This is a genomic window from Nocardia sp. NRRL S-836, from assembly GCF_001279525.1.
In the GTDB taxonomy this organism is placed as follows: domain Bacteria; phylum Actinomycetota; class Actinomycetes; order Mycobacteriales; family Pseudonocardiaceae; genus Lentzea.
In genome coordinates this window covers 1-57,671 of the sequence record NZ_LGDY01000047.1, presented here as the reverse complement: position 1 = coordinate 57,671, position 57,671 = coordinate 1, and the positions used below count along the sequence as shown (strand labels likewise).

The following is a 57,671-nucleotide window of genomic DNA, read 5'->3' as shown; positions in this document are numbered from 1 at the left end:
ACCACATGGACGACACCTGCGCCCTCGTCCCGATCAGTGCACCACTTGAGCAACGCACGCCGCTCCGCAGTACGGCCCCACAGTGGTGTCGGGCTGTATGGAGCGGTCAGCAGGTGCAACGGCGACGATGACTTCGTTCGGGCGGGGGTGGGCGGCTGCAGCGGTCGCAACAGGGCGTCTCGTGCAGACTGCTGTGCACGGTACTCCTTCTCGCCCTGAAACCGCGCCATCACGAACTGGAGGATCGCCAGGATGGCGACGAACGCGATCAGTGCGGTGGTCGCGTCGTCGGTGAGCAGGTTGATAGTGATCGCCAGGATTACCGCGAGGAGGTTGTTCGTCCACACGTACCACTGCCGCCAGACTAACTTCATGTGCGCAATTGTGAGACCTCGCCTTTTGGCTCGAACGTCCCCCCGCCTCCTGGATGACGCGGTGCTGTGCACTGGCAAGTTCGCGTTAGCCTCAGTGAGCGCATGGAGTGGTTGCGCCGCATGCCAATGACCATCACGGCGGTAAGTTCCACGGCGGGGATGACCGTCGCGATCTCCCTGTGGAACGTCAGCAGCGTCCGCTCGGTCACATTCTTCGGTGCCTGGTCGACCGCGTCGAGACCGGCCAGCAGCACGCTGGTGCCGGCCGCCCAGTTGATCAAGCCGCCAGCGAGCCCCGTGGTGGTTGCGGCTGGTGGCTGCGGTCTCGCTGCTGGCACTGGTAGTCGTGCCGTTCGCGGTGACCGAGCGCGAGCTGCCATCGTTCCCGACGAATCTGTCCGAGCCGGCGGGTCCGCCAGTCCGTCAGATCCTGGACTGGGTCCCTTCGTCCACCTCGCATGGAATTCGTTGCCGCGTGCGAAAGTAATGCCTCGGATTCAGCGGCGATCATCGACTTGTGCACTTCTTCTCCTACCGCAGAAGGTACGCGGCGCTCGTCGTAGGGGTCTGCTGCATGGATAGGTGACATCGGAGGTGGCTAGACGAGCATCTGAGCCGCGGGACAGAAGGACTACGCGACCTGGGACGAGTACTACCTGTCCTGGCGAGTGGACTTGCCCACTCGATCGGAGCGAGCACGATCCGCGCCCCGCCTGGAGATCTTCTGGGACCAATCGAGCCTCTAGCTGGGGAAGAATCAGGCGGAAGTTACGTCGCCTGTCTGTATCGCAGGCGAACGCCGTGTCCCACGAAGGAGAACAAGCCGCGCGAGGAGGAGCTGAACGGGTTGGGGAGCTGGATGATCTGCCGCGACCGGTTCAGCGCGTCGGTGATGACGAGCAGCCTCCAGCGGTTGTTCCTGGCGTTCTCCTGGGCGCAGCGGACTTCGGTCTCTCCGAGCTGGATCTCGCCGCCGTCTCTGGAGGTGGCTTTCACCTCGAACATGCGGTCACCGCCGCTGAACGGGACGCTGAAGTCGTACCCGAGGCTGTCGTCGCCAGGATCTCCCGCGAAGCAGGCCGCCCGATTCCTCGATTTCCAGCACTGTTCGGTCACACGGTCCGCAAAGCGGTTGAGCAACCACTGATACGCGAGCCATTCGCCGGCGAACCCGACGGCGTTCAGCTGCTCCGGTGACGTCCGCGACGGCTGTTTGGATGTCCGGGTGCCGGTCTGCGTGCTCGCCGAGCGCGGTCCTGTGGCCGTCACCGGTGCCAACCTGGTGAACTTCGCCGGAGTTGTGAGGAATCCTGGGCTGTTCTCGAGCGAAGTCGTCAAGGTCCGGCGCAAGGCCTCCAACCCGTCCTGCACGTCGAGCGGGGTGCCGTCGACATCGAGGATGCGTCGCTCCCTGTGCCGCTTCTCCCGTTGTTGTTCCTCTTCCGTCGCTTCCGTGCTCAGGTCCTGATCGGTGATGTCCAGCTCCGCCGGATCGGTGCTCGATGGCATCCCGGCCGGCCATACCCCGACCGTGCGCAGCCACGAGATGAGCTGATCGCTGTCCAGGACGGTGAAGTCGAGAGCACCTGCCGCCGAGAGAGCGTTCACCGCGTGGAGTGTGGACGTCGAATCGAGGTCGACTGCGGGTTTTGTTCCACCATTCTTGCGCAGCCATGCGTGCACGAGGGGTGCGGCCTGCTGGAGCATCTGCTCGGCGAAGGCGCGGTTGACCTCCCGGGCCTGCTCCACGAGAATCATTTCCGGGCCCTCAGTCGGAAGCGTGGTGTGAATCAGGCTGGTCAGCTGTTCCGCTGCCGAGATCAGGATCTCCGCCTCGGTGATCTCGTCCCGCACGTGCCGCCATGCGTCAGGTGCGCTCAACGCGGTCAGGTCGCGCAGTTGAAGCCAGTTGTCGATCGGCTGAGCGGCAGCGTGTTGGGGGAGCAAAGCCCAGCGAAGCCGATTCACCAGCTGCCGGCGGTTGTCCGGGCGAAGAACGCCCAGCCGGAAGCTTTCCGCGTGCTGTGAGCTGTAGTCGATCAGCGGCTCGTGGGGCGTGATCGTGCGCACGGCGTCGTTGATTCCCTCGAGAGAGATGCTGAGTTCTTTGCGTAACTCGTCGAGATGGCTTGTGCGCTGCGAGGTTTCGAAGAGGAGGTCGGCGTCGATCGCGGAGACCGGTGCGGCCTCTCGCAGCATTTCTCGCGCCACCAGTTCGGTCGGATGTCCCTCAGAGGCCGACATCGCGGTGTGCAGTTCGGCAGCGGCTTCTGGGCCCCAGAGTTGGTGCACAACGGGCAGGAGCCTTTCCAGGGCATCCAGGGGGCTGCTGCCCAGGTGGTGTGCTGTGTGCGCGAGATTCGCCGGCTCGACCTCGCAGGCATCGGCCAGCAGGTCGAAGTCCAGTACGTCCTCGGGTTCGACACCGGGTTGCCGGAGCCGCGCCATCGCGAGGCGTAGCAGCGGAGTCGCCCGAGTCTGGTTGACCAGGCGGAGAACAGGTTCTGCCGCGGCGTCCGCCAACTCCCAGGTGATCCTGAACGGTTGTGCGGCACGGGTGAACACGAGTGTGGGGTGTTGTGCGTCGGGGACCGGAAGCACACCGCGCATGCGTGCCGGTGCGGGCCTGGACTCTCCGGCCATTTCGACCGTGACTTCCTCCGCGATGACGACTCGTACGGCGGCCAGGACGGTGGCGATGTCCGCCAGCCTGCTTTCCCCGGGACGTTGGTCGGGAGGAGTCCGGTGTTCCAGGAGAGCTGTCACCACAGTCGCCAGCCAGGGCAGCACGTCGACGAGGAGCCGGGCGTCGCCGGTCGGCGTGAACTCGGTGCCGTCGAGCAGGATCCGGATGAGCAGCTCGTCAGGACGCGCGGCTATGTCGCCGGGGAAGGCGGTCCGCACTTCGTCAGCGTTCCGGTCCAGATGCAACACCGGGTATTCGAAGTCGGCCACGACCTGGCGCAGGAAGTCGTCATCGCCGTCCTCGGTGACGACCACCGGCTCCTCCTCGGTGAAGTCCGCCACCCCGAGCGCGTCGAGACGATCGCCGGTCGCGACGATTAGTCTCGTCAACGACTGCGGCACATCTGTCCACTTGGACTGTTTGAAAAGGATGTTCCAAGTGTTCCGGTATGTGTTCCGCAACGAGGGGAGGAGGTTCGCGTCGACAAGGCCGTCCGCGAGCAGCGACGCCAGATGATCGAGCTGGCGGCCCGCATGGACCGGCGCGTCCCAGACCGGCATGCCGAGTCGTTGCAAACGGTTGAGCACTGGTCGGTTCGTCTCGGCGAGCACCCGCAGATCACGTCGAAGGACCGGAGCGAACCGGGGAGGAACGCTTTCCTTGAACAGCCACGCTCGCTGCAAAGTCTCGAAACGCTCGCTCTGGGTTCGAGGATCGTGGACGACAAGCCAGCGTACGCGGCTGAGAAAAGCGCCCAGAGGCGTGCTGATCGTCCGAGGATCCTTGTCACCTGGCCGGTCACGTTCCCACGTCATTGTGAAGAGGTCGTCCTGCCAGCCCTGCAACCCCAGCAACACCAGCTTGGCGTAGGCCACCCGAGCGGTGTCGGGGAGGTGTTCCACGCGATCTTGCCCAGGAAGCCACGTCAGCGGCGTCCTGGTGGTGTAAGGAGTCCCGGGGAACCTCGCGGTGAAGCGGGGAAGCCGTGTTCGCCACTGAGCGGCGACGCCGGACGGCAGGGAGCCGTTGAGGGCGAGATGTTCCGGGCGGAGTTCGTTGCCGTGCGGCTTGCGCGTTTCCTGTGCGCGGTGAACAGGAAGCTCGTTCAACACGCCGAGCTTGCCCAGGAACTCGACCCAGCCTTGACGATCGTCGTTGTCGCGGAGCAGCTGTGACGGCGTCACGAGCAGCCTGCCCGCGAGTTCGCTGAGCTCGCCGGACGTCTCCTCGTCCACCGCTGTCACGCTCTCGAGCAACTTTCCGTTGGTACCAGGCCATCCGGACGAGAACAGGACCTGGGTGGCGGGCGAGGGCGCCCCGCTCACGGTGGGCAGCCGGACCCCGGCTGTCCGCAGGTCGAGCTTCGCGCCGCTGCCCCGCTGGAGATCGTGGAGGAAGCGCAACGCCCCGGCGTGGACGTCCCGGTCTTCGGTGGACGCCAGAACCCGTCTGACGTGGTCCAGGAGGGATCGCGCGTCGAAACGGCTCACCAGGCCGTTGTTCGACAGGAAAGCACGTGCTCTCGTGCTTCGTCGTGCTTCGTCGTGCCAGACGAGCTCCGGATGGAGCAGGACGACGCGGTCGCTGAGTCCTTCGGGAAGGGTGAGCTCGACGTCGGGGTCGATCTCCTGCTCGCCCTCGACAGGGTGGTGCACAGGCGGGAAAAACGGTGTTGGGTCGCTGCGCCGCGCGACTTGAGGCCGCCCGCCGATCCTCGCCCGCACCGGGTCCGGTGGTTCCAGGCAAGCCACCAGCCTCCAGTTCTCGGCCAGGAGGACCCGGCGGCCACCCAATTGCAGCGCATCCGCCGCACGCTCGAACAGCACTGCAATGTCGTCGTAGAGAAGATCCCACCTGTCAACGGCCATGCGTTGGCGTGCGACGAAACGTGCCATGGCTTCAACGGCTTCAGCGAGCTGTTTGGAGGTGAGGTCGATGCTCTCGCCCATGACGGCCGCGGTCTGCCTGAGTCGATCGAGGCGGTCTCCGTCCAAGCCGGCGTACAGGGTCCTCATGCCGAGAGCCTGGTCAGCGAGCTCAGGGGTCAGCACCTCGCATTCGCGGTTCGGCCATAGCCACGCGTCCGCCAGCGCGACGGTGTCGCCCGAGGTGGAAGGGAGCAGCACAGGTCGCAGCCCCGCCGCCCGGACGAGGTGGTCGACATCGGTCCCCGACCAGCTCACCAGATCCACCGCGAGTGCTGGAGAGTCCGCGTCCGGAACCACCAGCGAACTATGGAGCAGCGACGAGTTCACGTCCAGCGCGAGCACGGCCACCGCGTCGAACAGCATCGCGTTCAGAGGATGGTTGCGAACCAGACCTCGCCGCGCGAAGTCGGTGTAGAACGGCGCGTGTACGTGACCTGGGAGCGGGGCGGTGCTCTCGGAACCCATCGGTAGGTACGTGTAGAGCCTGCCGTTCTCGACCGGTTCGTCGAGCGAAACGGCGACCGCCACGTGCGCCGGGGTCTCCCACCGGAGCCACTTCGGGTTGAGCAGCTCCGCGTCGACCGACTGCCGCAAGGCCGCCCGCAGCTCCGCCGGGTCGACGTCACGGCTCACGACGAGGAATCGTTGCCGCTCGTTGACGGTGACGACCTCGGCCGTGATCGTCTTGTCGCCCTCCACGACGAGTGGCTGTGCCCCGCGGCTGAGAGCCACCTCGCTGTCCGGTTTCTTGCCACCGCGGCGTTTCAAGCACAGCGCGCTCATCCTACGCAGAAAGAGCATCACCGGCGACGAGGCCCGCTCCAACTCCGAGAACCGCTTCTCGACCTCGGCCGCCGCCACCTCGGAACGCACGGGGAACCTCATCACCGTCCGGAATCCGTCGCGACGGAGTTCCCGGACGGTCTGCTGAAGAGTGGCCACAGGGACTGGGACGGTGTAAGCCGAGACATCCTGCCGAACTCTGAGGAACGACTCCTCGTCGGGTGTCATCCCACGCAACTCGGCATCGGTGGCGAAGCGGAAGCTGTACCCGTCGCGCTCGGGATCAGTGGGGTCGCAGCTGTAGATCTCCGGCCATTCGCAGATCTGCAGGACGCTCTTGAAGCCGACTCCCTTGTTGCCGATGCCTTCTCCGACCGTCTTGCTGCTCTGAGCCAGTTTGCAGATGGCGTCGAAGCTGTCGTGGTCGAATCCCCGCCCGCGGTCGGCCACGTAGAGAACACCGTGTTCGTCCTCGTCCCGGTCGAACCGCATCAGGACCTGTCCGCCGCCGTGATCGGCGTCGTGTGCGTCGTGCGCGTTCTGAAGCAGCTCCAGAAGGAAACGACCGCCGTACTCGTGGGTGGTCTCTTCGATGAGGTTCTTGACGCTGCGGTGGGGGTTACTGGGGTCTTTGCTGTTCAGGTAGCTGTGGACAACGCCCTCACCTCGAGCACGGACGATCGACTCGAAGCTCACAGCTCTGTTCTGAACTCGCATGAATGCCCCGCGCTTCCTTCGCACTTTCGGTGATCGAGGTCCTTCTCACGTTCATTCGCCGGCACGGACGCTCGCGTTACAGGTTTCTGCGGGCTGGCATGGCCCGGCATGAGCGTCGCTGCGGGCATTTCACCGTGTCAGCGTCCTGTGTTCGGAAGGGTGAACAATAGAAGGTCCAGTTGCAGCACCATCTCGTCACACCGCTGCTTGAGGTCCTCGGCAGGCTAGGATGATTGGCGGCTCATGAGTGTACGCGGATTCGGGGATGTCGTCAGCCGGTGTACTTCTCCAGGGCTGGATTTCGGCCGCTGAGGAAGGAGTTGCCACCGGTGTCCAGACCATGAACGGGTTTGGTGTGGTTGATCTGCTGAAACCTGATCTGACCAGCAACACCCAGGAACAGCTCAACTTCTGAACGACGAATCCGCGGCGGTGTCCGGTGTCGCAGCCGTGGAGCTTCGCGTATAGGGGTGGCCTGGAGGTGCGGTACGCGGTGGCCGCGCTGGTCCAGCTGTTGGCTACGGTGCTCGCGGACGGTAGCAACTCCGCTGGCCGCAGGGACCGTGAGAGCAGACCTGGACCTTCGGGGCCGGGTGCTGGGAGCCCGCCGCGGGAGGCAAGGACTGCCTGCCCGACACGGTGACGCACTACGGCACACCCGACCAGTGGAAGGCCAACCCGGAACGTACGCAGACCATCCAGTTCCCGACTGACCGTCAGACCATTTCGGAAGATCCGTCCCCGTTCGGCATCGAACAGCGCCAGATCTACGAGATCGACCCATACGTCTACCTCCCGCAGAGCATCGCCCCCGCGATCACCTTCTACGACGCCCCCGCTGTTCCTCAACGATGTGACCAGGGCCGGACCGCGGTGTCGTCCAACTACGTCCGCGGAAGCGACTGCGTGTTCCACGAACAGACCGGCGTGTTCCAGCTCTCGGTGTCGGACGACCGCGTTGCCGAGTCCGCACAGTTGATCCGCGGCGCGATCGACAACGGGAGCAGTACGAAGCCGGGCACGGCGGGCAAGCCGAACGCCTGGATTCCCGGCAAATTCGGACGGCGCACCCCTCCATCGGCTGTATCACGACCAGATCGGCCGTGACAACAACGGCGCTGCGGCGATCGAGGCCTGCAAGCAGCACTTCGGCCCCAACTACAAGGACCGCCATGGCCCCGCCGACCCGACGGCGACCAACGACTGCGACGAATACCCGTTCCGCACGACCTACCAGGGCGTGCAGTTCACCATCAACGACAACACCGATCGCAGCTACGCCGTCCGCCCGGTCCTGGCCCGGCAGAACCAGAAGGCCGGCGACCTGCTCGGCCAGTTCGGGGCGAACGACCACATCGGTGAAGAAGACCCGTACTACGTGCTGATTCGCGACTGATACCGTGCTGTGGTGCGGCAACAACGTTGCCGCACCACAGCTGATCCTCAGGAGCGTCGATTGACCGCGAATCTCACCAAGTCGGTGAAAGCCAGGATTCCTGTCGAGTTCTCGCAGTTTGTGCTATTCGACTACTTCAGCGACGCGAGCGTGTCCGATATCCAGCGGCCGGCCAATGCCGACTGGGTCGGATGCGCCGACCGCGGGGGAGCGGTATTTCACGCATCCGATCAATCGATCGCCGCGCATATTGACCTCGAGCTCTGGTCAGAGGCACCTGCGGATCGTGGCCTACCAGGTGACGTCGCGCGATTCGAAGGACGCTTCACCGCAGAGTCGGGCCGTGTGATCCTGGCGAGCCTCACGGGGTCACCTGGCGATGTCACGATCGATTTGCCCACGGCACCACACTATGCGATTCGCGCGATTCGGCTGAGCACATCAGTCGACGAAGAAGACCGTCAGAACGAAGCATGGCGACTGCTGGTGTGGCCAGAGTTTGGCTAGGAGCTGTTTGAGGTTTGGATCATGTGGTTGAGGTCAGGATCTTCAACCACATGATCGCCGCACGTAGGCGTAACCCTCGTAGCTGTGTGGTGACTTGTCATAGCGGGTGGCCAGGCCACGCCATGTCTTGATCTTCTGGAAGCACCGTTCTACGGTGTTGCGTCGCTTGTAGAGCGCTGGATCGAACGTGACCGGTCGGCCTCCGGCGGAGCCCTTCTTCTTCCGGTTCGGCTGCTGGTCGGCCCTCTCCGGGATCACCGCTGTGACCCGGCGGTCGCGCAGGTAGGCCCGGTTGGCTTTGGGGGAGTACGCCTTGTCCGCGGCCACCGCGCCCGGAGGGGTGCGCGGCCGACCGATCTTGCCGGGGACCCGGATCTGGCCGAGCAGGACCTGGAACTGCGGGCAGTCCGCGGCCTGGCCGGGTGTGAGCACGAACGCCAGTGGCAGCCCGCGCGCGTCGACCGCGGCGTGGATCTTGCTGCTCAGCCCGCCCCGGGACCGGCCAAGCCCCGCCGCGCTCGCGCGTGCCTTGCGGCGCCGCCGGAGGACGGCACACTCTTGATCGGCAGACGTCCCCGTGCCTTTCTGATCCTGCGCGACCTGCGATCGATCACCCGCAGTACCCGCTGCTGGGTGGGCAACGGAGCCCCTTTTTCCTCGGTCAGCGCCTGTTCCAGTGCATCGAGGGTCTCCCCGGCGACGGCCAGGCGGCTGACTCGTGGTGAGCCCGCACGATCGTGGAATCCACGCTGACCAGTTCCAATCCGACCTGTCCGCGCGAGGCGGCCTCGGCGATCAGCGCGTCCATCAGCGCCTGGAACACCCCGGTCTTGGCCCAGGCGTTGAACAGCGAGTAGACGGTGGACCAGGGCCCGTACCGTTGCGGGACGTCACGCCAGCCCGAGCCGGTGCGAAACCGCCACAGGATCCCGTTGAACTGGTCCCGCACCCGCCGCGGCAACGGCCCCGTGGCCGCGACCGGCACATGCGGTTCGATCAACGCCCACTCGGCATCGGTCACATCAAAACGTGCCACATCCGTGTTCTACCAGCACGCCACCGGCCAACCTAGATCCGAACTTCAAACAGCTCCTAGGTGTGATGTCCAGGGACGTTGTTCCGGTTTGGGTGTGTGACGGCTTGTCGTGAAGACAGGTGAAGGCCTCTGGATGTGAAGTGGAGCTGTCTAGGAACCGCTTCACCACCCGGAGGCCTTCGTGTCCCACCCTAACGCGGCGCTGACACCGCGTGCCCGGCTACGCCTGGCGCGTCTCATCGTCGAGCAGAACTGGCGGCCGGCCGAGGCCGCGAAAATGTTCATTGTCGCGTCCAAGACCGCACGTAAATGGGCTGAGCGCTACCGGCTGGAGGGCGAAGCCGGGATGGCCGACCGCAGCTCACGGCCGAACCACAGCCCGGCCAAGACCCCCGATGCAGTGGTGCGGCAGATCGTCGTGCCTGCACTGGCGGCATCGGCTCGGGCCAGTGCAGATCGCGGGCCGGCTGGGTCTCGCGGCCTCGACGGTGCACGCGGTGCTGGTGCGCTGCCGGATCAACCGTCTCTCCCGCATCGACCGCGTCACCGGCGAACCGTTGCGCCGCTACGAACATCCGCACCCAGGTTCGCTGCTGCACGTCGACGTCACCAACTTCGGCAACATCCCCGACGGCGGCGGCTGGCGCTACGTCGGCAAGAAACAAGGCGACCGCAACCGCGAGGCCACCGCCAAACGCACCGGCGCCCGGCACGCCCACTACGAACCCAACGTCGGCACCGCATTCCTGCACACCGTCATCGACGACCACTCCCGCGTCGCCTACATCGAAATCCACGCCAACGAGACCGCCGCCACCGCCATCGGCGTCCTGCAACGAGCGATCACCTGGTTCACCGACCATGGCGTCACCGTCGAAAGAGTGCTGTCCGACAACGGATCCTGCTACCGCTCACACGCCTGGCGCGACGCCTGCGCCGACCTCGATATCGGCACAAACGAACGCGGCCCTACCGCGCCCCAGACCAACGGCAAGATCGAACGATTCCACCGCACCCTGGCCGACGGCTGGTCCTACGCCCGCCACTACCACTCAGAAACCGAACGCCGGGCAGCCCTACCCGGCTGGCTGCACTTCTACAATCACCACCGAGCCCACTCCGCCCTCGGAGGCCAGCCACCCATCACCCGGCTGACCAACCTCCCCGGACATCACAACTAGGGCGTGTCCGCCGGAACGCTGACTGCGGGATTTGATCAAATTACGTTGTGGCGCGTGGTGATCTGACGGATGCGGAGTGGGCGATCCTGGAGCCGTTGCTGCCGGTGCCGACCTCGGGACGTGGCGGCCGGTGGGGTGATCGTTGGCGGGTGATCAATGGAATCCTGTGGCGGATGCGGAGAGGTGCACCGTGGCGGGATGTGCCGGAGCGGTACGGGCCGTGGAAGACCTGTTATGAGCGTTATCGCCTCTGGGCGGCGGACGGGGACGTGGGCGCGGCTCAAGCGGCAGGTCCAGGGCCGTGCCGAGACCGCGGGGGACATCGACTGGGATGCCCAGGTCGATTCCACGGTTGTGCGCGCCCACCAGCACGCGGCGGGCGCCCGTAAAGGGGGCTGAGTCCCGAGGAATCGCGGGCAGCCCAAGGACTTGGGCGGTCGCGGGGCGGCCTGACATCTAAGATCCACACTGTCGCCGAGGGCCGGGGAAGATCGTTGGCGACTCGTGTCACGCCAGGTCAGGCCGCCGATACCAAGCAGCTGGAGTCGTTGCTGGACGACATCGCGGTCCCCCGGCCGGGCAAGACCGGCCGGCCGCGCAAACGTCCTGACTCACTGACCGGGGACAAGGCCTACGGCAACAAGGCCAACCGTGCTCTGCTGCGGAGCAAAAAGATCAAGACCGTGATCCTCGAACGCCGGGATCAGGTCAACAACCGGCTGCGCAAAGGATTCGCCGGTGGACGGCCTCCCTCATTCGACAGCACCCAGTACAAGCAACGCAACCAGGTCGAGCGAGGGTTCAACCGCCGCAAGCAGTTCCGCGCAGTGGCCACCCGCTACGACAAGCTGGTCAGCCACTGGCAAGCCACCAACGACCTGGTCGAGATCATCGACTGGATCCGCGCCACACCAGACAAAACCCGATCATGACCCGGCGGACACGCCCTAGCCTCGTTCTACGAAGCTGCTGCTGTGGTTCGGGCTGGCGTGCATGTGCGCGCTCAGCGGTGACCACGTGCTCGCGGCCCGCCCACAGCAGAGCGGGATCATCGGTGGCGTCGGCGCTCGCTAGGATCAGCAGCGACCGGCCGGAGATTCGTCCAACCTGGACTGAAATCCGTTGCACGACTGACGAGTCCGGCACCCGAATCCCGCCTTCGGCAGCTCTTGCAACGCCAGCGGGTTGCCGCGCGCCTCGGCGAGCACCTGCTCGTCGACCACACCGACCAGCTTGCGCGCGTCGGTGTCGGACAAGTCAGTGATCTCCAGTGACGGCCGGCCGCCGGCCACGACCTCGGCGAGGCCACCACCCTCGAGGAGGCGACGCACGCCTGTGTCAGACGACCGGCCCATGGTGATCAGGCGTCCAGGACTGCCAGGGCGTCGATCTCGACGAGCAGGCCTGGCGGGAGTTGCATGTAGACGGTGGTGCGTGCGGGAAAGGGCTCGCCGACGGCCGCGGCGTACGCCTCATTCATCTCGGCCAGATGGGTCGGATCGGTTAGATACACGCGCAGCATGATGACGTCTTCCATACCCGCGCCGGCCGCCTCGAGGACAGCGGTGATGTTGCGCAGGACCTGTGTGGTCTGTTCGGCGATCGTGGTGCCGACGACCTCGCCGGTGTCCGGGTCGAAGGGGAGCTGCCCGAAGACCTGGAGGACGGGTCCCTTGCGGATGGCCTGGGACAGCGGGGCCGACAGGGAGGGTGCGTTGCCGGTGGTGATGACGGTTCTGGTCATGGTCTTCCTTGAGCGGTGAGCGGCGAAACGCATGTGTGGGGTCAGTTCCACGCCCGGCGTTCCTGGCAGCGGGGGTCGTCGATCTGGATCCACTCGACATCGATGTGCATGGTGGCCCGGCGCCCGGTGTCGTACTGCTCCCAGCCGGGGTCGCCGGTCCGGGCGAACCGGATCCAGGTTTCGTGCACGCGTGTGGCCAGGTTTGCGGGGGCACGGTCGGGTCCGAGCAGGGCGTTGGGACCGTTGAGCTCGGGTCGGTGCGCGAGGTCGAAGACGAAGGGCAGCTCGACCGCGTGGGTGGCGCCGAGCTCTCCGTCCAGGGCGTGGGAGCGCCATGCGAACTCGTAGGCGTAGGTGGCGGACTCCGAGTGCGCGGCGTGAGCGTCGGTCAGAGCGCGGCTGCCGGCGCCGAACAGGGCGTCAGCCATGATGGCGGACCGCAGCTCGGCGAAGGACGCCTCGGGTCGGGACGTGCGGTAGGTCTCGACGAGCAGCGCCGGGTTCGAGTGTGAGCGCGCCGCCGCCTCGTCGACGTCGGCCGCGGTCGAAGTGGCGTACTTGCCCACGGGAACCAGGTAGAGATTGCCCTCTTCGGTGTTCGTGCCGACGAGCAGGTCGACGTCGGCGCTCAGGCCGGCGGCGACCGATTCGGCAGGCTGGGTGTCGAGGACCAGGCTGAAGGGGCTGAGTCCGATCAGCGGGTCGTGGTGGGTCGCGGTCCGCAGGTTGATGCCCGCGAGTTGGGAGGCGGCCTCGACAAGGCGCTCGTCGGAGATGTCAGCGAAGGCCTCGATGTGGGGCTCGCTGCCCAGGGCCTCTGCCGCAGCGTTGGTGACGCGGGCGGCCTGCTCGGTGGTGAACGCCCCCAGGCCGCTGCCGCTCTGGACGATCGCTCGGTGGAACAGGCCGGCGGCCTCGTCGGTGGCGAGGATGCCGCCGACGATGGTCGCCCCGGCCGACTGGCCGAAGAGGGTGACGTTGTCGGCGTCACCACCGAACGCGGCGATGTTCTGGTGCACCCAGCGCAGCGCGGCGACGACGTCGAGCAGGCCGCGGTTGGCGGGTGCCCCGGCGACGTCGAGGAACCCGGCGATGCCGAGCCGGTAGTTGAGGGTGACCAGGACGACGCCGTCACGAGCGAACGCGGAGCCGTCGTACAGGCTGGACCGCGTGGACCCGGCGACGAACCCGCCGCCGTGGACGAACACCATGACCGGCAGATTGCCACCTGCGGCGGCGGGCGTGAAGACGTTGACAGTGAGGTAGTCCTCGCCGCGGCTCCAACCGGCCCCGAAGTAGGGGGTCATGTCCACGTTGCCGAGCTTGCGCTTCGACTGCGGCGCATTCGGTCCTGGCACAGTGGCATCGCGTACGCCGTCCCACGGCTCGTGCGGCTGCGGCGGCGTGAAGCGGCCTGCACCACGGGGCGGGGCAGCGTAGGGAATGTTCAGGAAGGTGAGGGTGTCGCCCTGGCGCAGACCACGGACTGCTCCCTGATCGGTGGTCACGACGGGGTCGGGGTGGTGGTTCACAGCGGTGCCTTTCCGCAGGCCCTTCAGGCCCGCTTGGTGTACGGGGCGAAGGGCGCCCAGCCCTTGATGGCGAACTTGTCGCCTTCGCGGACCACTTCGGCGGCGCCGTTACCGCCCAGGTGCGCAGGGATCACCAGCGCGTTGTTGTCGACCGCCCAACCCAGAAGCTTGCGACGGGTGGCGCGGGCTTCGACGGGGTCCTCGCAAAAGCAGCTGTTGGCATCGGGCTCGTGAATTTGGACCGGGTTGTGCAGCATGTCGCCGACGAAGACGGCTCGATCTGACCCGGACTCCAGCGTCAGCACCGAGGAGCCCGGAGTGTGGCCGGGGGCGAGGTCGAGGCGCAGATTGCCGTCGATGCGGTGGCTGTCCTCCCAGAGCTGCGCAAGTCCGGCCTCGTGCACGGGGGCGACGCTGTCTTCGAAGACGTTCTGGTTGCCGCGGCCGAGCAGCGGCTTGTGCTCGTTGGCGGGATTCCAGAAGTCGAAGTCCGCCTTCGGCATGAGATAGGTGGCGTTGGGAAACGTCGGCACCCAGCTCCGGCCGTCGAGGTAAGTGTTCCAGCCGACGTGGTCGATGTGCAGGTGCGTGTTGATCACGATGTCGACGTCTTCGGGACGGACCCCGGCGCGGGCCAGGTTGCTCAGGAAGTCGGTGTTCAGCCGGCTCCACACCGGCGCGTACGGGCGGTCCTTGTGGTTGCCGACGCCGGTGTCGACGAGGATGGTCTTGCCTTCGCTGCGCAGCACCCAGGTCTGGATGGCCGAGTTGACGATCCGGGTCTCGGCGTCCACGAAGTCCGGAACCAGCCAGGAACGGTGCGTTTCCCACGCCTCCGCCGGGCTTTCCGGGAAGAACGTCTCGGGCGTCATGTCCACAGGGCCGAAGTACTCCCAGACACGGGTCAGCGTGACATCGCCCAGAGTGATGGTGTCCACGATTTCTCCAGTTCGGTCGGTTCCGCGTGTTCGGCCCGCAAGCGCGAGACTCGAATGAGCAGCCGCTGATGTCGGACTCGGGTGCGGCGTCCCTGCAGAGGCACAGTGCACCGGTGCGCTGTGACTGGACCGCGGCCTCATCGGCCTGGGGCGGTCCGGCCGTCCACATCCGACGCAGCCATCAGACCGTGGGCTTCACCGGGATGCAGGGGCGCCCGGTGTGTATCCGCTCCGTGGACGACCTTGCCCATCTATGGTGCGTCGCCTAGGTGTGCGGCGGTATGAGTCACGTGACTGCATCTGAACGCAGCACTCGTAGCCGCTGGTGCAAGGCGACGCAAGGGCGGGAGGACAGCGGCTTCGGCGGAGCCGGTGGTCGCGGACGGTGTCAGCTACTGCGGCCAGCCCTGGGCAGGCTCGCGGACGGCCTTTGATCCGCCACGGGCCGGTAGCGACGCCTCACCAGGCGGTGGCGCCCGTTCCGTGATCTGTCGAGCAGGTCTTGGTCGACGGGTGAGCGCAGTGGTCAGCGAGAGCGGCGTCGCAGAGTCCGCGGGTGGGTCGTCCAGCGCGTCGACCTCGTCGCCTGCCAACGGGACCAAGGTGTTGTGGACAGCCGGTGTGGCCGCGTCCCTAATCCTGTGCGAGCGCGATCAGGATCCTGTCGAGACGGTCGATGTGGAGCAACACGCGGTGATGCGGCGACGATCGGCCGCGGCGCATTCGCGGTTCGCCGGAGAGCATGACCAGTGCTCTGGTGACCTCGCGGCGTGCTAAGGGGGAGGTGGTGCTCGGCCGACGACTGGCGAGGTGGATCAGGTGTGTCACTTTCCTCTGAGCGCGGTCGGCCGCCGCCGTCACCTGGGTGGCGTACCCGGTGTCGTTGCCCAGCGGGAGGTGCCCGGCCACGGCAGCCAGACTCCGTGCGTGGTAGGCACCCACTCCCAGCAGCGCCAGCAGGTGGCGGGCGCGATTGCGACGACTGAGCCGCGGATTGAGTGGGTGGGTGAGCGGTAGAGAGGCTTTGCGGAAGGACTGCAGCGCCTGGTCGAGATCGTGGGCCGCGCGTGTGAGGCTTGTCGTGGTGTCGGTGGTCACGCTTCGTTTCGTCGCGTGCAGGAGGCGTCTGAGCACCAGCAGGAAGTGGATCAGTTCCTCGTCACTGGCCCGGCGGACCGTGATGGGCAGCACGACCGCGGTGACAAGGACACCGCAGCAGACTCCCAGCGCGGTCTCCTGCACACGCAGGACAAGCACCTCCACCGAAAATGTCTGCAGTAGTGCGAGCAGCATGCTCAGCCCGCCGGTGATGAAGAACGTCACCGCCCAGTAGGCGCCGGACGGGAGGTAGAACATCCCGAACATGAACATCAACAGCAGCACCATGAGCAGCGGTTCGCACGGTTCGACCAGGGCAGCTAAACCGCAGCCGAACACCGCACCGAGAACTGTGCCCGCCAATCGACGCATGCTTTGCAGCAGGACCTCGCCGGTGCTCTCGGCGTTGACGAACACCACCCACGTGGCCATGACGGCCCAATACCAGTGGTCCGGAGACAACAGATGCCCGCCGGGAATGGACAGCGCGGCGGCGGTGGTCACCTGGAGTGCCTGCCGGCTTGTTCCTCGCTTGCGGTCTGCTGGGGTCATCGCGCGGTATCGACTGACGCTGAACGACCTTGTGGGCGAAGTCGCGGTCTCGTGCCGTGCCGCCTCGGTCACCGCCGAGTGGCTGACGCGCGGATCGAGAAAGCGTACGACCGCGGCCAGTTCGTCGGCTGCTTCGAGACAGTCGCGCAAGGGCGTGGATGCGGCCGACAGGCTCGTCGGGGCGCCTTCCCGCTCCGGCTGCCGTTGCCGAAGTGCGGTGCCGGTTCCCGGGGTGAGCTGATGACCGATAGCGCGGATCTGCGCTGCGAGTTGTTGCCGTGCGGCCGGTTCCACGAAATCGCCGGTGTCCGGCGGTGCAAGGGCCACACGGACCGCGAGTACGGTCAGCCGCTGCACAGCCACCTGCACGCGAACGATGTGCCGCAGGACCTGTCCGTCGGTGGCCTCCTCGACCGCGCGCTCGCGAATAACGTTTTCGATCAGGAGAACGACCACGTGCAGCCTGTCCAGACGGCGCTCCAACGGCGGAACTCCTGCGCTGGCGTCCCGCTCGGCGGTGAGCAGCAGGGCGGCCGTGTCCTGCATGACGTCGCGTAGACATGCGGAGAAGGCGCGCCGCAGCCGGGAGATGACACGCGACCCCGTCATGAATCCCAGGCAGTAGCAAGCGGCCACGACGACACCGAACGCGACGAGGACGGCCGTACCCATCTGCGTCAGGTGGACCGCTCGGGTCCCGATGAACTGGGACAGGAAGAAGCCCATGAAACCGAAGATGCCCAGGCCCTGTCCTCTGGCGCCGCACCGTCGGGCGTTGACGGCGAGGAAGATCAGCAGGAGAAAGACGCTTCCGGCCGCTGCCGGGTACGGTGCCAGCCCGGCTCCGGTGATCAGGGTCGCGAGGAAGAGCGGGGCCCCGAGTCCCAGCGTCACGAGCTGGTTGCGCGGGTGCAGGTCGCTGATGGCCAGCGAGGTCACCATCGCGGTGAACCCAGTGACCAGCAGTGCCGTCCCGGGCTGCTCCAACGCGGCCAGGATCATCAGGGACACGGCTGCGCCGAGGACGGCGCGCATTGCGCACGCCAGACGCATCAGCCCGGGGTCGGCTGCGGCGAAGCGGTCCCACAGCAACGCCGCTTTCTCAGCCACCATGACGGCCTCCATGCAGTCTTTCCGCAAGCGGACAGGGCAATCGCCGGCCGAGAGGCTGCGGTCGCTGACCTGTCCTCCGTCGCCGCCGCGAACGGAGTGCCGTCGAGGTCAGCGGCGGCTGAAACCCGCCCAATTCTTGATCTCGAAGTAGCTGCCGCTGCGCTCCATCACGGCAGCACCGTGGCCGGGAAGATGCGCGGGCAGGACGAGGGCGTTGTGGTCAGTGGCCCACTCCAGCTAACGGCGACGGGTCGCGAGTGCCTGTTGAACTCGGGGTGTTCGAGCTGGAGTGCGGTGTGGAGCGGGTCGCCGATGAACACCGCTCTGTCGTTTCCCGATTCCAGCCGGATCACCGACGAGCCGGGAGTGCGTCCGGCGGCGAGGTCGAGCTTCAGGCTGGAGTCGAGGACGTAGGAGTTCTCCCACAACGTCACCAGGCCTGCCTGATGCACCGGGAGCACGCTGTCCTCCCAGACGTTCTGGTTGCCCTGCCAGTACTTCGGCCGCACAGGCCCCTCGGGGTTCCAGGGGCCGAATTCCCTCTTCGGGATCAGGTAGGTGGCCTTGGGGAAGGTGAGTACCCAGTCGCGGTGCTCACGCCGGGTGTTCCAGCCGACGTGGTCGTTGCGCAAGTGGGTGTTGACGGCCACGTCGGCGTCCTGGGGTTGACTCCCGCGCGGGACAGACGGCGTAGGAAGTCCGTGTCCATGTACTGCCACTGCCTGGCGTACGGACGGAACTTGTCGTTTCCGGCACCGGTGTCGATCAGGATCGTCCTGCCCTCGCTGCGCAGGACCCAGGGCTGCAGAGCAGAGTTGACCATGTCGGTGCTCGGCTTCCAGAAACCTGGGCTCAGCCAGTGCTCGTTCTCGTCCCACAGCTCTTCCGGGCTGCCGGGGAAGAACTGGCGGGACGTCAGACCGACGGGTCCGCTGAACTCCACAACCCTAGTGACGATGACCTTGCCCAGCCGGATGGTCTCGACGCGTGTCCGGCTCTCGGTCTCGCGACCCGCGCCAATGCCCGCCGCCACTCCGACGAAGCCGCGGCGGCTCAAAGAACGTGAAGGATTTGCGCTGTTCATTTTCGTACTCCGGTGGAACCACTCAGTACGCCCTCGCTTGCGATCAGGCGAGGCTGGAAGGTGGTGGGCCGCTTCTGAATTGCTGCGGCGCACACCCACCAGCATCCGCATTGCAAGCACCGACCGGTATCAGTCACTCGACTGAGCGGGATGCCGTTGAAGCCGTTACCGTGTGACGGCGATTACAAGTGATTCGACGGTCGATCGCTTCGCGGTTCCGGGCAGCCAGGCGCTCAGGTGAAGATGTGCGGTCAACCGCTCGTTGCCCGCTGCCCACGGCACCCCGGCTGCACAGACGGGACCTGAGCGGTGCCAGGCTAGTATGCGATCAGTCTCAATTCCTGGAGCAACCGTGGAAAGTGGTGGAAGGACTCAAGGGAACCAAGGCATGACGTTCGACCTTGAACTGCCGATGGTGGGCAGGGAAACCGAGATCGCGGAAATCATGCGGCGGGTTGCCGCTGACCGTTTTCGCAGCGAGGTCCTGATCCTGACGGGCGATCCCGGGATCGGCAAGAGCGCATTGCTCGACTTCGTCGCCGACCACGTGCGGCGCGAGGACGGACGGGTGCTGCAGGCAATTGGCAGCGAGTCTGAGGCGCACCTCGTACACGCAGGTCTTCATCAGATGCTCCGCCCGGTGCTCGGCGACTTGGCCGGCCTGCCGCCGCGGCAGCGCTCCGCGCTCCGGGCTGTTCTCGGGCTGGACGAATGCACCGAAGCCCCCGACGCCATGCTCGTCGGTCTGGCCGTTCTCACCTTGCTCTCGGACCTGGCCGAACCAGCGCCGCTGCTCGTGGTGGTCGACGACGCCCAGTGGATCGATCGCGCATCGCTGGACGTGCTGTCCTTCGTGGCTCGGCGCCTGGACAGTGAAGCCGTCACGCTCCTGGTGGGAGTGCGCGCGGCGGCTGCGTTGCCCGGCTTCGACAAGGGCTACCAGCGGCTGGAGGTCGGTCCCCTGAACGCTTCGGCGGCGAACCGGCTGCTCAACCGGCAGCCGACACCACCCACCGGCCGGACCCGTGTGCGCATCCTGCAGGAGGCTGCCGGAAATCCGTTAGCTCTGGTGGAACTCGCCCGTGCCACCGCAGCCCGGCGGCTCGATGGCAATGGCGTGGAGCGCCCGCTACCGGTCACCGACAGGCTGGAGCGGACCTTCGCGGAGCACGCGGAGTTCCTTCCGGAAGCGACTCGCCGTTCCCTGTTGTTGCTCGCGGCCGCCGATGCAGCCGACGGGCCCGCGGCATCGCAGGGCCTTCCTGACGTCGACGACAAGGCTTGGGACCTCGCGCAGCGGGCCGGTCTCGTACGGTTGGACGGCTTCCGAATCTCCTTCCGCCACCCGCTCATCCGTTCGGCCGTCTACCACGCGGCCTCGTTCGAGGAACGCAGGCAAGCACATCTCGCTCTCGCGGAACTGCTCAGTGAGGAGCCCGACCGCCGTGCCTGGCACCTCGCCGCCGCGACCACGCGTCCCGACGAGGTCGTGTCAGCCGCACTGCAGGAGACAGCCGACCGTGCGCGGCGGCGGGGCGGCCATGCGGCTGCCGCCGCCGCTCTGGAGCGCGCTGCACAGCTGAGCCCCCTCCGGGCGGATCAGGCGCGGCTGCTGGCCGAGGCCGCCGTCATGGCCGTCTTCACCGGTCAGCTCGGCTGGGTCGAACGTCTGGTAGCCGAGGTCCAAGAACGCAGTGATGACCCGGCACTGATCACCAGTGCCTCGCTGGCCGCCGGCCGGCTGATGGCCCTGCGTCGGCCCCATGCGGCTGCCTTCGCCCTGCTCACGCGAATCGTGTACGAGGCGGCTGCCGCCCGTTCGGCCCGCGCGCTGGACGCACTCGCCGCCGCCGCGGTGGTCCGCTACTACTCGGGCGAGGAGTCCCAGCGACAGCAGATCGAGAACCTGCTCTCCGCCATGCCCGACCCCACAGGCACCCTGCACGCCTGGGTCTTGGTCGTCTCCGATCCCCACGGCGCGAGGGCCTCCGTCGCCCCGGCGCTGCCCGCGCTCATCGCCGAGGCCGAGGGCGACGCCGGCTCTCTGACCGCGCTCGCGATCGTGGCCTGGCTCCTGGACCAGACCTCCCTGGCCGCCAGGACGTTCGACGAGGCGTCCGACCGGTGGCAGGCCGGTGGCTCGCTGCCGGACGGTCTGAGATCCGCCGTCGGCTGGACCTATCTGGAACAAGGACGGTGGGCCGAGGCGCGCGCAGCGGCCGCCGAGATCTCGACGGTGGCCCTAACGGCCGGGCTGGACCACGCCGAGGCGTGTGCCCACGCGCTCGACGCGACGGCGCTCGCACTGCTCGGCGAACCGACCGACGCGCGTCACCGCGCCGAGCAGGCACTGGTTCTCGTCGACCCGCTGGAAAGCCGCTCCGTCGCGGTCTTCGCGTACCGTGCCCTTGGCCTGGCGGCCGTGGCCGAGGGTGACTACGCCACCGCCTACATTCAGTTCCGCTCCGCTTTCACCGACGACGGCGAACCCGTCCACTACCACGTCTCCTACACCGTCCTGGCCGAACTCGCCGCCGCGGCCGTCCGTCGCGGAATGCAGGAGGACGCCGCCGAACTGCTGGAGCGATCAGCGCGGAGCCTGGGCACCGGCACTTCGACACGGATCACCGCACTGCTCGACCGAGGCCGCGCACTGCTCGCCGAACCGGAGCATGCGGAACCGTACTTCCAAGCCGCCCTGGCGGACGATGCAGGCGAGCAGTGGCCGTTCGAGCGCGCACAGACACGGCTGGACTACGGCGAATGGCTCAGGAGGCAACGACGCATCGCCGAGGCCCGCCCGCTGCTGACCGCGGCACTCGAGACCTTCCGACGACTCGGCGCGCGGCCATGGATCGAGCGGACGAAGGCAGAACTGCGAGCCGCCGGCATCGAGGCCACCGACAGCGCAGTGCCCAGTGCCTTCACCGAACTCAGCCCTCAGCAGCAGCAGATCGTCCAGCTCGCCGCCCACGGCCTGACGAATCGTGAGATCGGAGAAAAACTCTTCCTCTCACCGCGCACTGTCGGCTCCCACCTCTACCGGGTGTTCCCCAAACTGGGCATCACCGCCCGCTCACAGCTCCGCGACGTGGTCGAAGGTTCCGTTCCGGTCCTCAGAGCTCGGAGCTGAGATCGACCGCCCCTCTCACGGAAACTCGCCCTCACCATCGTCGCGCGGCCGTACCTGTCGTAGTCGAGGGCCTGCTCCATGCCCTTCATCGACCGGAGCGGGCATTCAGACGCGGTCCGTCAGTTCGGCGCGAGCTTCCTGCAACCATGCGAGGTCGGATTCGGCACGCCTGATGGCAAATCGGACGGTGAGCGCGCGGGGCAGGTCTGCGGCTTCCTCTTCCAGCAGTGCGGCGCAGTAGGCGAGAGTCCGCCGAACTTCGTCTTCCCAAAGGTCGAGTTGCGTGAGCAGGCGCGCCGAAGGCAGGTGTCGCGCGAAGGGTGAGATGGCAGTCGTGGCCCTCGTCCCCACCGTCCAGTTGCCACCGCGCGGACTCTGGCGGACAAAAGCGGGCTCACGGACCGCGTCACTCGCCTCGTGGCTGGGCCGGGAGATCGAACCGCCTGCCGCAGACGGCGCCGATCCGGTCGGTGAAACACTGGTCATGCGTTACCTGGCCGCTTTCGGACCTGCCGCCGCAGCCGATCTGCGTGCCTGGTGCGGGCTCGCCGGACTTCCCGACGCGGTCGCGGCGATCCGCGAGAGGCTGGTGACCTTCCGCGACGAACGAGGCAGACAACTGCTCGACCTCCCCAACGCCCTCCGGCCGGACCCCGACACGCCCGCCCCTGTCCGGTTCCTGCCCGCCTTCGACAACGCAGTGCTCGGCTACCACGACCGCAGCCGGATCATCAACGACGCCCACCGCGGCCTGTGGGTCACCGGCGCGCGCTTCGTCCTGGTCGACGGCCGGGTCGCTGGCACGTGGACGGCGGGGGAAGGAACCGTGGCCGTCACGCCACTGCGCTTGTTCACCGAGGCCGAGCACGTCGCCGTCGCCGAGCAAGGCCGGGAACTCGCTGCATTCATCTCGGGTGACGACAACGGCCGGGTCGTGGTGGCAGCAGTGCCGCGCTGAGCGAGTGCCCCTGAGCGACGTTCCCTGAGATGAGTGACCGCCCTGTCACCGCGAAGCGCAGGTGAGGAGTTGCACCAGCGAGACGCGGTGGAAGCGGCCCAGGTTGGGCGAGCTGACGTTCACGGCCGGCTCGGAGCGCGCAGGCTTCACTCGGCGACGACCAGTCCCACCCGGTGGGCGAGAACCACCGCCTGCACGCGGTCACGCAGATCGAGTTTGGTCAGAATCCGGGAGACGTATGTCTTCACGGTTTCCGTGGTGATGCTCAGCTTTTCGGCGATCTCGGCATTCGACAGGCCCGCGGCGATCTGTGCGAGCACTTCGAGTTCCCGGCGGGCGAGGGTCTGCCGGACGTGGTCTCGAGCCGGGTGGGTTGTGTCGGTGGGTCGCAGGCGCTCGGCGAAATGGCCGATCAAGGCACGGGTGACGGCCGGGGCCACCAGCGACTCCCCAGCGGCGACAGTGCGGATGCCCTTGATCAGTTCCGCCGGTGACGCGTCCTTGAGCAGGAACCCGCTGGCACCTGCCTTCAGCGCTTCGTAGACGTATTCGTCGACGTTGAAAGTGGTGACCACCAAAACTTTTGCCGGGTTGTCCACGTCGGGCCCTGCCAGCAGGTGTGTGGCCTCGATACCGTCGAGGATGGGCATGCGAATGTCCATCACCACGACGTCCGGGCGCAACCGCAGCGTCTCCTCGACCGCCTGCCTGCCGTTCGCGGCCTCGCCAACGACCTCCATGTCCGGTTGCGCCGAGAAGATCGTGGTGTACCCGGCGCGCACCAGTTCCTGGTCCTCGCACACCAGAACCCGGACAGTCATGCCTGCCTCCGTGACGGGATGAGAGCGTGCACCCGGAACCCGCCTTCTGGCCGGGCCGCAGCCACCAGTTCACCATCGAGCATCCGCACCCGCTCCCGCAGTCCTCTCAGGCCGCGCCCACCCGACTCGACCGCAGGCGCGCCTGCGGAGATCCCGTCCGTCGTCACCTCGATCTCGATCCGGTCGTCGTGATCGTCGATCTCGACCCGGGTCAGGTGTCCCGCCGCGTGCTTCATCGCGTTGGTCAGCGCTTCCTGCACCACCCGGTACGCCGCCAACTCGATGTCGATGGCGTGCACACGCTGGTCACCTCGCCGGTGCAGCTCGACCGGCTGCCCGGACAACCGGGCCTGCTCGACGAGGTCACTGATCCGGCCCAGGGTCGGCGACCGGTCGACCCTCGCCGAGTCACCCGTCGCCTCGAGCACGCCGAGCAGGTGACGCAGTTCCGTCAACGCCTGGCGGCCCGTGTCGCTGATGGCGTTGAGCCCTTTTCCCACCTGTTCCGGCGCCCCGTCGAGCAGGAACTGCGCCGCGTCCGCCTGGACGACCATCGCGGTCACGTGGTGGGTCACCACATCGTGCAGGTCCCGGGCGATACGAGCCCGCTCTCCGGCGGTCGCCACCTCGACACCCAGACGACGGTTCTCCGCTTCCTCGGCCCGCCACCGGCGCATTGCAGTCCCGGTCATCCACATCACCACCAGACCCAGGTAGAAGACACCGAACACTTGGAGCTGACTGGGCGAACCCAGCAGGTGCAACGTGATCGCAAGCCCGGTGTAGCCCGCGGTCGCTATCGCCGCTGCGACCCGGCGGTACCGGACCAGGTGCGCCCCGACCGCGAAGAGCGCCAGGTAGAACCCGATGCCGGCGATGGTGTTGGGGTAGCCGAACGACTGATGCAGCGCGAAGGCGATACCGGTGATCGCCAGACAGCCGCCCGGCCAGCGCCGCCTGATCGCCAGCGGCGCAGCTTGGGCGACGACCAGCACGAGCGCGAGCGCGTCGACCGGGCGTTTCGGCAGGTCGCCGAGCTGAGGGCCGATGGTTGACACGGTCGGTACGAACGCCAGGACCGTGAGAGCCAGCGCGAACACACTATCCTTAATGGATGGTGATAGCTTCTGCCACCCTGGGAGCACCGCGCGAGCGTACCGGTCAGGCCCCGGCATCGGCACGGCGCCGGATCTGGCCGGTGCGGGCGGCGCGGCGCAGCAGGACAACGGCGGGCACAACGCAGACCAGCAGCGCGATCAGGCTCGCCTCGGGTCCGAAGGTGCCACCGGTCAGCACGGTCGGGCCGGACAGCGTGGTCTGCAGCAGCCCGTGCGGCGCCTCGGTCGTGCCGGACAACGTGACGCCGAAGATGCCTGCGTGGGTGCAGTTCCAGGCGAAGTGCAGGCCGATCGGCAGCCACAGCGACCGGGTCGCGACGTAGGCAGCGGTCGTCAGCACCCCGCCCGTCAGAGCGATCGACAGCACGCCCCAGAGCGTCGCTTCGGCGTTGATCGAGTGCGTCAGACCGAAGATCAGCGATGACACGATCAGCGCGACCACCGTCCCGGTGCGTTCCTCCATGATCCGGAACAGCACGCCGCGGAACAGCACCTCTTCGGTGACCGCGACGCTCGCCGTCAGCCCGGCAGTGCCGAGACAGCCCCAAATCGAACCCCACGACATGTCCTGCCAGCCGCCGAACATCCCGATCAGCAGGATCAGCAGGACGAACAGCCCGGAGCCGAGCAACGCCCCACGTCGCAGCTGGGACCACACCCGTACCTTGGCGAGTTCGGGGACTTCCGCCCGCTGCTCCACGACCTGCGACAGCTTGCGATAGCCGGCCAACACGACGATGACGGAGCCGATCCCCAACGGCAGGGCGAGCAGCACGACGGGCGACACCAGCTGCATGATGACCGCGTTCGCCAACATCACGACGGTGAACACGACCAGCAGCACAGGAAAGCGATACCTGCGCAGCTGCCCGATTTCCTTCGATCGAACCATTTCCCTCGTCCTCCCTGCGGCGATCTCCTCGTGTGGCAGAGAGATCAGGAATCCAGGCCAGCGGTGGAATCCCGCTGGTGACAACAACCCGTGCAGCTCTCAAAGGGACAACGGGTTCATCCCTGCGTACCAAGGCAACCAGCCCAACACGGCCCAAGTGCTCGGCGGCCCTCCCGGTCCGCCGCATCACCGCGCCCACTGCGCTGCGCGCACCGAACTGGACCAGAACCGAGCCGGAGACAGGGCTGCGGCGGACTGTAAAGAGACCTTCGCCTGTCCCCGGTTTGCCTCACCTGTGCCATCACGAAGCTGAACGCCTTGGCCCGCGACAGGCGGTGGTCGTCCGCGACATGCCGCAATGGCGCGACCGAAACGACGACACACCACCGCACGCGAGCGTCATGGGACCGCGTGTGTCGGATCAGGGGTCACGCCGACGTCCGCGCCCGCTGCCGAGCCACGAGGAGTTCCCCGTCCACCAACACTTGTCGCCGCAACCGCAATCACCGCGGGGCGATGTCGGTGCAGTAGAGCTTCTTGTCCGGCAGGCGGCCGGTGGTCAGGAACGTCACCGTCGCTCCGTCCACGCACGTGGAGCCCTGGTTGTAGACGTAGTGCCCGCCGTGGTCGGCGCCGACGAACGCCGCTCGTTTGCCGAGGACCTCGTGGAGTCCGAGGCCGTCCTCCCACGGTGTGGCGTTGTCCCTGCGGTTCTGCAGGATCAGCGTGTTGCGCGGTCCCTTGCCAGTCACGCGGACGGGCTCTTCGACCGGCTTGGGCCAGAACGCGCACGCCCAGATGTTGGCGGGCATCCCCGCGGTGAGCGGCCAGGCGGCGCGGTCCTGCGCGGTGCGGCGGGCGTATTCGTCGACGTTGCTGGACCACGACGCGTCGCCGCAGGTCAGTGCCAGGAACATGGTGGCCTGATTGTCGGCGGGCACACCGGAGGTGGGCGGTTGCGCGGTGAACACCTGTCGCAGCACCTGGCCGTCGGCCTCGGCGAGCGTGCCGTCGGCCAGCCCGGCGGCGGCCTTCCAGAACTGGACGAGCACCGGGAGGGTTTCGTTGTGCAGCAGCAGGCTGTAGGTGACGGTGCGCAGCATCGCACCCGTCAGGGCCTGCGCGGTGCCGGGGACGGGCGCGGGAGTCCGGTCGAGGCGGTCGGCGAGTGCGAGGTAGGTCCGGGTCACCTCGTCGACGGTGCGGCCGAGTCCGAGCGTGGCGTGCTGCGCCGCGGCGACCTTCGCCGCGTCGGGGAAGCGTTGCGACATGGCCTTGCCCCAGTTGTCCTTCGCGCCGGCCCAGACCTTCGTGGGATCGACGTTGCCCTCCAGCACCACCCGGTCGGCGCGCTGCGGGAACAGTGACGAGTAGACGGTGCCGAGGTAGGTGCCGTAGGACTGGCCCCAGTAGGAGATCTTCTCCTCACCGAGCGCCGTGCGGATGCGGTCCATGTCGCGGGCGGTGTTGGCGGTGGTGAAGTACCGCAGCTTCTTACCTGCCTTCGTCGCGCACCGTTCGGCGGCGGTGCGGGCCTGTTTGACGTTGGCAGTGATCGAGCCGTCCGCGGCCGGGTAGGGGAACAGCCCGGCGAGCGACGGGTCGTCGAGGCCGCAGCTCTGCGGGGTGCTGTGCCCGACCCCACGCGGGTCGAAGCCGATCAGGTCGTAGGCCGCCAGCACCAACGACGGCAGAGTCGGTGCCACCACACCCGGAGTGTCCAGACCGGCCAACGCCGGGCCGCCGGGGTTGAGCAGCAGCACGCCGCGGCGGTCGCGGGACTTCGCCGCCGGCAGCTTCGACACGGCCACCTCGATCTGCTCGCCGCGCGGGTTCCGGTAGTCGAGCGGAACCTTCACCGTCGCGCAGGTGAGCCGGGGGTCGCGACTGGCGCCTTGGGCCAACGCCGGGCAGGCACCCCAGGTGATGCGCGGCATGGCCACCGCTTCTGCCTCCGCCTCGGCGACAACCGGCGGCGCGTCCTGACTTGTCACGTCTTCTGCCGCCGCGGCGCCACAGGCCGTCACTGCGGCGGCGGTGAGCGCCACCGCGATCGCTGCCTTGGTGACCCTCCAGGGGGTACCGGCTCCCACTGACCGTTGCATCGTCTTCAACGCCCCTGCCCTCCAGTTCTCGGCGTACCGCAATGCACTGACGCCGTTGCCAATGAACCTATGGAAGACGGTGGTGCCACGAATCCCCTTGGTGTGGACACTTCTCTGTAGTCCTCACGGGGGACAGCGACCTGCGAGCGGACTGGCCGTCGTCCGATGCATGGTCCGAAGAGCTATGCGAATCGTTGTTGCTGGAGATCCATCAGCGGCGGTGCGCTCATGCATCCGCGACGGCCAACGACCGGGTGGCCGTGGTGGACGGAGGTCATAAGAGGAAGCAGTCGCACACACGGAAGAGGCTGGGAATTCGACGGCGTGCTGCGGTTCCCCCTCGTGTGGATGGTGGTTGAGAACCGTCGGTGTCTGCGCTGACCGCGGACGGGCCACCAGTGCTGGCCGTCGGTACGTTTGCGGCGGTCTGTGTCTACTCGCTGGTCATGCGGTGAGTCGCCCTGACTCCGCGTGAGCTGAAGGCCGTGTGCCTTGTCGCTGCTGGAGCTGGCAGGTCTTCGGTTCGCTCCCCTGGGGGAAGTTCAGGGCCGGACGCCGTCGAAGACGAGGCGGAGCAGACGGCGTGCCGCTGCCGGATCCTTTTCAGTGCTCAGAGAAATGGCCGTCACGAGGGCCAGCAGGTCGTCCGGTGAGATTCCCGGTCGCACGGCACCCACCGCGAGCGCTCGATCCATCAGGCGCACGGTCGCCTTCCGCACCACACCGTGGCAGCCCGCAGCGGATGACGGCTCGTCGCCCGCGTCGGCCTCCAACGAAGAGGACAGGCCACGGGTTTCGACAGCGGCCACGGTCAGCTCTTCTAGCCACGTGAGGAGTCCCGTGCCGGGGTCATCACCGAGCAGCTCGTTACCTCGCCGGCGCAAGCGCTCGGTCGCTTCGCGGAAGACCTCGTCGAGCAACGCGCGCCGGGACGAAAAGTGCCGGTGCAGGGTGGCCGAACCCACGCCGGCCTCGCGGGCGACCTCCTCGAAGGAGACCTGGGCTCCGTCCCGGGCGACGAGGGGCCGGGCCGCCGCCAGGAGCCGCTCGTGGTTGCGCCGCCAGTCCGCCCGTTGCGGCCTGAGCCCACTGCTCACCATCGGGACGACCTCTCGCTAGACAAACGGGGTTCCACCCCATATTCTAGCCCAACCGAAATGGGGTGCCACCCCACTTGATGGCCGGAGGATGCCATGTCCGCGTCGCAGTCGTGCTCGGGACAACGGCTGTTCGGTCAAAGGCCGCCCACCGGTGTCAGTCGCACCCGAGAAGCTCGCGGGGACGAACCTCGGCCAGTCGCACCCACCTCTTGAGATCGGCGCGCAGCGCGACGGAGAACGCGTTCGGTTCGCCGAGTTTTGTCAGGCGCGAGCCAGCCTCGTGGGGAATGACCTGGGCGACGAGCGGGTTCCGGCGTGAGTCAGCCAGGAGGCAGTGGAGTGGGGAACGGGCCTGCCGTGCTTCGCGCACGCTGTGTCGTTCACCAGGGGCGTGGTTTCTGCCCGCCTTCGTCGCGAGGCCGGACACGAGATCGTGGAGGGGAGGACCGGCGCTGTCGCCGACCTGTGTCGGCGTCGCCAGGGTGTCGCGTTGTATCCCTCAAGGCCGGCCAGTGAGCACGGTCTCGACGGCTTGCATGGGGGTCAGTCGGAGGCGATGCGTCCGGAGTCGTGCGTTAATGCGGATGTGTCTTTCGGTGTGGCCGCTGCGGGAATGGCCGACTGCTCCCGGCTGCCATGAGAAGCGTCAACCTGCCTTGCGACGGTTGCGTTTGGACGGTGTGCTTTACGTCTACAGGTGGCCTCAGAAGAGAAAGTTCCCGTGTCGATTCATCCGGCTGTGACACAGGAATGCAAGGAACGGAAGCGTTACCTGACGATGTCTCGCTGCTATTCCAGTGTCACGGGGCCGGGAACTCAGAGCACGGGAGCTGGCCCCCGCGAATATAGTGGAGGAAACTCCACTGTGCATGACGCCGCCGACCAGCCATGATCAAGCACCTGTCCACGGCGAGACCACGCGACAGGGGACATCCCCAGTACCGATCGACTATGACGGAGAATGATGATCGACTCCAGCGCGAGTCATCACCCCGACCCTGCCTCGCGCTCGGGGACACACCCAGAGCGTGGTGAAGCTATTCCGCATCGGGAGCGCGCACTGCGCGACGGTATGGCGCTGCGCCTGAGGCAGTTGGGCTGGGCGCTGATGCTGGTGCTGGGCTCGGTTGCGGGAGCCACACTGGCCACCGTCTGGATCACGTCGATCTCGGTCATCGCGCTTGGGGCCGGAATCCCCTTGACCCTGCTTGCGACGCTCCTGGTCCGTTGGCTGGCCGATATGCACCGCCGGTGGGCCGCCGACCGCCTCGGCGAACCGGTCACCCGCTTTTACCTACCGGCTCCGCATGCCAGGTGGCCGGCACGGCTGTGGGCGATCCTGCGTGACCCGGCGAGCTGGCGGGATTGGGCTTGGCTGGTGGCCAACTCGATCACCGTCTGGTTCACCTGCGGCCTGTCGCTCGTCGTCTTCCTCTGCGGTGTCGTGGCCCTGACCTATCCGATCCTGTATCAGCTGACTCCGCCTCAGGTGTTCCGCACTCCCCTGGGCGAGGGCTTCCGCCTGGACAGCGTCCAGAAGTCGTTCGCTCTGGTCCCGCTGGGCACGGTGTTCCTCTTGCTCTGGTACAAGACTTCCACGTTTCTGGCCAACCTCAACGCCCAGGTGATCCGCTTTCTGCTCGGTCCCACCGAACAGGCGCGACTGCGGGCTCGCGTCGCGCACTTGGCGACCTCGCGAGCCGAGACCGCCGACACCCAGGCGGGTGAGCTGCGCCGGATCGAACGGGATCTGCACGACGGCGCGCAAGCCCGGCTCGTGTCGCTGGGAATGAGCCTGGGGCTGGTCAAACAGATGCTGCCCGATGATCAGCAGGCCGTTCAGCGGATGTTGTCCGATGCCCAGAAGGTGACCGCCGATGCCTTGACCGAGCTGCGCGACCTGGTGCGCGGCATCCATCCGCCGGTCTTGGCGGACCGCGGCCTGGACGGTGCGCTGAGAGCGCTGGCCCTGGTCAACCCCATCGAGACCACCGTGGTCATCCACCTGCCCGGTCGACTGCCCGCACCGGTGGAGTCCGCGGCCTACTTCGCCGTCAGCGAAGCCCTGTCGAACGCCATCAAGCACGCCGGGGCCAGCCATGTCCGGATCGAGGTGGAGTTCACACCGCGCTCTGGCGGCGCGGGAGAACTGGCGATGCGGGTGTCCGATGACGGGCGCGGTGGCGCGGCCGTCGACGCCGGTACCGGTCTGCGTGGTGTCGCCCGCCGCCTGGCGGCCTTCGACGGCACCCTGGCCGTCCACAGCCCGCACGGTGGACCCACCGAGATAAGGATGTCGCTGCCGTGCGAATCGTCATAGCCGAAGATCTCGTTCTGCTCCGTGAGGGCCTGGTCAAGATCTTCGAGGCCAACGGTCTCGAGGTCGTGGAAGCCGTCGACAACGGTGATTCACTGATGCGGGCACTGACCACACACCGGCCTGACGTCGCCATCGTGGACGTACGCCTGCCCCCGACCTTCACCGACGAGGGCCTGCGTGCCGTGATCGACGCGCGAACGAAGGTCCCTGGCCTGCCCGTCATGGTGTTGTCGCAGTATGTCGAGCAGTTCTACGCGAGGGAACTGCTGGCGGACCGCGCCGGGGCGGTGGGTTATCTGCTCAAGGACCGGGTCATGGTCGTCGATCAGTTCGTCTCCGACGTGCGGAAGGTCGCCGCAGGCGGAACGGTCATGGACCCCGACGTGGTCTCCTCACTGGTGACCCGCCGCTCCGCCGATCCTGACCTGATCACGCTGTCCCCCCGCGAGCGCGAAGTCCTCGCCCTGATGGCGCAGGGCCGCTCCAATGCCGCGATCGCGGCCAGAATGCTCGTCACCGAGAAAACCGTGAGCAAACACAGCTACAGCATCTTCACCAAACTCCGCCTCGAACCGTCCGATGACGACAACCGCCGTGTCCTGGCCGTCCTCGCGTACCTCGAGGGCTGAGCCGGCCGTCTCCTCCGGCGGAGGGTCCCTCAGGAATCCCCTTCAGCGGACAAGCTGCGCGCCCGGTACGGCTCGACCACGATGATCGTAGTCAACGTGCCGGAGGCGTCGGAAACGTTCGCCGACGCGGTTTGACAGGTCGCACAGGAGCGGGCCGACAGCCGGGTGCGCCACTGGAATTACGCCGACCCGGCACTGGACCGCCTCGGGCGCGACTGGCATTTCTCGCAGAACGACCACAGGCTGATCTCCGGTCTGTTGAACGACTACGTCGCGAAGCTGGGGCCGGTGTGGTGAGAGTTCAACACCCGATCCGCATGGTCGCCAGCGCGATGTCGTCCATCCAGAGGTCGTAGGCGCCGTCGTTGGGCTGGTAGAGCTGCCAGCCGAACTTGACCGAGTCGAAGCGTGGGAACACGAAGTCCACGGGGTTTCCGCCGTGCTCGTGCGTCGACACGGTCAGGTCCGGCTGGTGGACGCCGTCGAACCAGAGGTTGATCCGGTTGTCGGTGGCGTCCATCCGCCACTCGAGGCACTGCTAGACGTCATCGCGGGACGGGGCGGACTCGCGCCAGTTCGTCCAGTCGCCGGTCGGTCCGCTGTCGGCACCGACACCCCACAGCGCACGGGCCGCGGTGGGTACGTACCGGCCGCCCAGCGGCCGCACGACCTCTGGACCTTGGCCGGTGGCCTCGACGAGGGTGTAGTGGGCCCAGTCGGGCCTGCGTGGAAAGGCGTCGGTTCGGAGCCGGAGCCTGCCGTAGAAGCTGTTTTCAGGAGGCGAGAAGTCCTCCACCCGGAGGAACGCGCGGCCATTGCGTTCGGTGTGCACGTGCAGAACCCGTTGACCGCGTGCGGCCTTCTCCACGGTGAGGGTGCCGTGACTGGTGTCGACGCCCCACCTGAGGCTCGTCGCGCCGCCGAGGGGCACGGACTGGAAGTCCTCGCAGAACAGCATCTTGTGTCGCGCGCATCCGGATGGTGCGTGCGCTGCGGCGACTGGTGCGAGGACCGCGGCGAGAGACAAAACCATGATTGAAGAGAACGCTTTCCGCAGGACATGCCTGCAACTTAGAAGAGCAGGACGCCCTTGAGGATCGAGGTTTCCCCGACTTCGCCGAGTCCGAGTCGAAGCGAACGTCGAATCGACGGAATCGTTGCGTCACCGAGACTTCGTACTCCACAGCGCGATCCATGAGAAGCGCGGCGACCGCGCTCGTCCTCGTCCTTACGACTGCTCTTCCGAGCTCTGCGCGTGCGGCGGCGTGGGAGGACGTGATCGGGGCCTGCTTCCTTCGCAAGCTACGGCGCATTGGAGTTGGAGTGGAGCTACCGTTACCGTCAGGCTCCGACCACGACGGCACCGCCCGCATGTGCGGGAGCACTACCGACCACAACCACGTGTCGTTGTCGGGCGAGCAATAGTCAAAACCTGTGGATGAAGATCTTTCAGGCTGCGGTGGGTGGTGCGTGTTCGTCGGGTCGTTCGACGGGTTTGCCGTTCTCGAAGCGGGCGCCGGCGCGGACGAGGGCGACCAGTTGTGTACACAGTGGAGTCTCCTCCACCAAATGCCTGGAGGTAGCTCCCGCCCTACTTTCTGGCCCAGAAGACTGCGGGCTCCAAGGCACGACAGGTAGCAGCACCGCTGCAACCTCATGTAGCCCTCGGCGCCGAGGGTGGAGTTAACTCTCATAAGGATCGGCCGGTCAGCCGGATCGTCGAGAAGCCGCAGAGCTTCTAGATTTTTGCCATGGTCAAACAGCAGATTTCCCTGCGCCGCAAGGCGATCACTCCCATTTCCGCGGTCCTTCTCAGCGCGTCCCTCGTGGCATGCGCCACGCCGACCAACGCGAGCGGTACGTCGGCCACCGCTTCCACATCCATGCCGAGTACGCCGGCCGCGTCGGAGACGCGCAAGGTGACCAACGCCGAGCACGAGCTGGTCTTCCACGTCATCGATGGCAAGTCGCCCGCCCTGGTGCTCGACGCGGGCGGCGGCCTGAGCTCGTTGTACTGGAAGGACCTGGCGCCGCGGCTGGCGAAGGCCACCGGTTCGAAGGTCGTCACCTACGACCGGGCAGGCGAGGGCGAGAGCGAGGAGGTGTCGGGGCCGTGGCGGGTGGAGAACGCGGTATCGGACCTGGAAGCCGGTCTCAAGGAGTTGGGGGTGACCAAGGACGTCGTCCTGGTCTCGCACTCGATCGCGGGTGAGGTCGCCACCAACTTCGTCACCAAGAACCCCGGCTGGGTGTCCGGGGCCGTCCTCGTCGACGCGAACGTGCCCGACTTCTTCACCGACGAGATGCTGACCGCGTTCGCCCCGATGGTGGAAGAACAGCGAACCGCGCTGCTGGCGCAGCCCTCGACCAAGAAGAACCGCCAACTGCTCGCCGTGATGGTCGACTACGCCCCTGCCCACCGCGTCTTCCACAAGCTGTCCTGGCCGAAGGATGTGCCGGTGACCGCGATCGTCGCCTCCCAGACCCCGTTCGCGGACTCTCCCGCTGCGGCGGAACTCTGGCGGGACGGCCAGGCCCGCTTCGCGCAGGCCGGACCGAATCGGAAGCACGTGGTCGCCGAGAACACCTCGCACGAGGGCATCGTCACCGAACGCCCGGACATCATCACCGACGCGGTCGACGACGTGCTGAAGACCATCCGCTGACTACACAACAGGCGGGAACAAGACGCGGTCTTGAACCGGGTGAGGCCTCCGGGCCTGGTGTGGCTCGCGACATCCACATCACTCCGGAGACCTCACCGTCTCCCATTCCCGAAAGCCGGGGCACGGGCATTTCCTCGTCGGTCTTCGACCTCATGATCTAGCAGGAGGAACGACATGAAGAACACGATCACCGGTCGTGCCACGGGTAAGCAGGCCCTGATCGGCGCCACAGTGATCGGTGCGCTGGTCGCCGTCAGCGCGTGCACGCCGACGAACACGGGGCAGAACGGAGCCGGTGCCGCGATATCCGACATCGCGGTGTCCAGCACCCCGGCATCCGGTGGACCGGCTTACGGTAAGAGCGACCTGCAGACTGCTGTCGACGACCTGCCGACTTTGGAGGACGTGCTCGCCCATGAGTGCCGGGTATCCGCAGCCTGCTGGTGGGCGCTGGATCCGGTCGAGGTCATCCGGGCCCACATCGTGGCGGCGAGCAGAGCGAACGTAGTCATGATCACGATGCCCTCCGGGAACCCACATTCCTCACCCACGTGGTGTTCATCGGCGGCAACGACCTCGCCGTCTGCTTCGTTCCGCGCGACGACGGGCCGCTCGCCGAGTTCCTCGCGATGTCCCCAGGCGATCCCGTGACGGTGGAGGACGTCATCTCGGGTCACCTGCAGATGATCGCCCGAGCGCAAGACCGCGGGGCGAAATCTGCGCCGCCACGATGGCGCCGTACGAGGGTGACGACGTCTTCAGCCCGGAAGGCGATGCCGCGAGCCAAGCGGTCAACGATTGGATCCGGACCAGCGGTGCCGTCGTCGCGGTGCTCGACTTCGACGCCGTGTGGCGTGACCCGGCACGGCCGAGCCGGATCCGGGACGACCTGCACGCGGGCGACCACCTGCACAGCAATGACGTCGGCTACCAGGCCCTCGCCGACTCCATCGACCTGTCGCTGTTCAACTGAAGGAGCTCTCGCATGCGTGACGTTGTGATCGTGGGCGGTGGCCCGGTGGGCCTGTTCCTGGCTTGTGAGCTCGGTCTTGCCGGCTGCAAGGTGCTGGTGCTCGAACGGGAGCCGGACCCGCGCACCGCCTGGAAGGCACTCCCCCTCGGGATGCGCGGCCTGAACGCGGGATCCGTCGAGGCGTTCTACCGCCGGGGCCTGCTATCCGCCTTGGGCGTCCCCGACGATCCGCACACCTCTCCGCGCAACCTGAGCCATTTCGCCGGCATGACGCTCGATCCGGCGAAGGTCGACGTCGCCACGTTGCCCAGCCCGGCGCTGGAGGGGGTGATGACGAGCCTCGAAGCGGTCGAGGCGGTCCTGTCCGAGCGGGCCTCCTCACTCGGCGTGCGGATCGCGCGTGGCGTGGTGGTCGACGCCGTCGTGCAGGACGACGAAGGCGTGCAAGCGAGAGCGGGCGAGCAGGTCTACCCGGCTCGCTGGCTCGTCGGTTGTGACGGCGGCCGCAGCGCGGTGCGTAGTCTGGGGGGTTTCGAGTTCGTCGGCACAAGGCCGCAGCTGACCGGTTACTCCGCTCTCACCACGATCGCTGACCCGGAGAAGCTGAACGGCGGCTTCACCCTGACGCCGCGGGGGATGTACCTGCGGACGCCGATCGAGGGACACATCGGCATCATGGACTTCGACGGCGGCGTGTTCGACCGCTCGCAACCGCCGACACGCGAACACCTGCAGGAGGTACTGCGCTGGGTCTCCGGCACCGACGTGACGCTGAGCGAGGTCCACCGGGCCTCCAGCTTCACCGACCGCGCGATGCAGACGACCACCTACCGGCAGGGGCGGGTGCTGCTCGCCGGCGACGCCGCGCACATCCACTTGCCACTCGGCGGGCAAGGACTCAACCTGGGCATCGGCGACGCGATGAACCTCGGGTGGAAGCTGGCCGCGACCGTGCACGGGCACGCCCCGGAAGGCCTCCTGGACACCTATACCGGCGAACGCCACCCGGTCGGCGCGCGCGTGCTCGACTGGTCGCGGGCCCAGGTTGCAGTCATGCGGCCAGGCTCGCACGCCCCGGCCTTGCAGAAGCTGATCCGTGCCTTGCTCGAGACCGGCGACGGGACGACCCACGTGTTCGAGCAGACGTCCGGACTGTCGAACCGGTACGACCTGGGCCGCGATCATTCGCTGGTCGGCCGGAACACCCCGGATTTCCGACTAGAGGACGGCACTCGCCTGGGAGAGCTGCTCGTCGAAGGGCAGGGTGTTCTGCTCGACTTCCGCGGTGAGCTGGAAGGTATCGCGCGGGGGTGGAAGGGCCGAATCCTTCATGTGGCGGGGAAAGCTCAGGACGACCTCGGGCTCGACGCCGTGCTGGTCCGGCCAGACGGCGTCGTGGCCTGGGCCGGCGAGCCTGGGCAGTTCGAGCGAGTCGCCGACCGCTGGTTCGGTACGCCCGCTGCTGTCGGTGCTCCGATGAACGAAACCGCACACTCAACCACGGTCCAAGGGAAAGACCACCAAGAGCGACGATGAGGAAGCCGGCCCTGCTGCCACCAAACCAGGCCCGGTAGCCGTTCACCGGTGCAGGCTGTGGGTATCAAGGTCGTGTGCCGCAGTGAGGGTGCTGCTGAGCTTCGGGTGGTAGTTGGTCACGGGCTGGGTATAGGCCGGTGTCTGTTGTGGTGGTCTTCGTAGGTTGTGAGGACTTGACGCACATGGGCCTCTCCAAGATCGGGATGTGGTCGAGGGCTTCGCAGCGGAGGGCCTTCGGGTTCACGACCGTGCTCAGCACCAGGCACGAGCTGCAGCTGCGGGGCACCGATGCCGGCGCGCCGTGCGTGCTCATCCGCAAGGTCCTCGGTCGAAATTCCTCGGGCCGGCGTTCCTGGCCGCGACCCCAGGCGACGTCCTGCGGCTGGCGGAAGCCACCGGACGGCCGGTCGCCAGGCTGCCCGACACACTGGGCGGTGTCGTCGTCGACCTGCCCGACCCGAGCGGCCTGCGCGTCCGGGTCGTCTCGGACACCCACGAGCTGCCCGCCCTGCCGCCGCAGGACCCGCACGTGCTCAACCTCGGCCACGAGGTCCGGCGAGTCAACGCCACGCAACGCCCGCCTCGGGCCCCGGCGCTGGCGCAGCGGCTCGGGCACGTTGTGCTGCAGACGACCCGCTACCGCGAGGCGCTGGACTGATACCTGGAATACCTGGGCCTAATCGTCAGCGACTTCATGTACTACCCGGGGCAGCGCGAGCGCGGACCGGTGATGAGCTTCATCCGATGCGACCGGGGTGCCACCCCGGTTGCACCGGCACACGTTGGCCATGGTGCTCGGCCCGGCCAACCGGTACGTGCACTCGGCTTACCAGGTCGCCGACCTCGACGCGCTGGCCGCGGGCGGGGAGTACCTGCGCGAGCACCGCTACCACCACTCGTGGGGCATCGGGCGGCACGTCGAGGGCAGCCAGCTGTTCGACTACTGGCGTGATCCGGACGGGTTCCTGGTCGAGCACTTCAGCGACGGCGACCTGTTCGACAACACCCTGGAACCCGGCTGGGCGCCGTTGACCGCCTCCGGGCTGGCCCAGTGGGGGCCGCCCGCCACCGCCGATTTCCTCGACGTCAAGCCCAGCAAGGAGTCCCTACGCGAACTACGTGCGGTGTTCTCCGCGCTGCGCGAAGACAACGAATTCGACGCCCGTCGCTTGCTGGACCTGCTGAAAGTGATTCGCTCATGAGCCTGACCGTCCTGCGTACCGCCGACGCCTGGTACGCCGCCACCCCGTCGGGGCGGCGAAGATTCCCACGGCCGCGACGACCACCGCCGACCTGCTCGATGACCGTACGGCGATCACCGCCGCGGCCAGCTCCTCGGACACCGTGCCGGTGGCCTCGCTCGACCTGGTCTCCCCGGTCACCGCGCCCTGCCGCGTGGTCGCCCAGATGACCAACTTCGCCTCGCACGTCACCGATGCCGGGATGGATCCGAAGACCGTGCCGTTGACGTTCTTCCGCAAGGCGTCCGGGGCGATCAGCGGCCCGTTCGATGACGTCGTCCGGCCGGCGCACGTGACGCTGCTCGACTACGAGGTGGAGATCGGGCTGGTCATCGGCCGCGAGATCCCGGTCGGCAGCGAGATCGCCACCGTGGGCGAGTACGTCGCGGGTCTGGTGGTGACCAATGACGTGTCAGCCCGCGACATCCAGTTGCCCCAGACCCAGTTCTACGAGGCCAAGTCGTACCCGACGTTCACCCCGGTCGGGCCTGCCCTCGTGCTCCTGGACGCCGACGAGCTGAAGCGGTTCGCCGACCTTCGGCTGCGGCTTTCGGTCAACGGTTCGGTGCGCCAGAACTCGGTGGTAGGCGAGGACATGATCTACCGTCCGCTCGAAGCCCTGCGGTCCTTGACGCGGTTCCAGCGGCTGGATCCCGGCGATCTGGTGCTGACCGGGACCCCGGCCGGCACCGCGCTGTCCGCACCGCCGAAGGTCTTCGAGAAGATCGCCGCGCTGCTGCCGCCGGCACTGAAGTGGAAGCTGTTCTTTAAGCGCCAGGCGAAAAACCCGAAGTACCTGGCCGATGGCGACGTCGTCGAAGCGACGGTCACCACCGACGACGGCGCCCTCGATCTCGGCACCCAGCGCACGGTCGTGCGGTACCAGCGATGACCGACGCCGAAGGCCATCACCGTGCTCGACGCGCTGCCCGTGACCGATATCGGCAAGCCCTACAAGCTCACCCTGCGCGCCGACGCCACCCGCCGAGCGATCGCCGAGGCGCTCGCCCCGTTCAACGGGGTGACCGTCGACGCGGTGATCGAAGACGGAACCGTGGTCGCCATCGTCACGCTCATGTCCGAAGTGGACAAAACAAGGGTGACAGCCACCCTTTCCCGCTACACCGTTCCCTTCCGCCTGACATTCCAAGGAAACTCATGACCGCCTTGACCGTGCTGGCCGTCCTCGTGGCGTTCGTCTTCCTCCTCTTCGGCGCGGCCAAGCTGTTCGCGCTTGCGCCCATGCGGGAACGTGCTACGCACGCCGGGTTCTCCGTCGGCGCCTACCGCGTCATCGGCGCGCTGGAGATTGCTGGAGCCGCCGGGCTCCTGCTCGGCTTGGTCGTGCCGGTGCTCGGCTTCCTGGCCGGTGTCGGCCTGCTCCTCCTGCTCGCGGGCGCCCTTATCACGCACGTGCGCAACCGGGACCGAGGCCGCGACCTCGTGCCGGCGCTGGTCTGCGCGGCGCTCGTCGCCGGCTACCTCGTGGCCCTCGGGGTGTCGCCGTGAAGGTGCCCGTCGTCATCGTCGGCGCGGGCCCGACCGGGCTGACCGCCGCGGCGCTGCTCGGCCGACACAGTGTCGAGTGCCTGGTGCTCGAGCGGTGGGCGTCGGTCTACCCGCAGCCCCGTGCGGTGCACCTGGACGACGAGGTGCACCGCATCCCCGGGCGCCTCGGGCTGGCCGGGGAGTTCGCCGCCATCTCGTGGCCCTGCCACGGGCTGCGGCTGCTCGACCCGGACCTGCGGGTGCTGGCCGAGTTCCACCGGTCCCCGTGCGCCGGGCGCTACGGCTACCCGGAGGCGAACATGTTCGACCAGCCCGACCTGGAACACCTGCTCCGTGCCCACCTGGCGACGATCGACGCGGTCACCCTGCGCGGCAACACCGAGGTCACCGGTATCCGGCAGGACAGGACCGGCGTACAGGTCGAAGTGACCGACCGCGGCACCGGTGCGCGGGAGACGACCCACGCGGACTACGTGCTGGACTGCGACGGCGCCAACAGCCTCATCAGGTCGGCGATCGGCGTGGGTTCGCCGACCGCGACGACCAGACGGGTGTTGGCGTCGATGACCACCTGCATGTTCACCGAGTACCGATAGTTCTTGCTGGAGGCGGAGGTGCTCCGGTCGTGAGTGGGCACCAGCGTGCCGTCCACGATCAAGACCGTGTCCGGGCTGTGCTTGCGGGTCACCGGCGAGAGCGCCAGCAGCGGCGCCAGATGATCCACCACGCGGTTCGCGGCCGACTTGGAGATCCCGAACAGCAGCGCGACCTGCCGGAACGTCAGGTTTGTGCGGTAGTACACCGCCACAAGCAACACCCGATCTGCCAGCGACAAGCTCCACCGCCGACCGGTGCCGGTCTGCTCACCACCCCGAGCGGCCACGACCCGCACCAGCTTCCGAAACGTTCGCACCGGCAGGCCGGTGAACACCGGCACCCACTCCGGCCGATCCGCGCTGATCACCTGCTCCACGCCATGATCATCGATCTTGACCCGACGCCGTTACGGGACAACCTTTAGCAAGGCGCATCGTTGCAGGTCAGAAGTACTCTCCGCTTATTCGATCAAGCATCGGACAACCCACCTCGTGAAGGCGCGAAATTAGTAGGCGAGCTCTCCGATGCCGCCGTCGACGCGTAGTACGGTGCCGGCCGTGTAGGCGGACTCGTCCGAGGCGAGATAGACGGCTGCCTTCGCCAGTTCGGTGGCCGTTCCCAGGCGGTGGAGGGGCACGGTCCGGCGGAGTTCCTCGTAGATGGCGGCTTGGCGCTCGGGGCCGAGTGGCGCGAATGTATTGGTGATGGTCGGGCCTGGGCTTAGTCCGTTGACGCGGATGCCCCGGTCCTTCAATTCGTAGGTCAGTCCGCGGGTATAGGACAGCAGTCCTGCCTTGGCCGCGCCGTAGACGGTCGCGTTCTCGTGTCCGATGAAGGCGGAGACCGAACCGACGAGGATGACCGAGGATTGCGTTGAGAAGAGTGGCAGCAGGTCTCTGATGAGGAAGAACGGCGACTTGAGGTTCGTGGTGACGAGTCTGTCGAACGTCTCCTCGCTCCATTCCTCAATCGGGAGATGAGTGACGTCGGCGGCGTTGCTCATCAGGATGTCGAGTTTGGGCCATTCCGCGTGCAGCCTCGCTGCGAGCGCGGCTTGGCCAGGTACGTCGCCGGCGTCGCTGACGATGGTCAGCAGCGGCCCCTCCAGTTGTCGGGCGGCCTCGTCCAGCCTTTCCCGCGAGCGGCCGGTGATCGCGACGGACCCTCCCTCGGCGAGGAACTCACGGGCTGTTTCGAGGCCGATGCCGCTCGTTCCCCCTGTGATGAGTGCGTGCTTTCCGTCAAGACGACCCAATGAATTCATCTCCTTATTTGGCGCCAACGAGGCGCGGGGTTCGAAACGCTGACGGGCTGTCCCGGTCAGTGCGGCGCACCGTTCGGTGGGCAGCCGGTCTCGGCTCAGATCGCGGTTCGGCCACCGTCAGCGGCCACGGTCGCCCCGGTCACGTAACTGGATCGGTCGCCAGCGAGAAAAGCGATCACGTGTGCCACTTCGGTCGGGTCGGAGGTGCGCTTGAGCGCGGTGGTCAGGCCCATGCCACCCATATCCGGCCCCATCGCCGCGACCACCTTCGAGGTGCGCATCGGGCCCGGAACGACGGCGTTGACCCGCACGTTCGCCGGGGCGAACTCCGCCGCCCAGGTGCGAGTCAGCGATTCGACCGCCGCCTTGGTGGCGCCGTAGACAGCCATGCCCGGCATGCCGAGGCCGGCCGCGGTGGAGCTCACATTGACGATGCTGCCGCCGCCATTGGCGGCCATCTTCGGCGCGACGAGCGCGGTGAGCAGGAACGCCGCACGCACATTGACCGCGAAGGCGGCGTCGTAGCTTGCGATGTCCTGCTCGGTAGTCGGACTGAACGTCATGACGCTCGCATTGTTGATCAAGATGTCTACTGCTCCGGCGTCCTCGACCAGTTTTCGCACGGCCGCGGCGTCGGCCAGGTCGGCTGCGACGAAGCGCACCGTCCCGGCAGCGGATCCACCACCGGCCGCGCGAAGGTCGTCCACGACCGTGGCGCCGCGCTCGGGATCGGTGCCGGTGACGATCACATCGGCTCCCTGTGCGGCCAGGGCCCTGGCTGTTGCGTGCCCGAGTCCGCCGACTGCGCCGGACCCGGTGACCAGTGCCGTCCTGCCTGCCAATTCCATTGCTTCGCCCTTCGTGTCGACAGTGTCCCATCGACTTCTGTGTATTCGTTCAAGAAGTCGTACGACGGACGCTACGACTTCTTGAACGGACTGTCAAGAAGTCGTAGAGTCGGAGACGTGGCACGTACCGGACGCCCTCGCGAGTTCGACAAGGACAAGGCGCTGGAGCGCGCTCTCGAACTGTTCTGGTCCCGGGGATACGGGGCTACGTCGATCCAAGACCTGGTCGACGCACTGGCCGTCGAGCGCGGCAGCCTCTACGGAACATTCGGGGACAAGCGCAGTTTCTACCTCGACGCCGTCAGGCTTTACTGGGACGTGTATGAACGGCGCTTGACCGCCGCGCTTGGCACCACCCCGCTCCTACCGGCGCTTCGCGAGATCCTCAGCCATCCGGCGCGCCTGGACGAACTGATCTCCGACGTGGGGGCGCCGCACGGCTGCCTCGTCGGCAACACGACCGCCGAACTCGTGCCGCACGACAGCGAAGCCACGGAAGTGGTCGCCCGCTCGTATCGCCGGTTCACCGACATCGTCGCCGACGCACTGCGCCGCGCACAGGCCGCTGGGGAAGTCACCGACAGCGCCCGTCCCGATGCCCAGGCCCAGCTGCTGCTGTACGTCGTCCAAGGCCTCTCGCTCGTATCGAGGGCAGGTCTCGACAGGAAGGCGGCCCTGGCTGCGGTCGACACCGTGATCAACGGCTTGCGGGCGTGACCGGGCACGACCAGATGGGAGTCGACGAACGCGACCTTCATCGCTGCGGACGGTCCAGCTCCGCCGCGAAGAAACTGGCCGCTGACCTCAAGATCTAATTCGCCCGCCGCAGCTCACGGTTCTCCCGCTCCAGCTGCGCGAGCCGCTCCGCATCGCTGCTCGTGGTGCCCGGCCGGTCCCCGGCGTCGATCTCCGCGCGCTTGACCCAGGTCCGCAGCGCCTCGGGGTGGATCCCGAGCTGCTCGGCGATCCGCTTGATCGCCCCAGTCGCGGACACCGGGTCCAGGCGCGCCTCCACGGCCATCCGGGTCGCCCGCTCACGCAGCTCGTCTGGGTACTTCTTCGGTGGGGCCATCGCTCCTCATCATCCAGGCTTGATGGTCTCCATCAACCCGGTACGGAACAATTTGGCTGTGGGCCGGATCGAGGGTCACCTGCCTCGACGCGCGTACGCCCGTGGGTGTCGCGGGTGGGGATGCCACGTTCGCGCAGCTTGTTCAGCACAGTTGTGTGGTTGACGCCCAGGTGATCGCCGACTCGCGCCAGGGACCAGCCAAGGTTGTAGAGGTGGACGGCATCGTCGACCTGGTCGGGCGAGAGGCCGCGCCGACGCATCGGCACACCGTACCGGTGAAGGATGTTGCTGACCGTTCGCCGTTCGATGCCGAACCGGTCGCCGAGTTCGTAGACCGTCGCACCGGACCGGTAGTCGGCAATCAGCTGCTCGACTTGCTCGGTGCCGAGTTGCCGGGCGCGGCCGGGGCGGTCGCGTTTGATCGACGGCGGCTCGGGTGTGTCGAGGCTGGGGAGCTTCTCGCGGAGCTCTTCCAGGGTCCCGACCTGGTCTTTTGTGTTCGAGTAAGGACCCCTAACCTCCACAATTTGATACGACATGCGAATCGCCCACTGACCTGCGCACACAGGTTCAGTGGGCGATCTTGCTTATCTGTCCCAAGTGGACGATGGTATCCCCAACTGGAGCAAAACTGGAGCACGGCCCCGATCTGGGCGAAATAGGGTCACGTGTTTTGCTCCAGATCCCGTCACCGGGTCGGGTGGTCGCCCACAGATCTTCTGCTCGCCCGCAGACGTGTCGGTGATGCCGCCTGGCATAAACGCCCATGGCGCGCCCTGTGCTTGCCGAAAATGTCGTTCGTGCAGGTCAGGCGGCGTGGTGGTATTCGTTGAGGATGTCGCCCAGTCGTTGCCGTTGGCAGGTGCCGAGTCGGGTGAGGGTCGCTTGGTCGGTGACGGCTGGTGGCAGTGTGCGCCGTGGGCTGGCGTTGGCGATGCCTTGGTGGAGGCGGTGGGTGTTGTAGTACTCCTCGTATTCGCGCAGGGCGTGGAGTAGGTGTGGTCGGTTCCAGATGAGGGTGCGGTCGAGAAGTTCGCGACGGCAGCTGTGAATCCAGCGTTCCATGATCGCGTTCATGCGTGGTATCCGGATGCCGCTGAGGACGACCTTGATGCCCGCGTCGGCGAGGACGGCGTCGAACAGGGCGGGAAACTTGCCGTCGTGGTCGCGGATCAGGAATCGCGCGTGTTGGCCCTCGTCTTCGAGATCCATGACGAGGTTTCTGGCGGCTTGGGTGACCCAGGACGCGGTCGGGTGCGCGGTAGCGCCCAGAACCCTGCTTCGGCGGCTGGCGTGCTCGATGACCGCGGGCACGTACAGGCGGGTGCCGCTCAACGTATAGGTCTCGAAGAAGTCGCAGGCCAGTAGAGCATCGGCCTGTGAGCGGAGGAAGGCCGACCAGGTCGTCGTGCTCCTCGAGCTCCGGTCGTCTGGAGGTGTTCCGGCGTGTGTCGGGACAGGGCCAGCGGGGGTTGGACGGGGCATGCTTCGCTCGCGAGCCGGTAAACCGGAGGGCGCAACGCTGCGGGACATCCTCGTTGAAGGCTCGGCAGTATCTGCCCAGGTTCGAATCCTCGGTGGGACTACCAAAGGATGGGAACAGGGCTGACCAGCGACTTTACGTCGGCAGTCTCGTGGTTGAGTGCCGGATCGGGCTTTCTTCTCCGGATTGACGGGCTGTAGCGGGACCGAGCGGTCCCACCCAGGTCTGAGTAGGCGACCAACTGTCGGGGCGGCTTGTAATCGCCCCGTTTGCTTACCAAGCAGGCGGAGCGATTACAAGCTGGAGGTGTATCTCGACTACCTGACGAGACCCGCTCACGGGTCACGGAGGGAGTGCACCATGAGTGCCGAGGGACAGACCACGGTGGTCGATGTCGATCTCGATGAGGGCATCGATCAGGCGCAGCGCGAGCGTCGTCGTAAAAGGCGTACACGGTCATGGTGCGTACGTCGGCCGGGTTCGAGGCCCGGTTTCGGGTCCATCCGAATGAGCGGCTGGAGAAGCTGGCCGACGGCACAACGGTGCCGTTGGGTCCCGTCGGTGACGTTGCGTGAGGCTGGTGTGGCGAAGGGCACCGTCGTGTGTTCTGGTGGTCGCTGACCCGGAGGTGGACGGATGACCACGCATCCGGCGTTGCGTGCTGTGCTCCTCGACGGAGCTGCAGGTCGCGCGTGCTCCTCGCAAGCACGACCATCCGACCGAAAATCGGGCACGTTCGCCGTCGACGCCCGCATCTGCGGCGTATGGCGCGGGTGTGCGCCCTTACGATGCGGGGCCGAGTCCGTCGCGCAGCGCGGTGAACAGCCGCTCGAGACGCACGCCGTGGTCCTGCACGATGGTGTTCGTCGGTTCGCCTGCGATGCAGCGGCGTGCGGTCTCCACCAGCATCGCGCTGTAGCCGGCGACGAAGAACGCGGCGAGCAATCTTCCGTCGCCCTTGAAGACCGGGTCGCGTTCGAGTTCCTCGGCCAGCGTTTCCTGGAGTTCGTATGCGATGGCTCGCGCGCGTGCGACAAGTGCGGGGGACTCCGCGACGGTCCGGAAGAACGGCACGGAGCGGTCGGAGACGCCGGAGAGCGGGTGTCGAGTGTTGACGAGGTGGAGGCTCGTATCCCGCAGGGACGTCAGTACGTCAACGCCCAGCGCGCGGTCGCGGACAGTCGAGCGCAGCAGATCGGTTGCGTCGGTCGCGCGGTCCATGAAGAGGTCCTCCTTGCGTGGGAAGTGGTTGAAGACCGTCACGCTCGAGACGCCGGCCTCCCGCGCGATCTCGGCGACGGTGACGGCTTCGTACCCTCGCTCGAAGAACAACCGGTTCGCGACCTCCAGGATCCGTGCGCGCGTCCGCGGTCCGCCGCGCTCGCTGGTTCTGGGCATCCGTCCCACTCTCTCTTGTGCGACTAAATTTAGTAAGTTAATCTAGTGCTCTGTCCAACTTCGTGCAACACCATTGTCGACGCCACCCCAGCGAGTCGCGTCGATCGAGGGGGTCGAGTCATGAGCGAGCGAACGTTCCCCGCTCCGTGCACGGTCAGTGAGCAGGCGCGGGCCTGGCTCGCCGTCGAGGGCGGTGAGCTGTCCTATCCGGCCGCCGGGGACACCGGGGCGTGGCTGGCGATGGCCGAGCAGGCGAATCGGTCCACGGTCCGGCGGTTCCCGGTCGTCGAACTGCCGGTCCGCGTCGAGGATCTCGACGTGGACGGCGCCACGGTGTACACTGCGCGGCCCCACAGAGTCGAGGAGAAGGCGGACGAGCCGGTCTTCCTCTGGATGCACCCCGGAGGGCTCCTGGTCGGCGGCGGGGACGCGTGCCGCACGACGACGGCCAGGACCGCGTTGTCCATGGGAGTGCTCACGTGGGGCCTGGACTACCGGCTGCCACCACTGCATCCGTACCCCGCCGCGGTTGACGACGCGATCGCTGTGTACCGGCGCCTGTTGCGGGACCGCGGTCCGTCGCGGGTGTTCGTCGGAGGCGACTCCGCGGGCGGGAACATCGCCGCGGCCCTCCTGCTGCGTGTCAAGGACGCCGGGCTGCCGATGCCCGCGGCCCTGGTCCTCAACAGTCCGCAGGTCGACCTCACCGAGGCGGGCGACACCTTCCAGACTCTGGCCGGCGTGGACAACGTGCTCCGCAGCTTGCAAGCGACCAACGCCCTCTACGCGGCAGGGGCCGACCTGCGGGATCCGTATCTCTCCCCGGTCCTGGGTGACCTGTCCGGCTTCCCGCCCACGTTCCTGCGGAGCGGCACCCGCGACCTGTTCCTCTCCAACACCGTCCGCATGCACCGCGCCCTGCGCGGCGCTGGCGTGGAGGCCGAACTGCACGTGTTCGAGGCCATGCCGCACGGCGGATTCGGAGGCGACACCCCGGAGGACCGGGAGGCCACGGCCGAACAGCGTCACTTCCTTGACAAGCACGGCCTCGACAAGCACGGCCTCGACAAGCACGGCCTCGACAAGCACGGCCTCGACAAGCACGGCGCCTGACGGCACCGCGCTCCGGCAGCAACCGTTCGAGAGAAGAGGGACTCATGAAGGCGGTCGGGTTCAGCCAGTTCGGGGGCCCGGAGGTCCTCCAGATCGTGGACCTCCCGGATCCACATCCGGGTCGCGGTGAGGTGCGGATCGCGGTGCGCGCCGCCGGGGTCAACGCGAGCGACTGGAAGAAGCGTCAGGGTCTGATGGACCAGGAGCTCCCGCAGATCATGGGCCACGAAGCGGCGGGCATTGTCGACGAGCTCGGTACGGGTGTCACCGGTGTCACCGTCGGTGACCGCGTGTTCGGGTTATCCGCCGTCAGTGGTGCTCAGGCGGAACTGACGGTGCTGTCCTGCTACGCCCCCATCCCGCCGTCGCTCGGTTTCGCCGAGGCCGCCGCGCTCCCGGCCGCGATCGAGACGGCGACACGTGTCCTCGACCAGCTGGGCGTCGCCGGCGGCGTCACGGTGTTCATCAACGGCGCCTCCGGAAGCGTCGGCAGCGCCGCCGTCCAGCTTGCCGTGGTCCGGGGCGCACGCGTGATCGGCACCGGCAGCCCGGCCACCCACGATTTCCTGCGCTCGCTTGGTGCCGAACCCGTCGCCTACGGCCCCGGGATGGTGGAGCGGGTCCGTGCACTCACTCCCGACGGGGTCGACCTCGCGCTCGACGTGGCCGGGAGCGGCGTCCTGCCGGAACTCATCGCACTCGCCGGTGGTCCGGAGCAGGTGATCACCCTTGCTGACTTCGCTGGAGCCCAGCGCCACGGGGTGCGGTTCAGTCGAGGTGACGCGGGTCGTGCGCTCTCCGTCATCGCCCAGATCGGCGAGCTGATCGAGTCCGGCCGATTCTCACTCCCCGTCGGGCGAACGTTTCCCCTGACCGAGGTGGCGCAGGCGCATCGCGTCGGCGAGGCGGGTCTCGTGCGCGGAAAACTCGTGCTGCTCGTCGACTGACGCCGCCCGCGTCTTCAGCTCGAAAACCCAGGTCGCAAAAGGACAGTCAGGCGGCCTGGATCATCGCGCCATGAACACGAATCTCTGCGAAAGGCCGTTGTGAATCCTGGCTTGTCAACGACCGCGTCCGCCCGATCGGATCCCCGGAACGCGCCCTCGAAGAGCCGGTGGATGGCCCTCGTCGTCCTCAGTGTCGCCCAGTTGATGGACATCCTGGATTCCACCATCGTGAACATCGCACTGCCGACCGCACAGCGCGACTTGGGATTTCCCGCTGACTACCGGCAGTGGGTGCTGACCGGGTACGCACTCGCGTTCGGGAGCCTCCTGCTGCTCGGCGGCCGGGTGTCGGACTTCTTCGGACGCAAGCGGCTGTTCCTCATCGGCGTCGGCGGATTCGCTGTCGCGTCGGCGTTCGGCGGTGCCGCCGGGGACTTCGGGATGCTGCTGGCCGCACGGATCGCCCAGGGTGTGTTCGCCGCGATGCTCGCACCAGCGGCGTTGTCGCTGCTGTCGGTCACGTTCGCCGACGACGCGAAGGAACGCGGCCGCGCGTTCGGGATCTTCGGCGCGATCTCGGGTGCCGGTGGGGCACTCGGGCTGCTGCTGGGCGGCGTCCTCACCCAGGGTCTGTCGTGGCGGTGGTGCCTCTACGTGAACCTGATCTTCGCAGCGGTCGCCTTCGTCGGCGGCATGGCCTTCCTCCACGATGGCGATCGACCGGAGCGGGTCCGGCCCGACATCGCGGGCACGGTCACGGTGGTGCTCGGCCTGATCGGCATCGTCTACGGCCTGGGCACTGCTGAAACGCGCGGCTGGAACGACATCTGGACGATCGGCCCGGTGATCGCGGGCGTCGCGCTCGTCGCAGTCTTCGTGCTGATCGAACGCCGTACCAAGCACCCATTGCTGCCGCTGCGGGTGATCCTGGACCGTGTCCGCGGGACGGCGTACTTGTCACTCGGGATTTCCGGGATCGGGATGTTCGCCGTCTTCCTGTTCCTCACCTACTACCTGGCGATCACGCTGGGATTCACCCCGCTGCAGACCGGAATGGCGTTTCTCCCGATGATCGGTTCGGTGATGACGGGAGCGGTCTTCTCCGGTGCGGTGCTCCTGCCGCGCACCGGCCCCCGGCCGCTTGTCCCGGCCGGCTGTGTCCTGTCCGCGATCGGCATGGCGATACTCACCGGCATCCACGCTGATTCCAGCTACGCCGGAGCCGTGCTGCCGGCCCTGCTCGTCACGGGCATCGGATTCGGACTGATCTTCGGTCCGGTGCAGAACGCCGCGACCAGCGGAGTCCGGTCGCACGATGCGGGAGTGGCGTCCGCCATGGTGACCACCGCCCAGCAGATCGGTGGTTCCATCGGGACGGCGGTGTTCAGTTCACTCGCCACGACGGCGACCGCGAAGTACCTCTCGACCCACGCCGCGACTGCGGCACAGCCGACGACGATTACCGAGGCGACCCTCGCCGGCTACCACCTCGTCTTCTGGATCGCAGCAGCGATCTTCCTGAGCAGCGCCGTCCTGGCCGCGCTTCTCTTCCGAAGCGGTCCCCTCCCGCTGCCGGTCGACTCAGCCGCGGTGAACTCACCAAACGAACCTTAGGAACACGTACATGACCATCACCCTCCGTCCAGGAAACACCGTGCTGTTCACCGGAGATTCCATTACCGACCTCCGGCAACCGGTCGACGCCGCGACGGTCGCCAGGTCCGGACCGGGTGGGTACCGCCGCTCGACCACGACACGCAGGTCGCGCAACACCACGGCCTGGCTGCTGCGGGTCTGCACCAGCACCGTCACCTCGTGTCCGCTGACGGGGATGTGCTCACTGGTGGACCGGTCCACCACCATCTGCTCGGCGGGCACCTCGACGGTGACCACGAGCGGGTTGGTGATGTGCTGGTACGCCGCCGTCGACCCGGACTTGAGCGAGTCCTTGAGCAACCCGGCCGCGATCGCCCCCGTCCCGGCCGCGAGCCATCCCCACCCGGTCCCGACCGCTGCGGCGATCCCGACACTGGCACCGGCCACCACCACGACAACCGCCACCACGACGGCAACCCGCCCGCGTCTTGAACGAGGCACCAGTGAACGCATGACTTCCTTTCGGACTCACGACTCGCCGTCGCGGCAAGCGAAAGGTTCGCAGCAATGCGCAATCGATGAGAGCAGCTCGCGCCAAGGCCCGGAGCCCGGCGCGGAGCAGCCAGCGTCGGACATCGCCCACCCCCTTGCACGACATCCTGCCGAGTCGGCGGCGGGCAGCGGAGCGCGTACGGGCGGGCTTCACCCGAACGCCTTAAAGCAAGCTGTTCATCATGGTCGGCTCGGCGGACGACGAGTCGAATGGATCAGTGAGCCCTGGCGCGGTGCCTGGAAGCCGCCGATCGTCTGCCCGAGCAGTTCGGCCAGCCGCAGCGGGGTGCGGTCCTTGGACAAACGGACCGATGAGCAGCACTCCCACTGGCAGGCCCTCGGGTGGAAACCACCCTCGCACGATACGAACGCGCCGACCAGCACGAACGAAAGACACTTACGTGATCCCAGATCCGTCGATCTGTGCGTCGCGGTGTGTCCGCGTCTTGGGCCAGCCAAATTAAGCAAGTCGGAGTCATGGTGGAGCCCTACCCTGAAGGTATGACTTCCCCAGCAGGCGGCTTCCAAGATCGTCTAACTGGTCGTCCGCGATATTGTTGAGTACAGAGCGGTTTGTACTTGACTTTGCGCGGATGGCCCGATCGGCAACTGCTATAGACGTAGTGAGACATGTCGGAGGTTTCGGACCTGATGTTCGAGCACGTCGTCCGCGGTGTCCCGGTGGTGCGGGAGGGCGGCCTGGTGGGCATCGTGAGGCGGCGCGGCCTGCTCAGGTCGATCAGCCGGGCCGACTGGATCGTCGAGGTCGAGATCTCGCACCGGTGGTCCGTGTCGGTCACCGGTAGCAGGGTGTCCATTGTGGACATGATGTGTTCCGTAACGGTGTTGAGTGCACCTTCTACATCCACGAACTCGCCCTCGACCTTCAAGTTGGCGAATGCCAGGAGCACGTAGCTCAGCTGCAACACCTCATGCGCATCGCGAACTGGAAGGCGATCAACATACTGATCGTGCCCGCTGCGGCGCGCGCACATGCGGGGATCGCAGGACCGTTCACGCAGCTCACCTTCCCGAAGTTTCAGACGTTGGTGTGGCTGGAGGCGGAGAACTCCAGCCTGTTCGTCGAGGAAGAGCGCGCGGTCGAGGGCTACGAGGCGGTCGTCAAAGCACTCGGCGCCGTCAGCTTGGACGAAGACAGGTCGATGGAGCTGATTGCCCGCCTACAGGAGATCAACGAGACCAGAGAAGCGCAGCACAGGGAAGAGGACAACTCCTTCCCACCTTCATGAGCCCGCCACACCGAGAAGAGAGCGAACACCGTGATGAACGAGGGTGAGACACGCGAGCTGGAAGCCACCGCCGTCCGGGCCGTGGCACTGCAGCTAAACGAAGCGATGGAGGAGGGACGACATCAGGGACGCAAACTCAGTCGGCAGATCCAGTTCGAGGTCGACCAACTCGTCCGGTTCGGACCGAGTCACCTTCCTGTGCCGTCGGTATTGGTGATCCTCGCCGTGCTCGTGGTTGGCGGCACGGCAGGATTCCTGTGGGCGGTGGCAGACCGGAACTGGGCGACCTGTGCCCTCTTCGTGGTTCTCATGGCCCTCGGTGTGTTCCTGCTGGATCAGGTCCGACTGCTGCAGCGGAGAGAAGACGCGCTCAAGGCCGGGCTGTATGCCGCTGCAACGAAGCAGAACCCACTTGACGTGGACGAGTCCGCGCCGGGCGAAGCCGAGCACTGAGACGGAAAGCCCACTATGCCAAAGGATTTTCGCGCCACCACGCTTGAGCGAGCTGTAGGACGGCTGCTGGCCGGATGGCGAAACGAACGCGGTCTGAGCCTCACGGAGGGCGGTCAGCGGGTGGGCTTCAGCAGCGCCAAGCTGTCCATGATGGAGAACGCGGCGCAGCCTTCAGCACCCGTCGACATCATGGCATCGGGGTACGTCTACAAGGTGCCCACGCCTGAGTGGCAAGTCGTGATGGTCCGCGCACAACATGCCGCGAGTAGGAGAACAGGCATGTGGCCGGAGCCGATCACCCTCGATCCGGCGGAGGACCTCCCGCTTCTCGCTGCTGAAGCATCGCGGCTGCGGACGTTCACCACTGACACCGTGCCCAGTGTCTTCCAGCTCGCCGAGTACACGGCCGCGACGGCTCAACAGGATGATCCGACGAAGGCCGCACCCCTGTCATGCTTGCGGGAGGTGTGGACAACGCGGCTGGACAATGACCCGCTCATCGTCGAGGCGGTGTTCCCGGAGGCAGTGCTGCGCAGAGCCGTGGGCGGTCGACGTGTGATGAGGGCACAGCTACTGCACCTCATGGAGGTGAGCGAGCGGCCGGATGTGAGCGTGCGTGTGCTATCGGATCTGGCAGGTGCCTATCCCGCCATGGGCTGCCCGTTCACGTGGCTGAGCTTCCCGCGCCGGCAGCACGACGACGTGGTCTACATCGAGACGTTCCTGCGTTCTGAATACGTTGAGGACCAGCCCCTGGTGGCGCGAGTCGCGGAACGTTTCTGCGCGTTGTCGACGTTGGCGTTGTAGGAAGGCGAATCGATGAACCTCATCGCTGAGGCGGCCGCACGGCTCTAAGTAACCAGTTCAAAATGAGCTGGCGTGTCGGCTTTGCCTGTGGGACAGGACATTCCAAGATCACGACGTGCGTGAGGAGGTCTTGACCGACGAGCTGCGGGCTCTGCTGGAACCGTTGATCCGATGTCCCCAAGGCGCTTCCGCTACCCAGGTCGCAGACGTGCCGACGACCGTGCCGCGCTGGAAGGCATTCTCTGCACAATGCGCACGGGCATCGGCTGGAACCGGCTGCCCACCGCCTTGTTCGGCGCGTCGGGTTCGACGTGCTGGCGGCGGTTGACCGAATGGCACGAGGCCGGCGTCTGGCAGCGGCTGCTCGCCGAACTGCGCGCCGCGGGGCTACTGGACTTGTCCGCAGCCCTGGTCGACTCCACCCACCTGCGCGCCCTCAAAGGGGGGCCCACACCGGACCGAGCCCGGTCGACCGCCGCAAACCCGGTTCCAAGCACCACCTGATCACCGACGCGAACGGTATCCCGCTGACCGTCACGCTGACCGGCGGGCACCGCAACGGCGTCACCCAGCTGATCCCGCTCATCGACGCGATCCCGCCGATCCGCGGCGTGGTCGGCAAACCGCGTCGCCGGCCCCGGCGGATCTACGCCGACCGCGGCCACGACCACGACAAGTACCGCCGCCTGGTCCGCGCCCGCGGCATCACACCCGTCATCGCCCGCCGGGGCGTCGACCACGGCTCCGGCCTGGGCACAGTCCGCTGGCCGGTCGAACGCACCTTCGCCTGGCTCACAGGCTTCCGACGACTCCACATCCGCACCGAACGACGAGCCGACGTCCATCAGGCCATGCTCAGCCTTGCCTGCTCGATCATCTTCCTGCGCAAACTCATTTTGAACTGATCACTAAGTGCCACGGGGAGACCGGCGTGGTGCCCGCTCTCTTGGAGCGCCACGACCAAGTGCACGACTGTCGATCGAGTTTGTGCGTGGGGCGGCCTGTTCTAGCAGGAGCTCCGTTGCCTGTTTCAACCGCCTTGACAGCAAGCCCACGCCGCTGACTACGTGGCGTTGGTACTAGCCCAGGTCGAACTGCGGACCGGAGCAAGTTCCGGTTGGAACCTCGACGAACCAGCCTTGATGTGGTTACGGTGTGCAGCGGGGAAATCACGCACTGCTATCTCATCGGGGTGGAATCTTTCATGGGGGAAACCGGCCTGCACCGGCACTTGACCGTGTCCGCCGGGACCGCGCTCGCCGTCGGCGCGGTGCTCGGACCGAGTGTGCTGGTGCTGCCGGCGTTGACCGCACGGACCGCGGGACCGGCCGCGCTCGTCGCGTGGGGGGCCATGTCGTTGTTCGGGCTGGTGTTAGCAGTGGCGCTGGGCCGGGCCGGGGCGCGCATCCCGGACGCCGGAGGCATCGTCGCCTACGTCTCGCACGCCTTCGGGCCTCGGTCCGCCCGTGTTTGCGGCTGGTGGTTCCTCGCCTCGGTGCCGCTGTCCGTGCCGGTGATCGCGCTGGTCGGCGCGCATTACGTGACGTCGTACTTCGGCCTGCCTGACGCTGCCGCCTCGGTGTTGGCCCTGGTGCTGTTGTTCGTGTCGCTGTGGCTCAACCTGCGGGGGCTGAAGGCGTCCGCGGCGGTGCAAACTGGGGCTGTGGCCGCCGTGGGTGCGGTGATCGCGGCGATCTCCGTCGCCGGACTGCCCGATGTGCGGTCCCGGTTCCTGACGCCGTTTGTGCCGAACGGGTGGGTGGCGGTCGGAGCGGCCGCTCTGCTGATCTTCTGGTCCTACATCGGGTTCGAGATGGTCGTGCATCTGGCGGAGGACTTCCGCCGCCCCGGACGCGATCTGCCGCTCAGCATGGGCATCGCGTCGGTAGTGCTCTCGGTGCTGTACTGCGCGGCGGCGTTCGTGACCATAGGCACCGGCGCGTACCTGCAGGGCAACGGGCTGGCGCCGATGAGCGTGGTCGCCGCGTCCGCGTTCGGCCGGACGGCGGGGGTGGCGACGGCGGTGTTCGCGCTGGCGTGCGCGTTCGTGGCCGTGCACACGAATATCGCGGGCTTCTCCCGCCTTCTGTACGCCCAGGCGCGCGTGGGCGAGCTACCGAAAGCGTTGGCGCGGTTACACTCCCGGCACCGCACGCCGTGGGTCGCGTTGGCGTGCCTGGGAGTCTTCTTCGCGCTGGTGCTGCTCGTGGACGCACTGCTGCGACCTGATCTCGGGGAACTGCTGGGGTGGCCGAGCGCCACGTTCCTCGTGCTGTACCTGGCGGGCACCGCGGCCGCTGTGAAGGTGCTGCCACCCGACGACATCGGCCGTGTCTGCGCCGTGGTCGCGTTTCTGGGGTGCCTGCTGGTGCTGCCGTTCGGCGGGTGGGCGTTGCTGTACCCGCTCGCCGTGCTGCTGCTCGCAACCACACTGAGAAGGGGAATCAGTTGAGTCTGGTCGAGTTCGACGGTGAGCACCTCGACATCGCGGGCATCCGTGCCGTCGCGGAGCTGGGGCAGGAGTGCGCGGTCGCACCGGCCGCGCTCGCGAAGGCGGCCAAGAGCCGCGCGATGTTCGAGGACATCGCCCGGCAGAACATCCCGATCTACGGCGTGACCACCGGCTACGGCGAAATGATCTACATGCGCGTCGACGTGGCGAAGGAGGTGGAACTGCAGACGAACCTGGTGCGCAGCCACAGCGCGGGCGTCGGCCCGCTGTTCGCCGTCGACGAGGCACGCGCGATCGTCGCGGCACGGCTGAACGCGCTGGCAAAGGGGTATTCGGCGGTGCGGCCGGAAGTGCTGCAGCGCTTGGCGTTGTACCTCAACTCCGACATCACGCCCGCCATCCCGGAGATCGGCTCGCTCGGCGCGAGCGGTGACCTCGCGCCGCTCGCCCACGTGGCGAGCACGGTCATCGGTGAGGGCTACGTGCTGCGCGACGGCAAGCCCGTGTCGACCGCGGAGGTGTTGCGGGCCAAGGGCATCAAGCCGCTGGAGCTGCGCTTCAAGGAGGGTCTGGCACTGATAAACGGCACGTCCGCGATGACCGGCCTCGGCTCGCTGGTCGTGGCGCGGGCACTGGAACAGGTGCGGCAGGCGGAGATCGTGACCGCGCTGATGATCGAGGCGTTGCGCGGCTCCACCAGCCCGTTCCTGTCCGAGGGTCACGACATCGCTCGCCCGCACCCCGGCCAGATCGCCTCGGCCGCGAACCTGCGGGCGTTGCTCGCGGGCAGCTTGTTGACCGTCGAGCACGCCGACCTGCGGCGCGAGCTGGAGGAGGAGCACGACGGCAAGGACGTGCAGCGCACGGAGGTCTACCTGCAGAAGGCGTACACCATGCGCGCCATCCCGCAGGTGGCCGGCGCGGTGCGGGACACGTTGCACGACGCCGTGCGCAAGCTGGAGATCGAGCTCAACTCGTCGAACGACAACCCGTTGTTCTTCGAGGGCAGGGAGATCTTCCACGGCGCCAACTTCCACGGCCAGCCGATCGCGTTTGCCATGGACTACGTGACGATCGCGTTGACGCAGCTGGGTGTGCTGTCCGAACGGCAGACGAACCGGCTGTTGAACAGGCACCTCAACTACGGCCTGCCGGAGTTCCTCGTCGCCGGCGATCCGGGTCTGAACAGCGGGTTCGCCGGGGCGCAGTACCCGGCCACGGCGCTGGTCGCGGAGAACAGGACGATCGGCCCCGCGTCCACGCAAAGCGTGCCGTCCAACGGGGACAACCAGGACATCGTCAGCATGGGCCTGATCTCGGCACGCAACGCCCGCCGCGTGCTGTCCAACAACACCCGGATTCTCGCCGTGCAGTACCTGGCGGCCGCGCAGGCCGTGGACGTGGCGGAGCGGCGATCCGGGCTGAGTCCGCAGTCTGCGGCCACGTACTCGAAGGTCCGGTCGTTGGTGCCTACTTTGGCTGAGGACCGGTTCATGGCGGACGACATCGAGGTCGTCGCCGCTGCTGTCGCGGCGGGTGAGTTCGTGTCCGCTGTCGGGGTGGAGCTCAACTAATCGGCTTTACACCCCGGGGACGATCAGCACGTGATGGTGGTGGACCACGTGCTGATCGTCGACGTCGAGGCGACCACTACCAGATCCGTTCCCGGCGGGCGTGGTACGCCCACATCACCCTGTCCATGCTCGCCCACGCCTGGCTCGCAGTCACGCGATCCCTTGTGGAAAAAGGGAAGCCAGCGTCAGCACAAGCATGATCGGCTTCACGTTACCCGAGAGCCGACGATTGTTGATCAACCTGATCCCGCGACCCGCGGCCAGCGCCGAGCACGTCTGGGCTTGGTCGTGCTGGCGTCGACGACGTCAACACCAAGCCCGCCTCAGCCACTACAAACGACAAGACTATCCACTCACATAAGTGCCGTTGCAGTATTCGGGGTGTTGGTAAGGTAGTCGACGGCGTCGGCGGTGACGAAGTCGAGATCGCTGAGGTTCCCCCGGCAGCTCGGAGACTTTCAAGCATGGTCCGATAAAACCTGAAGGAAGTGGTCCCTGGCAGCACCGACGAAGTACCCCGACGAGCTGAAGGCTCGCGCAGTCCGGCTGTATCGAGAGTCTGATCCAAGCCGGTGATCCGGCGGCTGGCCGAGCA

The 57,671-nt window shown here is 67.0% G+C and carries 48 protein-coding genes and 10 pseudogenes (1 of these 58 running past the window's edge); 32 read left to right on the top strand and 26 right to left on the bottom strand.

The features are described 5' to 3' along the window. The 3 genes from ADL03_RS06525 to ADL03_RS06520 all read right to left on the bottom strand — a co-directional run. Window positions 1-374, bottom strand: partial view of a tetratricopeptide repeat protein gene (locus ADL03_RS06525; protein ID WP_053732445.1) — the 5' portion only. It extends 2,464 nt beyond the left edge of the window; 374 of the gene's 2,838 nt are visible here — the first part of the coding sequence; it begins with the start codon at window positions 372-374; its stop codon lies beyond the left edge, outside the window. Beyond that, window positions 371-655, bottom strand: a complete 285-nt coding sequence (locus ADL03_RS46625) for a hypothetical protein (RefSeq protein ID WP_157528143.1) — start codon at window positions 653-655, stop codon at window positions 371-373. Before ADL03_RS46625 ends, ADL03_RS06525 begins: the two co-directional genes overlap by 4 nt. A gap of 487 nt (window positions 656-1,142) precedes the next feature. Further along, window positions 1,143-6,467 (bottom strand): sacsin N-terminal ATP-binding-like domain-containing protein, encoded by a 5,325-nt coding sequence (locus ADL03_RS06520; RefSeq protein ID WP_053732444.1) that lies wholly within the window; start codon window positions 6,465-6,467, stop codon window positions 1,143-1,145. Between the two features lie 286 nt (window positions 6,468-6,753). On the opposite strand from ADL03_RS06520, the gene ADL03_RS46620 reads away from it, so the two are divergent. The 4 genes from ADL03_RS46620 to ADL03_RS46610 all read left to right on the top strand — a co-directional run bounded on the left by ADL03_RS46620 (window position 6,754) and on the right by ADL03_RS46610 (window position 8,391). After that, window positions 6,754-6,903: a hypothetical protein gene (locus ADL03_RS46620; protein ID WP_157528133.1), complete on the top strand. Its 150-nt coding sequence runs from the start codon at window positions 6,754-6,756 to the stop codon at window positions 6,901-6,903. Window positions 6,904-7,127: 224 nt separating this feature from the next. Continuing rightward, window positions 7,128-7,595, top strand: coding sequence for a hypothetical protein (locus tag ADL03_RS06515; RefSeq protein WP_053732443.1), 468 nt, complete (start codon window positions 7,128-7,130; stop codon window positions 7,593-7,595). Between the two features lie 133 nt (window positions 7,596-7,728). Next, window positions 7,729-7,884: a hypothetical protein gene (locus ADL03_RS49405; RefSeq protein WP_231641576.1), complete on the top strand. Its 156-nt coding sequence runs from the start codon at window positions 7,729-7,731 to the stop codon at window positions 7,882-7,884. Window positions 7,885-7,944: 60 nt separating this feature from the next. Then, complete coding sequence (locus ADL03_RS46610; protein ID WP_157528127.1) at window positions 7,945-8,391, top strand: hypothetical protein; 447 nt, start codon at window positions 7,945-7,947, stop codon at window positions 8,389-8,391. Between the two features lie 19 nt (window positions 8,392-8,410). Here ADL03_RS46610 and ADL03_RS50695 read toward each other — a convergent pair. Further along, window positions 8,411-9,427 (bottom strand): annotated as a pseudogene (locus ADL03_RS50695) (IS5 family transposase). Window positions 9,428-9,608: 181 nt separating this feature from the next. Between ADL03_RS50695 and ADL03_RS06500 the strand changes: the two are divergent. Together ADL03_RS06500 and ADL03_RS46600 are read left to right on the top strand one after the other, a co-directional pair. After that, window positions 9,609-10,608: pseudogene (locus tag ADL03_RS06500) on the top strand (IS481 family transposase). A gap of 47 nt (window positions 10,609-10,655) precedes the next feature. Beyond that, a pseudogene (locus tag ADL03_RS46600) lies at window positions 10,656-11,540 on the top strand (IS5 family transposase). A gap of 144 nt (window positions 11,541-11,684) precedes the next feature. Here ADL03_RS46600 and ADL03_RS06485 read toward each other — a convergent pair. The 6 genes from ADL03_RS06485 to ADL03_RS49400 all read right to left on the bottom strand — a co-directional run bounded on the left by ADL03_RS06485 (window position 11,685) and on the right by ADL03_RS49400 (window position 18,235). Continuing rightward, window positions 11,685-11,939, bottom strand: coding sequence for a hypothetical protein (locus tag ADL03_RS06485; RefSeq protein WP_053732441.1), 255 nt, complete (start codon window positions 11,937-11,939; stop codon window positions 11,685-11,687). A gap of 29 nt (window positions 11,940-11,968) precedes the next feature. Further along, entirely contained in the window at window positions 11,969-12,352 is a 384-nt protein-coding gene (locus ADL03_RS06480; RefSeq protein WP_053732440.1) for a RidA family protein, read from the bottom strand. A 41-nt stretch (window positions 12,353-12,393) separates the two neighbouring features. After that, the gene (locus ADL03_RS06475) at window positions 12,394-13,884 is read right to left on the bottom strand and encodes a carboxylesterase family protein (RefSeq protein WP_053732439.1); all 1,491 of its coding nucleotides are present in this window, start codon (window positions 13,882-13,884) and stop codon (window positions 12,394-12,396) included. Window positions 13,885-13,907: 23 nt separating this feature from the next. Further along, window positions 13,908-14,822, bottom strand: a complete 915-nt coding sequence (locus ADL03_RS06470; RefSeq protein ID WP_053732438.1) for an MBL fold metallo-hydrolase — start codon at window positions 14,820-14,822, stop codon at window positions 13,908-13,910. Window positions 14,823-15,455: 633 nt separating this feature from the next. Continuing rightward, entirely contained in the window at window positions 15,456-17,585 is a 2,130-nt protein-coding gene (locus ADL03_RS06465; RefSeq protein ID WP_197288149.1) for an FUSC family protein, read from the bottom strand. Between the two features lie 167 nt (window positions 17,586-17,752). Next, entirely contained in the window at window positions 17,753-18,235 is a 483-nt protein-coding gene (locus ADL03_RS49400; RefSeq protein WP_231641573.1) for an MBL fold metallo-hydrolase, read from the bottom strand. Between the two features lie 822 nt (window positions 18,236-19,057). Between ADL03_RS49400 and ADL03_RS06455 the strand changes: the two genes are divergently transcribed. After that, entirely contained in the window at window positions 19,058-21,802 is a 2,745-nt protein-coding gene (locus ADL03_RS06455; protein WP_197288148.1) for a LuxR family transcriptional regulator, read from the top strand. A 105-nt stretch (window positions 21,803-21,907) separates the two neighbouring features. On the opposite strand, the gene ADL03_RS50690 is transcribed toward ADL03_RS06455, so the two are convergent. Then, the gene (locus ADL03_RS50690; RefSeq protein WP_082372942.1) at window positions 21,908-22,153 is read right to left on the bottom strand and encodes a hypothetical protein; all 246 of its coding nucleotides are present in this window, start codon (window positions 22,151-22,153) and stop codon (window positions 21,908-21,910) included. Between ADL03_RS50690 and ADL03_RS06445 the strand changes: the two genes are divergently transcribed. Continuing rightward, window positions 22,128-22,760 (top strand): DNA glycosylase AlkZ-like family protein, encoded by a 633-nt coding sequence (locus tag ADL03_RS06445; RefSeq protein WP_197288147.1) that lies wholly within the window; start codon window positions 22,128-22,130, stop codon window positions 22,758-22,760. The genes ADL03_RS50690 and ADL03_RS06445 overlap by 26 nt on opposite strands. A 146-nt stretch (window positions 22,761-22,906) precedes the next feature. Here the strand turns inward: ADL03_RS06445 and ADL03_RS06440 are convergent, their stop codons facing one another. The 5 genes from ADL03_RS06440 to ADL03_RS06420 form a co-directional block, all read right to left on the bottom strand. After that, on the bottom strand, window positions 22,907-23,581 hold the full coding sequence (locus tag ADL03_RS06440; protein WP_053732434.1) for a response regulator transcription factor: 675 nt from the start codon (window positions 23,579-23,581) through the stop codon (window positions 22,907-22,909). After that, entirely contained in the window at window positions 23,578-24,756 is a 1,179-nt protein-coding gene (locus ADL03_RS06435) for a sensor histidine kinase (protein WP_053732514.1), read from the bottom strand. Before ADL03_RS06435 ends, ADL03_RS06440 begins: the two co-directional genes overlap by 4 nt. Continuing rightward, window positions 24,743-25,591, bottom strand: coding sequence for a CPBP family intramembrane glutamic endopeptidase (locus ADL03_RS06430; RefSeq protein WP_053732433.1), 849 nt, complete (start codon window positions 25,589-25,591; stop codon window positions 24,743-24,745). The genes ADL03_RS06435 and ADL03_RS06430 overlap by 14 nt, the downstream gene beginning before the upstream one ends. Window positions 25,592-26,094: 503 nt before the next feature. After that, entirely contained in the window at window positions 26,095-27,585 is a 1,491-nt protein-coding gene (locus ADL03_RS06425) for an alpha/beta hydrolase (RefSeq protein WP_197288145.1), read from the bottom strand. 653 nt (window positions 27,586-28,238) lie between these two features. Beyond that, complete coding sequence (locus ADL03_RS06420) at window positions 28,239-28,796, bottom strand: TetR/AcrR family transcriptional regulator (RefSeq protein ID WP_053732432.1); 558 nt, start codon at window positions 28,794-28,796, stop codon at window positions 28,239-28,241. 961 nt (window positions 28,797-29,757) lie between these two features. Here ADL03_RS06420 and ADL03_RS06415 point away from each other — a divergent pair. The 3 genes from ADL03_RS06415 to ADL03_RS50155 all read left to right on the top strand — a co-directional run bounded on the left by ADL03_RS06415 (window position 29,758) and on the right by ADL03_RS50155 (window position 32,042). Further along, window positions 29,758-31,116 carry a sensor histidine kinase gene (locus ADL03_RS06415; protein WP_197288144.1) on the top strand — a complete coding sequence of 453 codons (1,359 nt, stop codon included), beginning with the start codon at window positions 29,758-29,760 and terminating at the stop codon, window positions 31,114-31,116. Continuing rightward, entirely contained in the window at window positions 31,101-31,745 is a 645-nt protein-coding gene (locus ADL03_RS06410; RefSeq protein WP_053732430.1) for a response regulator transcription factor, read from the top strand. The genes ADL03_RS06415 and ADL03_RS06410 overlap by 16 nt, the downstream gene beginning before the upstream one ends. A gap of 165 nt (window positions 31,746-31,910) precedes the next feature. Then, on the top strand, window positions 31,911-32,042 hold the full coding sequence (locus ADL03_RS50155) for a hypothetical protein (RefSeq protein ID WP_255353336.1): 132 nt from the start codon (window positions 31,911-31,913) through the stop codon (window positions 32,040-32,042). Between the two features lie 4 nt (window positions 32,043-32,046). On the opposite strand, the pseudogene ADL03_RS48195 reads toward ADL03_RS50155, so the two are convergent. Continuing rightward, window positions 32,047-32,271, bottom strand: a pseudogene (locus ADL03_RS48195) (hypothetical protein); the annotation flags it as partial. Window positions 32,272-32,283: 12 nt separating this feature from the next. Beyond that, on the bottom strand, window positions 32,284-32,703 hold the full coding sequence (locus tag ADL03_RS48190; protein WP_197288142.1) for a hypothetical protein: 420 nt from the start codon (window positions 32,701-32,703) through the stop codon (window positions 32,284-32,286). 793 nt (window positions 32,704-33,496) lie between these two features. On the opposite strand from ADL03_RS48190, the gene ADL03_RS06395 reads away from it, so the two are divergent. From ADL03_RS06395 to ADL03_RS06355, 9 genes and pseudogenes are all read left to right on the top strand, one after another. After that, complete coding sequence (locus ADL03_RS06395; RefSeq protein WP_063798494.1) at window positions 33,497-34,411, top strand: alpha/beta fold hydrolase; 915 nt, start codon at window positions 33,497-33,499, stop codon at window positions 34,409-34,411. Window positions 34,412-34,585: 174 nt separating this feature from the next. Continuing rightward, window positions 34,586-35,062: a hypothetical protein gene (locus tag ADL03_RS46595; RefSeq protein WP_157528118.1), complete on the top strand. Its 477-nt coding sequence runs from the start codon at window positions 34,586-34,588 to the stop codon at window positions 35,060-35,062. Between the two features lie 79 nt (window positions 35,063-35,141). Further along, the gene (locus ADL03_RS06385) at window positions 35,142-35,384 is read left to right on the top strand and encodes a hypothetical protein (RefSeq protein WP_053732426.1); all 243 of its coding nucleotides are present in this window, start codon (window positions 35,142-35,144) and stop codon (window positions 35,382-35,384) included. Window positions 35,385-35,396: 12 nt separating this feature from the next. Beyond that, window positions 35,397-36,920, top strand: a complete 1,524-nt coding sequence (locus ADL03_RS06380) for an FAD-dependent monooxygenase (protein ID WP_053732425.1) — start codon at window positions 35,397-35,399, stop codon at window positions 36,918-36,920. A gap of 182 nt (window positions 36,921-37,102) precedes the next feature. Further along, window positions 37,103-38,122: pseudogene (locus tag ADL03_RS06375) on the top strand (VOC family protein). Continuing rightward, window positions 38,119-39,053: pseudogene (locus ADL03_RS06370) on the top strand (fumarylacetoacetate hydrolase family protein). The pseudogenes ADL03_RS06375 and ADL03_RS06370 overlap by 4 nt, the downstream one beginning before the upstream one ends. A gap of 21 nt (window positions 39,054-39,074) precedes the next feature. Beyond that, complete coding sequence (locus ADL03_RS06365) at window positions 39,075-39,323, top strand: hypothetical protein (RefSeq protein WP_053732424.1); 249 nt, start codon at window positions 39,075-39,077, stop codon at window positions 39,321-39,323. Then, entirely contained in the window at window positions 39,320-39,670 is a 351-nt protein-coding gene (locus ADL03_RS06360) for a DoxX family protein (RefSeq protein WP_053732423.1), read from the top strand. The genes ADL03_RS06365 and ADL03_RS06360 overlap by 4 nt, the downstream gene beginning before the upstream one ends. A 2-nt stretch (window positions 39,671-39,672) precedes the next feature. After that, window positions 39,673-40,188 (top strand): annotated as a pseudogene (locus tag ADL03_RS06355) (FAD-dependent monooxygenase); the annotation flags it as partial. On the opposite strand, the pseudogene ADL03_RS49390 reads toward ADL03_RS06355, so the two are convergent. The 3 genes and pseudogenes from ADL03_RS49390 to ADL03_RS06345 form a co-directional block, all read right to left on the bottom strand. Beyond that, window positions 40,188-40,643: pseudogene (locus ADL03_RS49390) on the bottom strand (transposase family protein); the annotation flags it as partial. The pseudogenes ADL03_RS06355 and ADL03_RS49390 sit on opposite strands and share 1 nt — an antisense overlap. Window positions 40,644-40,772: 129 nt before the next feature. Beyond that, window positions 40,773-41,531, bottom strand: a complete 759-nt coding sequence (locus tag ADL03_RS06350) for an SDR family oxidoreductase (protein WP_197288141.1) — start codon at window positions 41,529-41,531, stop codon at window positions 40,773-40,775. Between the two features lie 95 nt (window positions 41,532-41,626). Continuing rightward, window positions 41,627-42,379 carry an SDR family NAD(P)-dependent oxidoreductase gene (locus ADL03_RS06345; protein ID WP_053732420.1) on the bottom strand — a complete coding sequence of 251 codons (753 nt, stop codon included), beginning with the start codon at window positions 42,377-42,379 and terminating at the stop codon, window positions 41,627-41,629. Window positions 42,380-42,496: 117 nt separating this feature from the next. Between ADL03_RS06345 and ADL03_RS06340 the strand changes: the two genes are divergently transcribed. After that, window positions 42,497-43,096 carry a TetR/AcrR family transcriptional regulator gene (locus tag ADL03_RS06340; protein WP_053732419.1) on the top strand — a complete coding sequence of 200 codons (600 nt, stop codon included), beginning with the start codon at window positions 42,497-42,499 and terminating at the stop codon, window positions 43,094-43,096. Window positions 43,097-43,190: 94 nt separating this feature from the next. On the opposite strand, the gene ADL03_RS06335 is transcribed toward ADL03_RS06340, so the two are convergent. The 4 genes from ADL03_RS06335 to ADL03_RS06320 form a co-directional block, all read right to left on the bottom strand. Next, a complete protein-coding gene (locus ADL03_RS06335; protein ID WP_053732418.1) occupies window positions 43,191-43,451 on the bottom strand; it encodes a transposase in 261 nt (86 codons plus the stop codon). 32 nt (window positions 43,452-43,483) lie between these two features. Beyond that, on the bottom strand, window positions 43,484-43,990 hold the full coding sequence (locus ADL03_RS06330) for a helix-turn-helix domain-containing protein (protein ID WP_197288140.1): 507 nt from the start codon (window positions 43,988-43,990) through the stop codon (window positions 43,484-43,486). A 268-nt stretch (window positions 43,991-44,258) separates the two neighbouring features. Then, window positions 44,259-44,786 (bottom strand): integrase core domain-containing protein, encoded by a 528-nt coding sequence (locus ADL03_RS06325; protein ID WP_197288139.1) that lies wholly within the window; start codon window positions 44,784-44,786, stop codon window positions 44,259-44,261. A 931-nt stretch (window positions 44,787-45,717) separates the two neighbouring features. Then, a complete protein-coding gene (locus ADL03_RS06320) occupies window positions 45,718-46,332 on the bottom strand; it encodes a TetR/AcrR family transcriptional regulator (RefSeq protein WP_053732417.1) in 615 nt (204 codons plus the stop codon). Between the two features lie 120 nt (window positions 46,333-46,452). Between ADL03_RS06320 and ADL03_RS06315 the strand changes: the two genes are divergently transcribed. From ADL03_RS06315 to ADL03_RS06305, 3 genes are all read left to right on the top strand, one after another. Beyond that, complete coding sequence (locus ADL03_RS06315; RefSeq protein ID WP_197288138.1) at window positions 46,453-47,445, top strand: alpha/beta hydrolase; 993 nt, start codon at window positions 46,453-46,455, stop codon at window positions 47,443-47,445. A 44-nt stretch (window positions 47,446-47,489) separates the two neighbouring features. Continuing rightward, on the top strand, window positions 47,490-48,392 hold the full coding sequence (locus ADL03_RS06310; protein ID WP_053732416.1) for an NADP-dependent oxidoreductase: 903 nt from the start codon (window positions 47,490-47,492) through the stop codon (window positions 48,390-48,392). Window positions 48,393-48,563: 171 nt separating this feature from the next. Further along, window positions 48,564-50,006, top strand: coding sequence for an MFS transporter (locus ADL03_RS06305; protein ID WP_082372924.1), 1,443 nt, complete (start codon window positions 48,564-48,566; stop codon window positions 50,004-50,006). Here the strand turns inward: ADL03_RS06305 and ADL03_RS06300 are convergent. Beyond that, the gene (locus ADL03_RS06300; RefSeq protein WP_053732414.1) at window positions 49,989-50,456 is read right to left on the bottom strand and encodes a hypothetical protein; all 468 of its coding nucleotides are present in this window, start codon (window positions 50,454-50,456) and stop codon (window positions 49,989-49,991) included. The genes ADL03_RS06305 and ADL03_RS06300 overlap by 18 nt on opposite strands. Window positions 50,457-51,170: 714 nt before the next feature. Between ADL03_RS06300 and ADL03_RS06295 the strand changes: the two genes are divergently transcribed. The 8 genes and pseudogenes from ADL03_RS06295 to ADL03_RS46590 all read left to right on the top strand — a co-directional run. Further along, window positions 51,171-51,455: a CBS domain-containing protein gene (locus ADL03_RS06295; RefSeq protein WP_053732413.1), complete on the top strand. Its 285-nt coding sequence runs from the start codon at window positions 51,171-51,173 to the stop codon at window positions 51,453-51,455. Next, window positions 51,371-51,790 (top strand): Scr1 family TA system antitoxin-like transcriptional regulator, encoded by a 420-nt coding sequence (locus ADL03_RS06290; RefSeq protein WP_231641570.1) that lies wholly within the window; start codon window positions 51,371-51,373, stop codon window positions 51,788-51,790. The genes ADL03_RS06295 and ADL03_RS06290 overlap by 85 nt, the downstream gene beginning before the upstream one ends. Window positions 51,791-51,823: 33 nt before the next feature. Continuing rightward, window positions 51,824-52,243, top strand: coding sequence for a hypothetical protein (locus tag ADL03_RS06285; protein ID WP_157528115.1), 420 nt, complete (start codon window positions 51,824-51,826; stop codon window positions 52,241-52,243). Window positions 52,244-52,258: 15 nt separating this feature from the next. Then, window positions 52,259-53,050, top strand: a complete 792-nt coding sequence (locus ADL03_RS06280) for a helix-turn-helix transcriptional regulator (protein WP_157528112.1) — start codon at window positions 52,259-52,261, stop codon at window positions 53,048-53,050. A gap of 115 nt (window positions 53,051-53,165) precedes the next feature. Then, window positions 53,166-53,955: pseudogene (locus ADL03_RS06275) on the top strand (IS5 family transposase). Between the two features lie 299 nt (window positions 53,956-54,254). After that, a complete protein-coding gene (locus ADL03_RS06270; protein WP_053732409.1) occupies window positions 54,255-55,502 on the top strand; it encodes an APC family permease in 1,248 nt (415 codons plus the stop codon). After that, complete coding sequence (gene cmdF, locus ADL03_RS06265; protein WP_053732408.1) at window positions 55,499-57,076, top strand: tyrosine 2,3-aminomutase; 1,578 nt, start codon at window positions 55,499-55,501, stop codon at window positions 57,074-57,076. Before ADL03_RS06270 ends, cmdF begins: the two co-directional genes overlap by 4 nt. Window positions 57,077-57,147: 71 nt before the next feature. Further along, window positions 57,148-57,276, top strand: a pseudogene (locus ADL03_RS46590) (IS701 family transposase); the annotation flags it as partial. Between the last annotated feature and the right edge of the window lie 395 nt (window positions 57,277-57,671).

Coding starts and splice junctions, on each gene's coding strand:
- ADL03_RS06280 (WP_157528112.1), top strand. CDS start 52,259: ATGCCAAAGGATTTTCGCGCCACCACGCTTGAGCGAGCTGTAGGACGG.
- ADL03_RS06385 (WP_053732426.1), top strand. CDS start 35,142: ATGGCGCCGTACGAGGGTGACGACGTCTTCAGCCCGGAAGGCGATGCC.
- ADL03_RS06435 (WP_053732514.1), bottom strand. CDS start 24,756: ATGCCGGGGCCTGACCGGTACGCTCGCGCGGTGCTCCCAGGGTGGCAG.
- ADL03_RS06270 (WP_053732409.1), top strand. CDS start 54,255: ATGGGGGAAACCGGCCTGCACCGGCACTTGACCGTGTCCGCCGGGACC.
- ADL03_RS06380 (WP_053732425.1), top strand. CDS start 35,397: ATGCGTGACGTTGTGATCGTGGGCGGTGGCCCGGTGGGCCTGTTCCTG.
- ADL03_RS06305 (WP_082372924.1), top strand. CDS start 48,564: ATGGCCCTCGTCGTCCTCAGTGTCGCCCAGTTGATGGACATCCTGGAT.
- ADL03_RS06310 (WP_053732416.1), top strand. CDS start 47,490: ATGAAGGCGGTCGGGTTCAGCCAGTTCGGGGGCCCGGAGGTCCTCCAG.
- ADL03_RS06320 (WP_053732417.1), bottom strand. CDS start 46,332: ATGCCCAGAACCAGCGAGCGCGGCGGACCGCGGACGCGCGCACGGATC.
- ADL03_RS06440 (WP_053732434.1), bottom strand. CDS start 23,581: ATGACTGTCCGGGTTCTGGTGTGCGAGGACCAGGAACTGGTGCGCGCC.
- ADL03_RS06330 (WP_197288140.1), bottom strand. CDS start 43,990: ATGTCGTATCAAATTGTGGAGGTTAGGGGTCCTTACTCGAACACAAAA.
- ADL03_RS06315 (WP_197288138.1), top strand. CDS start 46,453: ATGAGCGAGCGAACGTTCCCCGCTCCGTGCACGGTCAGTGAGCAGGCG.
- ADL03_RS06415 (WP_197288144.1), top strand. CDS start 29,758: ATGATGATCGACTCCAGCGCGAGTCATCACCCCGACCCTGCCTCGCGC.
- ADL03_RS06455 (WP_197288148.1), top strand. CDS start 19,058: ATGACGTTCGACCTTGAACTGCCGATGGTGGGCAGGGAAACCGAGATC.
- ADL03_RS06345 (WP_053732420.1), bottom strand. CDS start 42,379: ATGGAATTGGCAGGCAGGACGGCACTGGTCACCGGGTCCGGCGCAGTC.
- ADL03_RS06335 (WP_053732418.1), bottom strand. CDS start 43,451: ATGGCCCCACCGAAGAAGTACCCAGACGAGCTGCGTGAGCGGGCGACC.
- ADL03_RS06430 (WP_053732433.1), bottom strand. CDS start 25,591: ATGGTTCGATCGAAGGAAATCGGGCAGCTGCGCAGGTATCGCTTTCCT.
- ADL03_RS06395 (WP_063798494.1), top strand. CDS start 33,497: ATGGTCAAACAGCAGATTTCCCTGCGCCGCAAGGCGATCACTCCCATT.
- ADL03_RS48190 (WP_197288142.1), bottom strand. CDS start 32,703: ATGCTGTTCTGCGAGGACTTCCAGTCCGTGCCCCTCGGCGGCGCGACG.
- ADL03_RS06480 (WP_053732440.1), bottom strand. CDS start 12,352: ATGACCAGAACCGTCATCACCACCGGCAACGCACCCTCCCTGTCGGCC.
- ADL03_RS46595 (WP_157528118.1), top strand. CDS start 34,586: ATGAAGAACACGATCACCGGTCGTGCCACGGGTAAGCAGGCCCTGATC.
- ADL03_RS06295 (WP_053732413.1), top strand. CDS start 51,171: ATGTCGGAGGTTTCGGACCTGATGTTCGAGCACGTCGTCCGCGGTGTC.
- ADL03_RS06285 (WP_157528115.1), top strand. CDS start 51,824: ATGAACGAGGGTGAGACACGCGAGCTGGAAGCCACCGCCGTCCGGGCC.
- ADL03_RS06360 (WP_053732423.1), top strand. CDS start 39,320: ATGACCGCCTTGACCGTGCTGGCCGTCCTCGTGGCGTTCGTCTTCCTC.
- ADL03_RS46620 (WP_157528133.1), top strand. CDS start 6,754: ATGTCGTCAGCCGGTGTACTTCTCCAGGGCTGGATTTCGGCCGCTGAG.
- ADL03_RS06445 (WP_197288147.1), top strand. CDS start 22,128: ATGGCAGTCGTGGCCCTCGTCCCCACCGTCCAGTTGCCACCGCGCGGA.
- ADL03_RS06420 (WP_053732432.1), bottom strand. CDS start 28,796: ATGGTGAGCAGTGGGCTCAGGCCGCAACGGGCGGACTGGCGGCGCAAC.
- ADL03_RS06350 (WP_197288141.1), bottom strand. CDS start 41,531: ATGAATTCATTGGGTCGTCTTGACGGAAAGCACGCACTCATCACAGGG.
- ADL03_RS06465 (WP_197288149.1), bottom strand. CDS start 17,585: ATGGTGGCTGAGAAAGCGGCGTTGCTGTGGGACCGCTTCGCCGCAGCC.